This window comes from Sphingomonas sp. RS2018, assembly GCF_054489605.1.
Genome location: NZ_JBTMWL010000001.1, coordinates 56,205 through 110,306, shown reverse-complemented (window position 1 = coordinate 110,306; position 54,102 = coordinate 56,205). Strand labels below are relative to the sequence as shown.

Annotated in this window: 54 protein-coding genes, 3 tRNA genes and 1 pseudogene (1 of these 58 cut by a window edge); 25 read left to right on the top strand and 33 right to left on the bottom strand. The window is 68.2% G+C overall.

The window, feature by feature from the left end; translation table 11 throughout:
- Positions 1-84: 84 nt before the first annotated feature.
- Positions 85-333 carry a hypothetical protein gene (locus ACX40P_RS00565; RefSeq protein WP_459124356.1) on the bottom strand — a complete coding sequence of 83 codons (249 nt, stop codon included), beginning with the start codon at positions 331-333 and terminating at the stop codon, positions 85-87.
- 95 nt (positions 334-428) lie between these two features.
- Between ACX40P_RS00565 and ACX40P_RS00560 the strand changes: the two genes are divergently transcribed.
- Complete coding sequence (locus ACX40P_RS00560) at positions 429-2,357, top strand: S9 family peptidase (RefSeq protein ID WP_459124355.1); 1,929 nt, start codon at positions 429-431, stop codon at positions 2,355-2,357.
- Between the two features lie 125 nt (positions 2,358-2,482).
- Here the strand turns inward: ACX40P_RS00560 and dapF are convergent, their stop codons facing one another.
- Positions 2,483-3,415 (bottom strand): diaminopimelate epimerase, encoded by a 933-nt coding sequence (gene dapF / locus ACX40P_RS00555; protein WP_459124354.1) that lies wholly within the window; start codon positions 3,413-3,415, stop codon positions 2,483-2,485.
- A 78-nt stretch (positions 3,416-3,493) separates the two neighbouring features.
- On the opposite strand from dapF, the gene ACX40P_RS00550 reads away from it, so the two are divergent.
- On the top strand, positions 3,494-5,977 hold the full coding sequence (locus ACX40P_RS00550) for a DUF2339 domain-containing protein (RefSeq protein ID WP_459124353.1): 2,484 nt from the start codon (positions 3,494-3,496) through the stop codon (positions 5,975-5,977).
- Here ACX40P_RS00550 and ACX40P_RS00545 read toward each other — a convergent pair.
- Positions 5,962-6,423, bottom strand: coding sequence for a DUF6456 domain-containing protein (locus ACX40P_RS00545; protein ID WP_459124352.1), 462 nt, complete (start codon positions 6,421-6,423; stop codon positions 5,962-5,964). The genes ACX40P_RS00550 and ACX40P_RS00545 overlap by 16 nt on opposite strands.
- Before the next feature lie 91 nt (positions 6,424-6,514).
- Between ACX40P_RS00545 and ACX40P_RS00540 the strand changes: the two genes are divergently transcribed.
- Positions 6,515-7,078 carry a helix-turn-helix domain-containing protein gene (locus tag ACX40P_RS00540; protein WP_459124351.1) on the top strand — a complete coding sequence of 188 codons (564 nt, stop codon included), beginning with the start codon at positions 6,515-6,517 and terminating at the stop codon, positions 7,076-7,078.
- Between the two features lie 17 nt (positions 7,079-7,095).
- Here ACX40P_RS00540 and ACX40P_RS00535 read toward each other — a convergent pair.
- Both ACX40P_RS00535 and ACX40P_RS00530 read right to left on the bottom strand, forming a co-directional pair.
- Positions 7,096-7,171, bottom strand: a tRNA-Val gene (locus tag ACX40P_RS00535).
- A 181-nt stretch (positions 7,172-7,352) separates the two neighbouring features.
- A pseudogene (locus ACX40P_RS00530) lies at positions 7,353-7,481 on the bottom strand (hypothetical protein); the annotation flags it as partial.
- A 432-nt stretch (positions 7,482-7,913) separates the two neighbouring features.
- On the opposite strand from ACX40P_RS00530, the gene ACX40P_RS00525 reads away from it, so the two are divergent.
- Positions 7,914-8,201 carry a hypothetical protein gene (locus ACX40P_RS00525; protein ID WP_459124350.1) on the top strand — a complete coding sequence of 96 codons (288 nt, stop codon included), beginning with the start codon at positions 7,914-7,916 and terminating at the stop codon, positions 8,199-8,201.
- Positions 8,202-8,294: 93 nt separating this feature from the next.
- On the opposite strand, the gene ACX40P_RS00520 is transcribed toward ACX40P_RS00525, so the two are convergent.
- Genes ACX40P_RS00520 through ACX40P_RS00500 form a run of 5 tightly spaced genes read right to left on the bottom strand, consistent with a single transcriptional unit; the run spans position 8,295 to position 11,896 of the window.
- Entirely contained in the window at positions 8,295-9,809 is a 1,515-nt protein-coding gene (locus ACX40P_RS00520; RefSeq protein WP_459124349.1) for an NAD(P)(+) transhydrogenase (Re/Si-specific) subunit beta, read from the bottom strand.
- A 46-nt stretch (positions 9,810-9,855) separates the two neighbouring features.
- On the bottom strand, positions 9,856-10,170 hold the full coding sequence (locus ACX40P_RS00515; protein WP_459124348.1) for an NAD(P) transhydrogenase subunit alpha part 2: 315 nt from the start codon (positions 10,168-10,170) through the stop codon (positions 9,856-9,858).
- Positions 10,171-10,180: 10 nt separating this feature from the next.
- Positions 10,181-10,636 carry an endonuclease domain-containing protein gene (locus tag ACX40P_RS00510; protein ID WP_459124347.1) on the bottom strand — a complete coding sequence of 152 codons (456 nt, stop codon included), beginning with the start codon at positions 10,634-10,636 and terminating at the stop codon, positions 10,181-10,183.
- Positions 10,633-11,757 carry an NAD(P) transhydrogenase subunit alpha gene (locus ACX40P_RS00505; protein ID WP_459124346.1) on the bottom strand — a complete coding sequence of 375 codons (1,125 nt, stop codon included), beginning with the start codon at positions 11,755-11,757 and terminating at the stop codon, positions 10,633-10,635. Before ACX40P_RS00505 ends, ACX40P_RS00510 begins: the two co-directional genes overlap by 4 nt.
- A 13-nt stretch (positions 11,758-11,770) precedes the next feature.
- Positions 11,771-11,896, bottom strand: coding sequence for an aa3-type cytochrome c oxidase subunit IV (locus ACX40P_RS00500; RefSeq protein WP_459124345.1), 126 nt, complete (start codon positions 11,894-11,896; stop codon positions 11,771-11,773).
- Between the two features lie 160 nt (positions 11,897-12,056).
- Between ACX40P_RS00500 and ACX40P_RS00495 the strand changes: the two genes are divergently transcribed.
- From ACX40P_RS00495 to ACX40P_RS00485, 3 genes are all read left to right on the top strand, one after another.
- Positions 12,057-13,487, top strand: a complete 1,431-nt coding sequence (locus ACX40P_RS00495) for a sigma-54-dependent transcriptional regulator (protein ID WP_459124344.1) — start codon at positions 12,057-12,059, stop codon at positions 13,485-13,487.
- 1,165 nt (positions 13,488-14,652) lie between these two features.
- Positions 14,653-15,408, top strand: a complete 756-nt coding sequence (locus ACX40P_RS00490; protein ID WP_459124343.1) for an SDR family NAD(P)-dependent oxidoreductase — start codon at positions 14,653-14,655, stop codon at positions 15,406-15,408.
- 31 nt (positions 15,409-15,439) lie between these two features.
- Entirely contained in the window at positions 15,440-15,760 is a 321-nt protein-coding gene (locus ACX40P_RS00485) for a hypothetical protein (protein ID WP_459124342.1), read from the top strand.
- 10 nt (positions 15,761-15,770) lie between these two features.
- Here the strand turns inward: ACX40P_RS00485 and ACX40P_RS00480 are convergent, their stop codons facing one another.
- The gene (locus ACX40P_RS00480) at positions 15,771-16,922 is read right to left on the bottom strand and encodes a saccharopine dehydrogenase family protein (protein ID WP_459124341.1); all 1,152 of its coding nucleotides are present in this window, start codon (positions 16,920-16,922) and stop codon (positions 15,771-15,773) included.
- Positions 16,923-17,041: 119 nt separating this feature from the next.
- Here ACX40P_RS00480 and gorA point away from each other — a divergent pair, with 119 nt between their 5' ends.
- On the top strand, positions 17,042-18,388 hold the full coding sequence (gene gorA, locus ACX40P_RS00475) for a glutathione-disulfide reductase (RefSeq protein ID WP_459124340.1): 1,347 nt from the start codon (positions 17,042-17,044) through the stop codon (positions 18,386-18,388).
- 171 nt (positions 18,389-18,559) lie between these two features.
- On the opposite strand, the gene ACX40P_RS00470 is transcribed toward gorA, so the two are convergent.
- Complete coding sequence (locus tag ACX40P_RS00470; protein WP_459124339.1) at positions 18,560-19,831, bottom strand: dicarboxylate/amino acid:cation symporter; 1,272 nt, start codon at positions 19,829-19,831, stop codon at positions 18,560-18,562.
- A 70-nt stretch (positions 19,832-19,901) separates the two neighbouring features.
- On the opposite strand from ACX40P_RS00470, the gene glmM reads away from it, so the two are divergent.
- Positions 19,902-21,245 carry a phosphoglucosamine mutase gene (gene glmM / locus ACX40P_RS00465; protein ID WP_459125192.1) on the top strand — a complete coding sequence of 448 codons (1,344 nt, stop codon included), beginning with the start codon at positions 19,902-19,904 and terminating at the stop codon, positions 21,243-21,245.
- 21 nt (positions 21,246-21,266) lie between these two features.
- Here glmM and ACX40P_RS00460 read toward each other — a convergent pair whose 3' ends face one another.
- Entirely contained in the window at positions 21,267-21,626 is a 360-nt protein-coding gene (locus ACX40P_RS00460) for a hypothetical protein (RefSeq protein ID WP_459124338.1), read from the bottom strand.
- Between the two features lie 85 nt (positions 21,627-21,711).
- On the opposite strand from ACX40P_RS00460, the gene ACX40P_RS00455 reads away from it, so the two are divergent.
- From ACX40P_RS00455 to folP, 5 genes are all read left to right on the top strand, one after another.
- Positions 21,712-21,939, top strand: a complete 228-nt coding sequence (locus ACX40P_RS00455) for a DUF1272 domain-containing protein (RefSeq protein ID WP_459125191.1) — start codon at positions 21,712-21,714, stop codon at positions 21,937-21,939.
- Between the two features lie 192 nt (positions 21,940-22,131).
- On the top strand, positions 22,132-22,896 hold the full coding sequence (thiD, locus tag ACX40P_RS00450) for a bifunctional hydroxymethylpyrimidine kinase/phosphomethylpyrimidine kinase (protein WP_459124337.1): 765 nt from the start codon (positions 22,132-22,134) through the stop codon (positions 22,894-22,896).
- Entirely contained in the window at positions 22,884-23,513 is a 630-nt protein-coding gene (locus ACX40P_RS00445; protein WP_459124336.1) for a ribonuclease HII, read from the top strand. The genes thiD and ACX40P_RS00445 overlap by 13 nt, the downstream gene beginning before the upstream one ends.
- A 162-nt stretch (positions 23,514-23,675) precedes the next feature.
- Complete coding sequence (locus tag ACX40P_RS00440) at positions 23,676-24,806, top strand: DNA methyltransferase (protein WP_459124335.1); 1,131 nt, start codon at positions 23,676-23,678, stop codon at positions 24,804-24,806.
- 10 nt (positions 24,807-24,816) lie between these two features.
- Positions 24,817-25,944 carry a dihydropteroate synthase gene (gene folP / locus ACX40P_RS00435; RefSeq protein ID WP_459124334.1) on the top strand — a complete coding sequence of 376 codons (1,128 nt, stop codon included), beginning with the start codon at positions 24,817-24,819 and terminating at the stop codon, positions 25,942-25,944.
- Here folP and ACX40P_RS00430 read toward each other — a convergent pair.
- The 5 genes from ACX40P_RS00430 to ACX40P_RS00410 all read right to left on the bottom strand — a co-directional run bounded on the left by ACX40P_RS00430 (position 25,941) and on the right by ACX40P_RS00410 (position 30,742).
- The gene (locus ACX40P_RS00430) at positions 25,941-26,420 is read right to left on the bottom strand and encodes a GAF domain-containing protein (RefSeq protein WP_459124333.1); all 480 of its coding nucleotides are present in this window, start codon (positions 26,418-26,420) and stop codon (positions 25,941-25,943) included. The two genes, folP and ACX40P_RS00430, sit on opposite strands and share 4 nt — an antisense overlap.
- A gap of 10 nt (positions 26,421-26,430) precedes the next feature.
- Entirely contained in the window at positions 26,431-26,730 is a 300-nt protein-coding gene (locus tag ACX40P_RS00425; RefSeq protein ID WP_459124332.1) for a hypothetical protein, read from the bottom strand.
- Positions 26,731-26,741: 11 nt separating this feature from the next.
- Positions 26,742-28,955 (bottom strand): ribonuclease R family protein, encoded by a 2,214-nt coding sequence (locus tag ACX40P_RS00420; RefSeq protein WP_459124331.1) that lies wholly within the window; start codon positions 28,953-28,955, stop codon positions 26,742-26,744.
- Between the two features lie 235 nt (positions 28,956-29,190).
- Positions 29,191-29,832, bottom strand: a complete 642-nt coding sequence (locus ACX40P_RS00415; protein WP_459124330.1) for an LON peptidase substrate-binding domain-containing protein — start codon at positions 29,830-29,832, stop codon at positions 29,191-29,193.
- Positions 29,833-29,845: 13 nt separating this feature from the next.
- Positions 29,846-30,742, bottom strand: a complete 897-nt coding sequence (locus ACX40P_RS00410) for a tetratricopeptide repeat protein (RefSeq protein WP_459125190.1) — start codon at positions 30,740-30,742, stop codon at positions 29,846-29,848.
- A 182-nt stretch (positions 30,743-30,924) separates the two neighbouring features.
- Here ACX40P_RS00410 and ACX40P_RS00405 point away from each other — a divergent pair.
- Positions 30,925-30,999 (top strand) — tRNA-Gly (locus ACX40P_RS00405).
- 78 nt (positions 31,000-31,077) lie between these two features.
- Here ACX40P_RS00405 and ACX40P_RS00400 read toward each other — a convergent pair.
- Together ACX40P_RS00400 and nadB are read right to left on the bottom strand one after the other, a co-directional pair.
- On the bottom strand, positions 31,078-31,824 hold the full coding sequence (locus tag ACX40P_RS00400) for an IclR family transcriptional regulator (protein ID WP_459124329.1): 747 nt from the start codon (positions 31,822-31,824) through the stop codon (positions 31,078-31,080).
- A 79-nt stretch (positions 31,825-31,903) separates the two neighbouring features.
- The gene (gene nadB, locus ACX40P_RS00395) at positions 31,904-33,517 is read right to left on the bottom strand and encodes an L-aspartate oxidase (RefSeq protein WP_459124328.1); all 1,614 of its coding nucleotides are present in this window, start codon (positions 33,515-33,517) and stop codon (positions 31,904-31,906) included.
- 169 nt (positions 33,518-33,686) lie between these two features.
- Here nadB and ACX40P_RS00390 point away from each other — a divergent pair, with 169 nt between their 5' ends.
- Positions 33,687-34,760, top strand: a complete 1,074-nt coding sequence (locus tag ACX40P_RS00390; RefSeq protein ID WP_459124327.1) for a DUF5694 domain-containing protein — start codon at positions 33,687-33,689, stop codon at positions 34,758-34,760.
- Between the two features lie 12 nt (positions 34,761-34,772).
- Here ACX40P_RS00390 and ACX40P_RS00385 read toward each other — a convergent pair whose 3' ends face one another.
- Positions 34,773-35,705 carry an ABC transporter ATP-binding protein gene (locus tag ACX40P_RS00385; RefSeq protein WP_459124326.1) on the bottom strand — a complete coding sequence of 311 codons (933 nt, stop codon included), beginning with the start codon at positions 35,703-35,705 and terminating at the stop codon, positions 34,773-34,775.
- Entirely contained in the window at positions 35,702-36,235 is a 534-nt protein-coding gene (locus ACX40P_RS00380) for a 2'-5' RNA ligase family protein (RefSeq protein ID WP_459124325.1), read from the bottom strand. The genes ACX40P_RS00385 and ACX40P_RS00380 overlap by 4 nt, the downstream gene beginning before the upstream one ends.
- Before the next feature lie 94 nt (positions 36,236-36,329).
- Between ACX40P_RS00380 and ACX40P_RS00375 the strand changes: the two genes are divergently transcribed.
- From ACX40P_RS00375 to ACX40P_RS00360, 4 genes are all read left to right on the top strand, one after another.
- Positions 36,330-36,560, top strand: coding sequence for a zinc-finger domain-containing protein (locus ACX40P_RS00375; protein WP_459124324.1), 231 nt, complete (start codon positions 36,330-36,332; stop codon positions 36,558-36,560).
- The gene (locus tag ACX40P_RS00370; protein ID WP_459124323.1) at positions 36,557-37,039 is read left to right on the top strand and encodes a DUF3224 domain-containing protein; all 483 of its coding nucleotides are present in this window, start codon (positions 36,557-36,559) and stop codon (positions 37,037-37,039) included. The genes ACX40P_RS00375 and ACX40P_RS00370 overlap by 4 nt, the downstream gene beginning before the upstream one ends.
- Before the next feature lie 150 nt (positions 37,040-37,189).
- Positions 37,190-38,617 (top strand): metalloprotease TldD, encoded by a 1,428-nt coding sequence (gene tldD, locus ACX40P_RS00365; RefSeq protein WP_459124322.1) that lies wholly within the window; start codon positions 37,190-37,192, stop codon positions 38,615-38,617.
- 113 nt (positions 38,618-38,730) lie between these two features.
- Complete coding sequence (locus tag ACX40P_RS00360; RefSeq protein ID WP_459124321.1) at positions 38,731-39,060, top strand: glycine zipper 2TM domain-containing protein; 330 nt, start codon at positions 38,731-38,733, stop codon at positions 39,058-39,060.
- A 140-nt stretch (positions 39,061-39,200) separates the two neighbouring features.
- Here ACX40P_RS00360 and ACX40P_RS00355 read toward each other — a convergent pair whose 3' ends face one another.
- Genes ACX40P_RS00355 through yajC form a run of 4 tightly spaced genes read right to left on the bottom strand, consistent with a single transcriptional unit; the run spans position 39,201 to position 42,516 of the window.
- Positions 39,201-39,581, bottom strand: a complete 381-nt coding sequence (locus ACX40P_RS00355; RefSeq protein ID WP_459124320.1) for an Mth938-like domain-containing protein — start codon at positions 39,579-39,581, stop codon at positions 39,201-39,203.
- A 4-nt stretch (positions 39,582-39,585) separates the two neighbouring features.
- Positions 39,586-40,560, bottom strand: a complete 975-nt coding sequence (gene secF / locus ACX40P_RS00350) for a protein translocase subunit SecF (protein ID WP_459124319.1) — start codon at positions 40,558-40,560, stop codon at positions 39,586-39,588.
- A gap of 13 nt (positions 40,561-40,573) precedes the next feature.
- On the bottom strand, positions 40,574-42,178 hold the full coding sequence (gene secD / locus ACX40P_RS00345; RefSeq protein ID WP_459124318.1) for a protein translocase subunit SecD: 1,605 nt from the start codon (positions 42,176-42,178) through the stop codon (positions 40,574-40,576).
- On the bottom strand, positions 42,178-42,516 hold the full coding sequence (gene yajC, locus ACX40P_RS00340; RefSeq protein WP_459124317.1) for a preprotein translocase subunit YajC: 339 nt from the start codon (positions 42,514-42,516) through the stop codon (positions 42,178-42,180). Before yajC ends, secD begins: the two co-directional genes overlap by 1 nt.
- A gap of 178 nt (positions 42,517-42,694) precedes the next feature.
- Here yajC and ACX40P_RS00335 point away from each other — a divergent pair.
- A tRNA-Pro gene (locus ACX40P_RS00335) sits at positions 42,695-42,771 on the top strand.
- 269 nt (positions 42,772-43,040) lie between these two features.
- On the opposite strand, the gene ACX40P_RS00330 is transcribed toward ACX40P_RS00335, so the two are convergent.
- The 7 genes from ACX40P_RS00330 to ACX40P_RS00300 form a co-directional block, all read right to left on the bottom strand.
- A complete protein-coding gene (locus tag ACX40P_RS00330) occupies positions 43,041-43,619 on the bottom strand; it encodes a TIGR02466 family protein (RefSeq protein WP_459124316.1) in 579 nt (192 codons plus the stop codon).
- A gap of 44 nt (positions 43,620-43,663) precedes the next feature.
- On the bottom strand, positions 43,664-43,909 hold the full coding sequence (locus ACX40P_RS00325; protein ID WP_459124315.1) for a DUF6894 family protein: 246 nt from the start codon (positions 43,907-43,909) through the stop codon (positions 43,664-43,666).
- Between the two features lie 140 nt (positions 43,910-44,049).
- On the bottom strand, positions 44,050-44,616 hold the full coding sequence (pth, locus tag ACX40P_RS00320; protein WP_459124314.1) for an aminoacyl-tRNA hydrolase: 567 nt from the start codon (positions 44,614-44,616) through the stop codon (positions 44,050-44,052).
- Positions 44,617-44,749: 133 nt separating this feature from the next.
- The gene (locus ACX40P_RS00315; protein WP_459124313.1) at positions 44,750-45,469 is read right to left on the bottom strand and encodes a 50S ribosomal protein L25/general stress protein Ctc; all 720 of its coding nucleotides are present in this window, start codon (positions 45,467-45,469) and stop codon (positions 44,750-44,752) included.
- Positions 45,470-45,715: 246 nt separating this feature from the next.
- A complete protein-coding gene (locus tag ACX40P_RS00310) occupies positions 45,716-46,621 on the bottom strand; it encodes a TraB/GumN family protein (RefSeq protein ID WP_459124312.1) in 906 nt (301 codons plus the stop codon).
- Between the two features lie 36 nt (positions 46,622-46,657).
- Positions 46,658-47,101, bottom strand: coding sequence for a hypothetical protein (locus ACX40P_RS00305; RefSeq protein WP_459124311.1), 444 nt, complete (start codon positions 47,099-47,101; stop codon positions 46,658-46,660).
- Complete coding sequence (locus ACX40P_RS00300) at positions 47,079-47,282, bottom strand: helix-turn-helix transcriptional regulator (RefSeq protein WP_459124310.1); 204 nt, start codon at positions 47,280-47,282, stop codon at positions 47,079-47,081. The genes ACX40P_RS00305 and ACX40P_RS00300 overlap by 23 nt, the downstream gene beginning before the upstream one ends.
- A gap of 224 nt (positions 47,283-47,506) precedes the next feature.
- Here ACX40P_RS00300 and ACX40P_RS00295 point away from each other — a divergent pair, with 224 nt between their 5' ends.
- From ACX40P_RS00295 to ACX40P_RS00280, 4 genes are all read left to right on the top strand, one after another.
- Entirely contained in the window at positions 47,507-48,346 is an 840-nt protein-coding gene (locus ACX40P_RS00295) for a glycine--tRNA ligase subunit alpha (RefSeq protein ID WP_459125189.1), read from the top strand.
- A 295-nt stretch (positions 48,347-48,641) separates the two neighbouring features.
- The gene (gene glyS / locus ACX40P_RS00290) at positions 48,642-50,831 is read left to right on the top strand and encodes a glycine--tRNA ligase subunit beta (RefSeq protein ID WP_459124309.1); all 2,190 of its coding nucleotides are present in this window, start codon (positions 48,642-48,644) and stop codon (positions 50,829-50,831) included.
- Between the two features lie 179 nt (positions 50,832-51,010).
- A complete protein-coding gene (gene ppdK, locus ACX40P_RS00285; RefSeq protein WP_459124308.1) occupies positions 51,011-53,659 on the top strand; it encodes a pyruvate, phosphate dikinase in 2,649 nt (882 codons plus the stop codon).
- A 52-nt stretch (positions 53,660-53,711) separates the two neighbouring features.
- Positions 53,712-54,102, top strand: the 5' portion of a protein-coding gene (locus ACX40P_RS00280; protein ID WP_459124307.1) for a chorismate--pyruvate lyase family protein. 77 nt of this gene lie beyond the right edge of the window; the window shows 391 of its 468 coding nt (coding positions 1-391); its start codon is at positions 53,712-53,714; its stop codon lies beyond the right edge, outside the window.

Here is a 54,102-nt window from a genome sequence, read left to right as displayed (position 1 = left end):
GCATCCGAACAAAAGCGACAAAGGTGACAAAAGCGACGTCAGGGGACGAATGGAACGCGTTTCGGTAAACTTTGGCGCTGCGACCTATCCAATCGGCGCCGACACCTCGATCGCCAGCGTCCCCGTCGGCGACACCAGCAACCGGATGCTGCGCGCGTCGCGCAGGCGAAAGGTCGCCGCCTGCAGTTCGTTGCGCACGGCGTGCCGGTCGAACCGATAGCCGCGCTCGCCTGCGCTCGTCTTCAGCACCGCGAGATGCTCGTCGAGATCGAGCAGACCCGTCAGTGGATCGAACGCCATCGTCGCGATCAGGTTCGGTTGGGCCGCGTCCATGCCGAATCCATGACGCGCTGTGGCGTTGGCGGCAAGCCTGTTGCGGCACGTGGCTCAGACGTTAGTCTGACGCCAATCATATGGGGGATTTCACGATGCGCCTGCTGCTCACCGCCACGCTTCTCGCCACCACCGCCGCGCCGGCGCTCGCGCAGACCGCGCCCGCCATTCCAAAGCCCGCCGCGATCACCGCGGACGGCGTGCCGCCGCTGCCCGTCAGCCTTGCCGACGCGCTGCGCCCTTATGCGGAGAGCCGCAACGCCGCGCCGGTCGCGTGGAACCCGGTGACGAAGGCGCTGATCGTCACCACGCGCTTCGCCAACGTCAACCAGCTGCATTCGGTCGCCGGCCCGCTGATGGATCGCCGCCAGATCAGTTTCGAGGCGGATCGCACCGGCCAGCTCGCCTATTCGCCCTCCGGCGACGTGGCGGTGGTGCAAAAGGATGTCGGCGGCGGCGAGTTCTTTCAGCTCTATACGTTGAAGGACGGCCGGCTGACGCTGCTGACCGACGGCAAGAGCCGCAACGGCTTCGGCGCGTTCTCGAAAGACGGGAAGCTGGTCGGCTACACTTCGACCAAGCGGACCGGCGCCGACAACGACCTCTATGTGATGGATCCGCGCGATCCCGCATCGGCGCGGATGGTCGCGCAGGTGAAGGGCGGCGGGTGGAGTTTCATCGACTTCATGCCGGGCGGTACCCACGCCGTCGTCGACAACTATACCTCGATCCAGAAGAGCGATCTCTACGACCTCGACCTCGCAACCGGCAAGCTGACCGCGCTCAGCGCGCTCGACAAGCAGGTGTCGTATGGCGGCGCCGAGGTCGCGCCGGACGGGACGATCTGGGTGCTGTCCGACGAAGGCTCGGACTTCCAGCGGCTCGGCATCCTAAAGGACGGGAAGTTCACCGCGGTCGCACCCGAGACGAAATGGGACGTCTCCGAATTCAGGATCGCCGACGACGGCAGCTTCATTGCCTATCTGGTCAACGAAGGCGGCATCTCGCGGCTGAAGCTGCTCGATCCGAAGACTCGCGCAGTCCGCACTGCGCAGCTGCCGACCGGAGTCGCCGGTGGACTGGAGATCGCGCCGTGGGGCGCGGTCGCGTTCGGCTTTAGCAGCCCGAAGGTCGCGGGCGACGCCTTCGTGCTGGACCCGAAGACGATGGCGGTGACGCAGTGGACGGCGAGCGAGACCGGAGGGCTCGATCCGTCCAAGAACGTCGATGCGCAGCTCGTCACCGTGAAGAGCTTCGACGGGGAGGATGTCAGCGGCTTCCTGTTCCGGCCCGACCCCGCGAAATTCCCGGGTAAGCGCCCGCTCATCATCGACATCCACGGCGGGCCGGAGGGGCAATCGACGCCGGGCTATCGGGGGGGCGCCAACTACTATCTCAACGACCTCGGCATCGCGCTGTTCTATCCCAACGTCCGCGGCTCGACCGGCTTCGGCAAGCGCTTCGTCAGCCTCGACAACGGTCCGTTCAAGCGCGAGGATTCGGTGAAGGACATCGGCGCCTTCCTCGACCGGTTCGCCAAGGATCCGGCGATCGACGGCGCGCGGATCGGCGTGCAGGGCGGCAGCTATGGCGGCTATATGTGCTACGCCTCGGCGATCCGCTACGGCGCGCGGCTGAAGGGGGCGGATTGCATCGTCGCCATTTCGAACTTCGTTACCTTCCTCGAGAACACGCAAAGCTATCGCCGCGACCTGCGCCGCGTCGAATATGGCGACGAGCGGATCGCCGCGCAGAAGGCGAAGCTGATCGAGATTTCGCCGATGACCCGGGTGTCCGAACTCAAGATTCCGCTGATGGTCGTCACCGGCGCCAATGATCCGCGCGTGCCGGCGAGTGAGGCCGACCAGATCGTGAAGGCGGTGCGCGCGAACGGCGGCACGGCCTGGCACATCCTCGCCGCCGACGAGGGTCACGGCTACGCGAAGAAGGACAATCGCGACTTCCAGAACTACGCGACGCTGTATTTCTGGCAGCAGAATTTGCTGGGGAAGGTGCCGCAGTAGGACACTTCTTCCGTTCGCCCTGAGCTTGTCGAAGGGCTGCCCTTCTTCGTGCCGCCTGGCGTAAGGCTGAAGGAAAGGCAGTGCTTCGACAGGCTCAGCACGAACGGACGGAGGGGATTATTCCCTTACAGCCCCTGCAACGCATCCCAGGCCGCGACCTCATCATCGCGGCGGCGGGTGACGGTCAGGCCGGTCGCGACTCCGCCCACCGGATCGACCTCGACACTGCCGTCCCATTCGAAGGTCGCATTGCCCATGATCGCCACCGGCGCCTCGCGACCGCCGGCCAGACCGCGCGCGCGACCACCGGGGGTGCGGACGGCGACCTCCGTCCCGAATGGCACCCGCCCGGTCAGCCCGGCGGCGACCATCGACGCCGACATCGCACTGCCGCACGCGTCGGTCAGCCCGACCCCGCGTTCGAACGTGCGGACATAGATGCCGCCCACCTCGACCATCACGAAAGAGACGTTGGCCCGATCGGCGAGCAGCGCCGGCCCCGCCTCGCACCATTCGCCCAGCGCCACCAGTTCGCCCTCGTCCACCTGCTCGACGAACGCGATCAGATGCGGATTGGGCATGGCGATGGCGGTGAACGCGCGCTCGCTTGGCAGCCGGGGAACGCGCGCGTCGATCACCGGCGCGGCAACCGCCAGCCCGACCGCGGCGGGATCGAGCGACGGCATCGCTTCCGTCCGGATCGTCGCGACGCCCGGGGCGAGCGGCGCGACGCGGGCGACATCGGCGCTGCTGACCTTCAACCGCACATGCGCCGCATCGATCCCGAGCGCCTCGAACCCCGCACGCGCCGTGCAGCGCAAGCCGTTGAGGCACGTCTCCGCTTCCGACCCGTCCGAATTGAACATCCGCATGCCGAAGGCGTGACTGTCGTCGCCGCTGGTCAGCAGCAACAGCCCGTCGCCCCCGACCGGCCCGATGCGATCCGCCAGCGCTCGGGCGATCCCCGCCCAGGTCGCATCGTCGTACGTGAGCGCGCGCGCATCGATCAGTGGGAAATCATTGCCGCTGCCGTGACATTTGATGAAGCTCAGCCGCATCGGGCGACCAGCGGGGGGCGGGTGACGGACATGGCGACGCGGTAGCATCGCCGGCACCGATCGGCCATAACCCGCTGCGTGGCGTTCGACCTCATCCTGCTGATCGGCGTGATCGCGGCGTTCGCGGCGCAGGCGCGGCGCATCGGCCGGCTGGAGCGGATGATCGAGCAACTGCGCGACCTGCCGGCGATACCGGCGGACTCGCCCGCGGTCCGGCCCGCCCGCCCGCCCGCCCGCGTCGTCGAGCGACCGACGCTCGCCGCCGAAGTCGCCGCGCTGCGGGCCGAACCGCCCGAACCGGTCGGGCTACCGGAGCCGCCAGTCGATGACACCCCCGCCACCGAACGCGGATCGGTGTTCGAATCGATGGTCGGCGGGCGCCTGCCGATCTGGGTCGGCGGCGCGGCGCTGGTCGTCGCGGGCTTCTTCCTCGTCCGCTATTCGATCGAGAACGGGCTGATCGGGCCGGTCGCCCGTGTCGCGCTGGCAGCGCTGTTCGCCGCCGCGCTGATCGCCGGCAGCGAGATCGCGCGCCGCCTGCCCGCGACGCGCGACGATCCGCGCGTGGGGCAAGTGCTGGCCGGCGCGGGCGTCGCCAGCGCCTATGGCACGCTCTACGTCGCAGTGGCGCAATATCATCTCGTCGGCGCGGTGGCGGGGTTCGGGGTGATGATTGTGATCACGGCCGGCGCACTCTTCCTCGCGCTCCGCCACGGCCCGCCGACCGCGGTGATGGCGCTGATCGGCGGGTTCGCCGCGCCACTGGTCGCCGGGTTCGATGCCGCCGGGGTGGGCGCGCTGCTCGGCTATCTGGCGCTCTTCATCGCCGCGCTGTTCGCGCTGGCGGCGCGGCGCGGGTGGAGCTGGCTGGCGATCGCCGCCGTGGTGGCGGGGTTCGGCTGGGCGAACCTCGTCGTCGTGCTGCTCGACGGGCGCGGGGCGGCGGGGGTGGCGGCGTTCGTCGTTGCGCTGGCGATCGCCGCGACGCTGGCGCTGCCCCGCACCGGTCCCGTCCAGCGCTGGATGCGGATCGCGCCGATGGCGGCGGGGCTGGTGCAGATGCTGGTGCTCGCGCCGACGCTCGACTTCTCGGCTGTCGCGTGGAGCTTCTACCTCGTCCTCGCCGCGGCGGCAGTCGTGCTGGCGGTGCGGGAGGATACGCTGCTGCCCGCGCCGGTCATCGCGGCGGCGTTACTGGTCGTGCTGGTGGCAGCGGCTGGAGTTGCGGCGGACAATCGCTCGACGACGTTGCTCGCCGCATTGGCGGCGACGCTCGTCACCGGCGGCGCCGGGCTCGCCCTCTCGCGACGCGCGCGCCAGTGGGCGGCCGCCGCCGTGGTCGGGCTGGCCGGGCCGGTGCTGGCGCTGCGCATCGTCGCAGACGACTGGATGGCGCCGGCCGCGTGGAGTGTCCCGACTCTCGCCGCCGCGATAGCGCTCACCGTGCTGGCATGGCGTCACCGCGACCGGATCGGCGTGCGCGACATCGGATTGATCGGCGGCAGCGTGGCGGCAGGCGTGCTGGCCGGCGTCGCGCTCACGACGATGGCCGGGATGGATTGGGCCGGCGTCGCGCTGGCGCCCGTGCTGGTCGCGCTCGCGTGGTGGAGCAGGCGCGTCGACGACGCCGATATCGCGCGCCTGCCGGTCGTGGTGGTTGCGGTGCAGGCCGTGCTCGCCTTTCCCGTCATCGCCGACTTCGCGCTTCTGCTGTCGCAGTCGCTGGGCGGCGATCGGCTGTCCTATCTGCTGTTGCCGGACCTGCGCGACGCGGTGCGGATGATCCTGATCCCGGCGGGCGTGGCGGCGGCGGTGCTGGCGTGGCCGCGCAGCTACGGCGACCGACGGCATGACGTCACCGTCGCGCTGGCCGTCGCTGCGGTCTTCGTCGCCTACGCGCTCGTCAAGCAGCCCCTTGCGATCGGCGACGCCGCACGCTTCGCGGCGCTCGGCTTCGTCGAGCGCGCCGCCATCACGCTGGTTTTCCTCGGCGCAGGCTGGGCGCTTGTTCAGCGAACCCGCTTCGTACGCAGCGGCTATGGCCTGATCGGGATCGCGCTCGCCCGCTTCGTCTGGTTCGATGGGCTGATCCTGTCGCCGGTGCTCGTAGCGCAGGCGGTGGGCGGAGTGCCGGTACTGAACGCCGCCGTCGTCCTGCCTGCGCTGATCGCCGCGGCGTGCCTGACGCTTCCCTCCACCCGCGCTCTGCGTATCGGCGGGCTCGTCGCCATCGCCATCGCCGTGGTCGCGGGGGTGCGGCAGATCGCGCACGGAACTATCCTGACCGGCGGGATGGAGGGGGGCGAGACCTGGGGCTATTCGGCGGCGCTGCTGCTGCTCGCCATCGCGTGGCTGACCCTCGGGTTGCGCCGCCGCGACCGGCAACTGCGCGTCGCCGCGCTCATCCTGCTGACGCTCGTCACCGTGAAGGTGTTCCTGATCGACGTCGCGGCGCTGGGCGGGCTGCTGCGCATCCTCAGCCTGATGGGGCTGGGCGTCGCGCTGATCGGGATCGGCTGGGCCTACAACCGCATTGTCGCGAAGCCTCACGGCAAGCCATAGTGGTCGGCGAGCCGGTCGAGCGCCAAGCCCAGCACCAGCTTGCCGGCGCGCGCGGGCCAGGACAGCGCCTTCTCCGTCGCGGCCAGCCCCTCGCCCGCGCATACGACGCGCCACAGAACGTCGGACAGGCCCGGCCCGACCGCGGCGACGGCGGCGTCGAAGCGGCGCTTGGCGGCGATCCCGGCCAGCGTCGGATCGAGCGCCGGCCCGCGCCCGCCGCCGCCGGGAGCCGCATCCCAACGCATCGTCACGCGCGGGCCTAGGGAGGCCGTCTCGTAGTCCATCCGCAGCCGCTCACCCGCCTCGTTCTGCCGCGCGTCGATATGCCCGCGCGCATTTAGCCAGGCGAGCGGCGATTCGGCCAGGTTGACGGTCACCCGCCGCCCGCCGGCGCGCACCGGCCCCGCCCGTGCATCGACCAGCCCGCGCTCCACCAGATCCCGCATCGTCCTGCCTCCATCTCGATTCGTGCGAGCCTTGCCATGACGCTCGGCTTGTAGGACAGAGTTCACCAGATCGGTTCAAAGGAGAGGGCGATTGATAACCGCGATCCGCGAGGTTCGTCGCGCGAAGGGCATGACTCTGGACGATGTCGCGCGCGCCTGCTCGCCGCCGACGACGGCGCAGACGATCGGCCGGCTGGAGACGGGCACGCGCACCGTGTCGGTCGGCTGGCTGAACCGGATCGCCGACGCGCTGGGCGTCACCGCGGGCGATCTCGTCAGCCTGCCCGACCGGCCCGACCTGCCCGTCGCCGCGATCCTCGACGCGAACGGCGTGCATGCGCCGCGTAAGACCGCGGTGCTGGCGATGCCACAGGCGGCGCCGGGCACGGTGGCGGTCACCGTCGAGACCAGCGTCGGCGACTATCGCGCGGGCGACGCGATCTGGTGCGAACGGCTTGCCCCCGACGCGTTCGGCGCTGCGCTCAACCGCGACGTGCTGGTGCCGCGCCCCGCCGGTCGCTTCCTGTTCGCGCGGCTGATCGGACGGGAGGGGGAGCGGCTGCATCTGCTGCCGATCGGCAGCGGCGCGCGCCAGCAGGTGGTGAATGCGCCACCGTGGATCGCGCGCGCGGTGCGACTGGTGCGGCCGCTTTAGCGATATCGGGTTTGCGATGGTGGGCGCTGACGGGTTCGAACCGCCGACCTACTCGGTGTAAACGAGCCGCTCTACCAGCTGAGCTAAGCGCCCCACGCCATCGCGAAGGCGGTTTCCCTAACCGCCTGCCCGCGATCCCGCAACCTTCGCGTCCGGCCGGCGACAGACCCGCCCGGCGGACGGCGTCGAAATAGGCGATCATGCCCTGCCGCGCGGTTTCGGTCAGCGCGACATGCGCGCGGCGGCGGTCGCTGCGGTCCGCCTGCCGCTCGAACAGCCCGGCCTCGACCATCGTGCCGATCCAGCGCAGCGCGGTCGTGCCGGGCACGGCGGCGGCGATGCACAGGCTGGATACGGAGACGCGACGGTTCTCCAGCTCGGCGGCGAACAGGTCAAGCAGCATGTCCCATGCCGGGTCCGCGAACAGGTCGCTGCGGAAATGGCCGGCGCGAATGCGGCGGGCGCGGATCAGGTTGCGGACCAGCGCGGCGTCCACCGGCGCAGGCTCGATCGGCGCGACGGTCGGTTCGGGGCGATAGCCGGTGCTGGTGTCGCGCAGCGGCGTGACACCGGCCGGCAGGTCGTCGGCCAGCCGCAGCAGCGTCTCGGCGAACCGACTGACCTCCAGGTTGATGCGCCGGCGGCGCTCGTCGTCGGAGCGGGAGGCATCGTGCAGCCGCCCGCCGCGCGGCAGCATGGCGAGTGCGACGACACGGTCGGTGATGCTGGCGTCGATCATCATCCGCGCCGACAGTTCGGGCGCCACCGCCCAGGCCGCATCGATCTCCGCCGCGCCGCCGGCGATGCACAGGCCGGCGTGGCGATCCGCCGCTAGATGCGCGATCGGCGGCAGTTTGTGGGCGATGGCATCGGGCGCGCATCCGCTCAGTTCCAGCAGCACGCCGTCGATGCGGCATTGCCGCCGCAGCCGGTCGGCGGCGTCCGCCAGCGTCACGGTATCGGCGACCCGTCCGCCGACATCCGCCACCGCGGCTGCCGCGCCCATGGCATCCGCCGGGCCGTCCGCGACGATCAGGAACAGGCGGTCGTCGTCATAGGTCGCGTCGTGCATGGCAGGCCCCGTCGTCGGCGAGTTCGTCATCTGTTCCGACTATGGAAATGATCCGTTTCGGACCAGTGCCAGAACGGTCCGGATCGGACCCGGTCGGGCGCCGTTGCCTCCGCTACGGTTCTACCGCTTTAGCACCGGCGCCGATCAATCGAGCGACTTGACGATATCCTCGACCATCTTCTTAGCATCGGCCAGCAGCATCATGGTGTTGTCCATATAGAACACGTCGTTGTCGACGCCGGCATAGCCGACCCCGCCCATGCTGCGCTTGATGAAGAGGACGGTCTTCGCCTTCTCCACATCCAGGATCGGCATGCCGTAGATGGGGGAGGTCTTGTCGGTCTTCGCGGCCGGGTTGGTCACGTCGTTGGCACCGATGACGAAGGCGACGTCGGTCTGCGCGAACTCGCTGTTGATGTCCTCCAGCTCGAAGACGTCGTCGTACGGCACGTTCGCCTCGGCCAGCAGCACGTTCATGTGCCCGGGCATGCGCCCGGCGACCGGGTGGATCGCGTATTTCACGCGGACGCCGTGTTCCTTCAGCTTGTCGCCCATCTCGCGCAGCACGTGCTGCGCCTGCGCCACCGCCATGCCGTAGCCGGGCACGATGATGACCTGCTCGGCCTGCTGCATCAGGAAGGCGGCGTCCTCCGCCGACCCGCGCTTCCACGGCCGCTGCTCCTTCGCCTCGCCGCCGGTGCTGGCGGCCTCCGCGCCGAAGCCGCCGGCGATGACGCTGACGAAGCTGCGGTTCATCGCGCGGCACATGATGTAGCTGAGGATCGCGCCCGACGATCCCACCAGCGCGCCGGTGATGATCATCGCGGTGTTGTGCAGCGTGAACCCCATCGCCGCCGCCGCCCAGCCCGAATAGCTGTTCAGCATCGACACGACGACCGGCATGTCCGCGCCGCCGATCGGGATGATGAGCAGGAAGCCGATCGCGAAGCTGAGCAGCGTGATCGTCCAGAATACCCACGGGCTCTGGTCCTGCGTGAAGTACGCGACGAGGCCGAGGATCGCGGCCAGCGTGCCGAGATTGATGACGTGGCGCGCCGGCAGGATGATCGGCTTGCCGCCCATGTTGCCGTTGAGCTTCAGGAAGGCGATGACCGAGCCCGAAAAGGTGATCGCGCCGATGGCGATGCCCAGCGCCATCTCGATCCGGCTGACGGGATCGATGACGATCAGCGGCGGACCAAAGATCGGCTGAATACGGCCGGCGATCCCGAACGCTTCCGGGTTCAGATAGGCGGCGGCGGCGACCAGCACCGCGGCCATGCCGACGAGGCTGTGGAAGGCGGCGACCAGCTGCGGCATGTCGGTCATCGCGATGCGCTTTGCGGTGACGAGGCCGATGACCGCGCCGATCGCGATCGCGGCGAGGATTTCGATGACGGCGACGGCGTCGATCCGCGCGTAGAGCGGACCCGTCGCGGCGATCGCGCCCGACGGGTCGGTCAGCACCAGTCCGACCGCCTGCATCGGCACATGCGTTACCAGCGTCGTGACGACGGCGATGCCCATGCCGATCATGCCGAAGCGGTTGCCGCGCTGGCTGGTGCCCGGCGACGACAGGCCGCGCAGCGCGAGGATGAAGCAGACGCCCGAAATCAGATAGGCCAGCGCCACCCAGGGATTGACCGCGACATGTTCCATATTCTCAAGTCCCCCGACGACGCCCGGCTCTACCGTGGCGACGAAATCAATGCTTGGCGGCAGCGGCCGGCCGGTCCTTCTTCTTGTACATCGCCAGCATCCGCGCGGTGACCGCAAAGCCCCCGAAGATGTTGACGCTGGCCAGCACGACGCCCAGCAGCCCCAGCCACTTCGACGACGATCCGCTGGCTCCCAGGCCCGACGCGGCGCTCGCGATCAGCGCGCCGACGATGATGACCGACGAAATGGCATTGGTCACCGCCATCAGCGGCGTGTGCAACGCCGGCGTGACCGACCAGACGACGTAATAGCCTACGAAACAGGCCATGACGAAGATCGACAGGATCGCGATGAAGTCCATGATGCTTCCTTCAATCCTCCCCGGCACGGGGAGGGGGACCGTCCGAAGGACGGTGGAGGGGGCGGGCCGCAAGCGCGCCGATGGCGTCGGCCACCGCATGCGCGTCACGAAGGACGTCGGCCGCCGGGACCCGGATCAGGCGATAGCCGTTGTCCGCGAGGAAACGATCACGCACGCGGTCGTGCCCGATCGCATCGGGCTGGGCGTGCACCTCGCCATCGATCTCGACGACCAGCCGCGCAGCGGCGCAATAGAAATCGGCGACATAGGGCCCGATGGGATGCCCCCTGCGGAATCGTGAACCGGTGGCGCCACCACGGAGATGTCGCCACAACAGCACTTCCGGATAACTCATGTCGCGACGCAGCCGACGCGCCAAGGCGACTTCGGGGCGCAGCATCTGCGGCACGCCCCCTCCACCACGCCCTGCGGGCGCGGTCCCCCTCCCCGTGCCGGGGAGGATCATTGTGCCAGCAACCGCGCGTTGACGACCTGCCCACCCTGCGTCAGCCGCACGGCGTCGCCGATCTCCGCGTCCAGCACCGGCTTGCCCGCCTCCTTGTCCCAGAAAGCGGACAGGAAGTTGAACAGGTTGCGGCTGAACAGCGCGCTCGAATCGGCGGCGAGGCGGGAGGCGACGTTGCGGTGACCGACGATCTTCACGCCGTGGCGCTCGACGATCTCGCCTGCCACCGCGCCCTCGACGTTGCCGCCCGCTTCCACCGCGAGGTCGACGATGACACTGCCGGCGCGCATCGTTGCGATCTGCGCGTCGCTGATGAGGCGCGGGGCGGGGCGGCCGGGAATCAGCGCGGTGGTGATGACGATGTCCTGCTTGGCGATGTGCGCCGATACCAGCTCGGCCTGCGCGGCCTGGTATTCGGCGCTCATCTCGGTCGCATAGCCGCCCGATCCCTCGCCCTCGATGCCGGCGACGTTCTCGACGAAGATCGGCTTGGCGCCCAGCGACAGGATCTGTTCCTTGGTCGCCGATCGCACGTCGGTGGCGGACACCTGCGCACCTAGCCGGCGCGCGGTCGCGATCGCCTGCAACCCGGCGACGCCGACGCCCATCACGAAGACCTTGGCCGCGCTCACCGTGCCGGCGGCGGTCATCATCATCGGGAAAGCGCGACCATATTCCGCCGCGGCGTCCAGCACGGCGCGATAGCCGGCGAGGTTCGACTGCGACGACAGGATATCCATCGACTGCGCGCGGGTGATGCGCGGCATGAACTCCATCGCCAGCGCCTCGATCCCCATCGCCGCATAGGCATCGACGCGCGCGCGCTCGCCGAACGGATTGAGCCCGGCGACCAGCCAGGCGCCGGGCTTGATCCCGGTCAGGCTGTCGGGCGTCGGCCCCTGCACGCCCAGAACGATGTCGGCATCGGCCAGCACATCGGCGCGCGACGCCACGACGGCACCGGTGTCATTATAGGCCGAATCGGCGATCGACGCAGTCGTGCCTGCGCCCGTCTCCACGGCGACGGTGGCGCCCAGCGCGGCGAATTTCTTCACCGTCTCCGGCGTTGCCGCCACCCGGCGCTCGCCGTCGGCCTGTTCCCGCAGGACCGCGATCTTCACCCCCGCGCGCCCCTTAACCGGCGATCAGGAAGACGACGCCCATGCCGATCAGGAAGCAGGCGACCGCGCCCCACTTCAGCATTCCCATGACACTGTTGTAGGTCGCGACATGCGCCTGCATCTCTTTTTGTTCGGCCATCATCGTCCCTTTGAAACTATCGTTCGGCATCGTCTTAGCTACTGCGTGCGCGGCGCTCAAGTCCGCGTCCTTAATGTCCCGTGACGGGACGATTAAGTCAAACTTCACCCGCTCTTCCTATTGACGTGGAAGTGCAACGAACGGGTGGGACGATAGCTACATGACGCGAAGTGGCCAGCGCCTGTTGATGCTGATCGACGACGAACCCGCGCAGCGCCGCCTGATCGCCGCCATCGCGGGGCGGCGCGGATGGCGGACCATCTTCGCGGGCGATCCCGACGTGGCCATCGCGCAGCTCGGCACGCCCGACGGCATGGCGCTCGACGCGATCCTGATGGACAATTGGTCGGGCGACCTGGACGCGGCTTCGCTGATCTCGGAGCTGCGCGCGCGTCGCCCGGCGCTGCCGATCCTGATGCTGACCGCCAACAATTCGGTCGCCGCCGCGGTCGGCGCGATGCGCGCGGGCGCGACCGATTTCCTGGTGAAGCCGATCGGTCCCGAACGCCTGCTCGCCGCGCTGGATGCGGCACTGGGCGAGGCGGGGCGCGGCGAGCTGCGCCCGCTGACCGAGAAACTGCCCGCCACGCTGGCGTTCGAGGATATCGTCGGCGCGGCCCCGCAGTTCCGCGCCGCGCTCGCCATCGCGGCGAAGGCGGCGCGCGCCCGCGTTCCCGTGCTGATCGAGGGCGAGAGCGGCGTCGGCAAGGAGGTCGTCGCCGACGCGCTCCACGCCGCCTCGCCGCGCGGCAAGAAGCCGATGATCTGCGTCAACTGCGCCGCGATCCCCGCCAATCTGGTCGAGAGCGAGCTGTTCGGGCATGAGAAGGGCGCCTTCACCGGCGCGTTCGAACGCAAGATCGGCCGGTTCGCCGACGCCGACGGCGGCACCATCTTCCTCGACGAGATCGGCGAGATGCCGCTGGAGGCGCAGGTCAAGCTGCTGCGCGTGCTCCAGTCGGGAGAAATCCAGCCGCTGGGCGCGCGTCACGCCAAGGAAGTCGACGTCCGCGTCATCGCCGCGACCAACAAGACGCTGGCCGACGAGGTCGAACAGGGGCGGTTCCGCGAGGACCTCTATTACCGCCTGAACGTCGTCCAGGTCACGATTCCGCCGCTGCGCGAACGCCAGAGCGACATCGCCCCGCTGGCGCGCCACCTGCTCGGCCGCATCGCGACGCAGCCCGGGCTGCGCCCGCTCGGCATCACCGACGACGCGCTGTCGCTGCTCGTCCAGTACGACTGGCCCGGCAACGTCCGCCAGTTGCAGAACGCGCTCTTCCGCGCCGCCGTGCTGTGCGACGGCGATGCGCTGACGAAGTCGGACTTCCCGCAGATCGCGACACTGGCTGGCGCGCGCGAGGCGCCGATCGGCAGTGCGGCGTCGCTGGCGGGAGCGAGCGGGGTGACGTTGTTCCGCGCCGACGGCAACCTGCGCGCACTCGACGAGATCGAGGCCGACGTCATCCGCCTCGCCATCGGCCATTATCGCGGCCGCATGACCGAGGTGGCGCGGCGGCTCGGGATCGGGCGCTCGACGCTCTATCGCAAGCTCGGCGAACTCGGCATCGACCAGTCGTCGGCGGCGTAGCCTATCGGACCGCGCGTAGCGTCGCGCCCACGTCCGCCGGCACCTCGATATAGATCGATCCGGCCTCGCCCTCGGCCGTGTCGGCGTGCCCGTCGTCACCCGGTTGTACGCGGTGGTCGCCAAACCGCGGCGGAAGTCGGCGTAACTCTTCCCGCCTGCGCGTCTGCGATACGCTTCAGCGACTTGAGAGCTATCAAGCAAAAAGTGAGTGGGCCGCAGAACGTCCGCAATCGCCCAATTGCGGACATTCGGCTCATATGCTCCACTCGCCCCATGGGCCCGTCCAACTACGCCAGAGCTGTGTTCGCTACTTTGGCGGCATCGACGTTCCTCGGCGGCTGTAACCGGCCCGTTTCCGACCCCAAGCAGCTCAAGGCGATCTACTCCGAGGCTCAAACCCTGATGAGGACGCACGCAACCCGACATCCGGGTAACGGCAGGGATGTCCCAAGGGAACAATGGCCAACCACTATTTCAAACCTTCATCCTGAGAATGTGACGGTTCACTCCTCAGGCGTCGGTATCCTAGTGAAAGCCGGGTTCGATGGCGGCTACGGCTACGAGGTGCCACGCACCAAAGCAGGCCTGTCGATGCCCGCCGCTTGCTACTCTAAACCCAGCCCAGGTGTGTTCTGGCATGGCCCGTGCTGACGACCGCAACCGCCCAGTTGCAGACATTCGCGGACGAAGTAGGATTGCTCATGGTAATCGCGCTAAAGCTCCTGGTTGTAGCCCAAACCGCTTTCTGGGCGTGGGCCAGTTGCAAGACATTCGCGCGAGCGAGGGCGGTCATCGCGGAGACCTCTCCTTCTAGACCCCTATCCTATGTTGCCGGGCATTGGCTTCTGGTCGCGCTCTTCGCGGCCTTTGCGGTCGGCAGTTTACTAGGCTTGCTCGGCTTCGGTTAATCGTCCGATTTCCACCACGATCGGACATTCGCCGTGTCGGCACCCCACACAGTTCGGCACTCAGTTGAACCGAGAATAGAGCGGCAAAACCTCGGTAACTTAGAATTCTGGTGTCGTAGCCTCTATGTTTGTGGGCGTCGATCGCCCGGACGGCGACTGCGAGGATGGCGACAAGCCGCCGATCCGTTGGCGCGAAAGCGCAGGCCGGGCGATGGCTCCCGCTTGAGATGGTCGTGCGGCTGGGGCAGAATCGCGCCATGCAGGATTTCAGCGGCCGTACCGCGCTCGTCACCGGTGCCGCATCGGGCATCGGCCTCGCCACCGCGACGATGCTGGCGGAGCGGGGCGCGGCGCGGCTGGTGCTGGTCGACGTGGATGCCGACGCGCTCGCCGCGATCGACCTGCCGGCGACGCTCGACCTGCTGCCCGGTGATATCCGCGACGAGGCGTTCTGGAGCGAGACGGTCGCTCCGCGGCTCGGCGGTCTCGATCACGCCGTTGTCAATGCCGGCATCGCCGGCGCGGCGCCGATCGCGGATCACGACTTCGCCGAGTGGCGCCGCATCCTGTCGGTCAATCTGGATGGCGCGTTCCTGACGCTGCGCGCGGCGATGCGCGCGATCGGCCCGCGCGGCGGCAGCATCGTCACGGTCGCGTCGGCGGCGGGGTTGAAGGCCGAACCGGGCGTCGCCGCCTATGGCGCGTCGAAGGCGGCGCTGATCCAGCTGACGAAGGTCGCGGCGAAGGAAGGCGCGGCCGACCGGATCCGCGTCAACGCCATCGCGCCGGGCGGGGTGACGACGCCGGTGTGGGACACTGTGCCCATGTTCGCGGATCGTGCGGCGGCGATCGGCCGCGACGCCGCCTTCGCCGAGCTCGCCGCACTCGCTACGCCGCTCGCCCGCTATGCGAGCGCGGAGGAGATCGCCGGGCAGATCGGCTTCCTGTTGTCCGACGCTGCGGCGTCGATCACGGGCAGCGTGCTGGTCAGCGATGGCGGCTACATGCTATGACGGTGGCGTAACGACCCTGCGGGACCCACCCATGCCTGCCACCATCGCGCTATATACCGGCATCGCCTTCGCCATCGTCGCGGTCGTCCGATCCTTCCGTGCCGTGCCGATGCTGCGCCACCTCCAGCTGGCGATGGCGCTCACGGCGGGGCTGTTCGGCATCGCGACCTGGCACCCGACTGGCGATTCGCGCTGGCTGGTGGGCGGCGTGCTGTTCTTCGGCGCAGGCCTGCCCGGCTGGCTGGCCGGCAATCGTCGCAGCCTGACCATCGCGGCGCTCGTCGTCGGACTGCTCGCGCTGGCGCTGTTCGGCATGGCGATGGCCAATCCGATGGCGTTGCGCGCCGCCTGACGGGAGGCTCTCAAGCCACCGAAAAAGTCAGCCCCGCATGCGCTGCCAGCCGGTCGCGCAGCACGCCGGCCATCAGCGCCCCCGGCGTCCAGATGCCGCCATCGCCGCCCACGTCCTTCACCAACGCGATCGCCGTCTGCGCGATCATGCGGCTGGTCGAGCCATAGCCGGGATCGCGATCGCCCGTGACGGTGGCGGTCAGCGTGCGGCCATCGGGATACTCACCGATGAACATCAGGTCGTAATGCCCGCTTTCGCGCTCCTCCTTCGACGGGCCTTCGCCGGGCTTGGGCCCCTTGTCGCTCGCCAGCGGGTTCAGCTTCGCCATCGCCTCGGCCGCCGCCTTGCCGATATCGCCCAGCCCCGGCGCGACCATCATTTCGTCGTAGCGGAAGTCGGCGCCGTACGGATGACCCAGCAGCGCGTTGGTGCGGTGGACGTTCTTCGTGTTGATCGCTGCCATGATGAATGGCGTCACCCACGCCCCCACCGCCGCGTCATATTCGGGCATCAGCCCCTTGGGCTGCGACGGCCCTTCGAAGCCGGGCGTCAACGCGAAGGGATCGATCATCAGGCGGAAGATCGACGGGTCGGTCGCGCTGGCCGCCAGCGTCGCCTTCAGGCTCGCCGCGGTGCCGCCGGAAAACCCGCCCTTCATCGACCGGACGCGCCCTTTCACGCGCGGGGCGGGGATGCCGAACCGCTCGATCGCCGCCTGCTGGAGCGTCCACACGCCCAGGTCGAACGGGATCGAATCGAACCCGCAGGAAAACACGATGCGCGCCCCGCTCGCCTTCGCGGTCGCCTCATGCGCGTCGATCATGTGCCGCATCCACGCCGGCTCGCCGCACAGGTCGACATAGGCTGTGCCGCTCGCGGCACAGGCGGCGACCAGCGCGCCGCCGTACAGCTGGTACGGCCCCACCGTCGTCAGCACGACCTGCGTCCGTTCGCACAACGCGGTCAGGCTGGCGGGATCGTCAGCATCGGCGGTCAGGATCGGCACGTCGAGGCCGAACTCGTCGCGAACCGCCGCCAGCTTCTCCGCCGACCGCCCCGCCATCGCCCAGCGCACGCCGTGATCGGCGCCGCCCAGATATTCGGCGACCAGCCGGCCCGTGAAGCCGGTCGCGCCATACACGACGATGTCGAACTCGCTCATTCGCCTCTCCTTTACGTAAACGTTGCCCAACTCCGGCTGGCGCGCAAGGTCGCGCGACCCTAGATGGTCGACACCCTATCCCGTTCGAACAGCGAGCGGATGTTTTCTGGACAGCACACATGGCCGACTACGACTACGACCTCTTCGTCATCGGCGCCGGTTCGGGCGGCACCCGCGCCGCGCGGGTCGCGGCGGCGCATGGCGCGCGCGTGGCGGTGGCGGAGGAATATCGGGTCGGCGGCACCTGCGTCATCCGCGGTTGCGTGCCCAAGAAGCTGCTCGTCTACGGCGCGCATTTCGCCGAGGATCTGAAGGACGCGCGCCGCTTCGGCTGGCAGGTGCCGGACAGCTGCGAATTCGACTGGAAGTGCCTGCAGGAGAATGTCCTGTCGGAGGTCGATCGCATCAACGCCGCCTACACCGCGACGCTGGAAAGCCATTCGGTCGAGATCATCCCCGAGCGCGCGGTCGTCACCGGCCCGCACGGCATCCGCCTGTCAGGCGGGCGCGAGGTGACGGCGGAGCGGATCCTGATCGCGGTGGGCGCGCGTCCGGCGGTGCCGTCCTGCCCCGGCGCCGAGCACGGCATCACCTCGAACGAGGTGTTCCACCTGGACGCCATCCCGAAGCGCGTGCTGATCGCGGGGGCGGGCTATATCGCCAACGAGTTCGCCGGCATCTTCCACCAGTTCGGCAGCCACGTCATGCTCATCAACCGCACCGACGTGATCCTGCGCGGCTATGACGAATCGATCCGCGACCGCCTGCTTCAGATCAGCATGATGAAGGGCATCGATTTCCGCTTCCATGCCGAGTTCGAGGGGATCGAGAAGGGCGAGGACGGCTGCCTGACCGTGAAGATGTCGAACCACGAGCCCGTCACCGTCGACTGCGTGCTGTTCGCCACGGGCCGCGTGCCCAACACCGAGGATCTGGGGCTGGAGAGCGCCGGTGTCGAGCTGGAGCGCGGCGCGGTGAAGGTGGATGCCGACAACCAGTCGACCTGTCCGTCGATCTACGCGGTCGGCGACGTCACCAACCGCGTGCAGCTGACCCCGGTGGCGATCCGCGAGGGTCAGGCGTTCGCCGACACGATCTACGGCAACAAGCCGACACGCGTCGACTACGACTGCATCCCCGCCGCCGTGTTCAGCCACCCGCCGATGGCCGGCGTCGGCCTGACCGAGGCGGAGGCCAAGCAGAAGCTGGGCAGCGTGAAGGTCTACCTCTCCGACTTCCGCGCGATGAAGAACGTGCTGGCCAACCGCAACGAACGCTGCCTCTACAAGATGGTGTGCGAGGCGGAGACGGACATCGTCGTCGGCCTGCACATGATCGGCCCCGACGTGCCGGAAATCCTCCAGGCCGCCGCGATCGCGGTGAAGGCACGGCTGACCAAACAGGCCTTCGACGACACCATCGCGCTGCATCCGTCGATGGCGGAAGAGCTTGTGCTGATGCGGTGAGGTCGAGGGGCGTCGGCGGAACGACGGCCCCGTGCGCAACGCGCACGACCTCATCCCGGCTGGCGGCGCGCAGTGCCGGCCGACGAGTTGCAGGTATCGGATGCCCCGCATCCGATAAATCATGCCGGGGGCATGCTCGGCCTGTAACTGGCTTTGCCCGCGTCCGATGCGTCAGGCCCCATCCCGCAACAGCACGTCAGCCTCGCTACGAACCTCGGCCCCACCCCCACGCCGGGCGATCGTCGCGGTCGCCGCCACGTCCATCGCGACGTTGCCCAGCGTGCGCATGATGTCGGGGAAGGTCTCCACCGCCACCAGCAGCGCGAGCGGGCCGATCGGCAGGCCCATCGCCAGCGCGATCGGCGCGATTGAGGAGACGAAGCTGATCGTGCCCGGCAGCGACACCGCCCCCATCGTCGTCACCGCCGCCGCGGCGATACCGATCGCGATCTGCCCCGCGGTCAGCTGCACCCCGAAGATGTGCGCGACGTACAGCGCGACCGCGAGGTTCATCGCCGGCCCGGTATAGCGGAAGATCGCGACGGCGAGCGGCAGGACGACGCCCGACGTCGCGACCGGCACGCCCAGCTTCTCGGTCGCGCGCAGCATCGCGGGGAGCGAGGCGAGCGACGACTGGGTCGAGATCGCCACCGCCGCCGGCGGCCCCATCGCGCGCAGATATTTGCCGAGCGACAGCCGCCCGCCGATGATCGCCACCGGGAACGCGAGCAGCGTCACGCCGAAGCCCGTCGCGGTCACGATCAGCACATAATGGATCAGCGCCCCGAACGCCGCCGATCCCGCTTTCGCACCGACCGTGAACGCCAGCGCGAATACGCCGAGCGGCGCCAGCCACAACACCCAGCCGATGACGATCAGCATCGTGTCAGCGATCGCCTGGAACACCGCGGTCAGCAACTTGCGCGGAGCCTCGGGCAAACGGGTCACCGCGAAGCCGAACGCGACGGTGAAGACGATCAGCGGCAGGAACTGGTCGTTGACCGCGGCCGACAGCGGATTGGTCGGCACCATGCCGACGATGAAGTCGCTGAACGGCGGCACTGTCCCCACCGTGCCCGCGCTCGCCACCGCGCCGCGCAGCGCCGCCGCCGCGTCGGGCGACAGCGGGAACAGCTCCAGCAGGCCGAACAAAATCGCCGCCGACAGTGCCGACGACACCCACAACAGTGCGATGAACACCGCCAGCGCGCGTGTCGCCAGCTTGCTCGCCTTCGCGGCTTCCGCGGTCGCGGCGATGCCGGTGACGAGCAGCCCGACGACCAGCGGCACGATCGTCATCTGCAATCCGTGCAGCCATATCGTCCCGATCGGCTCGGCGATGCCCAGCAACCACGCATCCGCGGCGGGCGCGGCGTAGGACAGGCCGATCCCCAGCGCGAGGCCCAGCGCCAGCGCGGTCAGGATACGGGTAGCTTGCGACATGCTCGATTCTCCGGTGGCCGGGCGCTATGGCGACGCCAACAACCTCTCACAAGCTGGCGAAACGGCGACGATGGCAAGAAAATATTTCGGTACGGACGGCATTCGCGGCCTGACCAACGGCGCCAACATGACCGCGGAGATGGCGATGAAGGTCGGCATGGCCGCCGGCCGCCACTTCCTGCGCGGCGATCACCGCCACCGCGTCGTGATCGGCAAGGACACGCGACTGTCGGGCTATATGCTCGAAAACGCGCTGGTCGCGGGCTTCACCAGCGTTGGCATGGACGTCGTGCTGCTGGGACCGATGCCCACCCCCGCCGTCGCCATGCTGACCGCGTCGATGCGCGCCGACATGGGCGTCATGCTGTCGGCCAGCCACAACCCGTTCTTCGACAACGGCATCAAGCTGTTCGGCCCCGACGGCTACAAGCTGTCGGACGAGGCGGAGGCCGCGATCGAGGCCGGCATCGACGGCCATGTCGATCTGGCGCCCGCCGCCGACATCGGCCGCGCTCGCCGGGTCGAGGATGCCCGCGGCCGCTACATCCATTTCGCCAAGTCGACCTTCCCGACCGACCTGACGCTCGACGGGCTGAAGATCGTCGTCGATTGCGCCAACGGCGCCGCCTATCAGGTCGCGCCCGCCGCGCTGTGGGAACTGGGCGCGGAGGTGATCGCGATCGGCGTGACGCCCGATGGCAAGAACATCAACGACCAGGTCGGCTCCACCGCACCGCTGACATTGTGCGAGACGGTGGTCGCGTCGGGCGCGCACATCGGCATCGCGCTCGACGGCGATGCCGACCGCCTGATCGTCGCGGATGAAAAGGGGCAGATCGTCGACGGCGACCAGCTGATGGCGACGATCGCCGGCGGCTGGGCGCGGCAGGGGCGGCTGCGTGGCGGCGGGCTGGTGGCGACGGTGATGTCGAACCTCGGCCTCGAACGCCATCTCGCCGCGCAAGGGTTGGGCATGGTCCGCACCAACGTCGGCGACCGCTATGTGCTCGAGAAGATGCGCAGCTCCGGCTACAATGTCGGTGGCGAACAGTCGGGGCACATCATCCTGACCGACTATGCGACCACCGGCGACGGTCTGGTCGCCGCGCTGCAGATCCTCGCCGAACTCGTCCGCTCCGGTGCCTCGGCCAGCGAAACGCTGCGCCGCTTCGAACCGCTGCCGCAGCTATTGAAGAACGTCCGCTTCGCCGGCGGCCAGCCGCTGGAGGACGCGCAGGTCAAGGCGGCGATCGCGGACGGGGAGGCCGAGCTTGCCGGCAAGGGGCGGCTGCTGATCCGCAAGTCGGGCACCGAGCCGCTGATCCGCGTGATGGCCGAGGGTGAGGATGAGGGTCAGGTCACCGCGGTGGTGGATCGCATCTGCGACGTAGTGCGCAGCGCCGGCGCGCGGTGAGATCGGCGGGCGACCGCCGGCCTATAGTCGTGCGGTCACCACGCCCGCCGGGGATGCGACCATCTCCGGCGCCAACGCGTCGTCGCCATGCGCGCGCATCTGTTCGGACCGCGATGCGATCGTGTCGGCGATGTGCAGATAATAGTCGCGCTCGGTGCCGGTCGCCTTTTTCCAGCCGTCGTAATAGTCGCGGGTCATGACCCGGCGACAGCGTTTGCACACCTTGAAGTTCGCCTTGCCGCGCCGCTCGTCGACTGGCCGGCGGTAATCGTGCCCGAATACGAAGCACAAGAGACCCATAATACGCATCCCCACTCGTGACGCAGGTGCAACGGCGTCGCGCCCGGACCGTTCCGTACGCACCGCCGCATCGTCGGTCACCGTGTGAGAGATAGACGCAAACCGGTGGAAAACGGCAATCTTATTTCGCGCTTCCTCCCGCGCGATGCCGGCGGTAGACCGCGGCATGCTGGAAATGCGTCCCGACTGCGAACGATGCGGCGCCGATCTGCCCGCCGATCAGGCCGGCGCCTTCATCTGTTCGATGGAATGCACCTTCTGCGCCGAATGCGCCGACATTCTTGACGAGCGATGCCCGAATTGCGGCGGCGAACTGCTCGACCGACCCGCGCGGGTCGGCGATGCGCTGCGCCGCAACCCCGCCTCGACCGAGCGGCGCTACCCATCCCGTTGAGCGGACGGCGACCGATTCCCCTGTCCTACCCCGCGGCCTTCGTGGCATGGGCGGGCCCATGATGACCGGCCCGACGATCATACGCGCGATGTGGTTTCAGGACTCGACGGTGTCGATGTTGGTACTATCAACATTCGAGGTCGAGAACCGCTCACACGTCTCAACTTTGTCAACATTCGCGGGCGCGGCGGCATGACGACAGCGCGCATCCTCATCGTCGCCGGCTCCGATTCCGGCGGCGGTGCTGGTATTCAGGCGGATGTGAAGACCGTCACTATGCTGGGCGGTCACGCCATGACCGCGATCACCGCGCTGACCGCGCAGAACACGTTGGGCGTCCAGGGCGTGATGCCGGTTCCGGCCGATTTCGTCGTGCAGCAGATGCGCTCATGCATTGACGACATCGGCGTCGATGCGGTGAAGATCGGGATGATCGGCTCAGCCGAAGTCGCGCGGGCGGTGGCGGAATTACTGGTGTCGATCGGCGTGCCGGTGGTGCTCGATCCGGTGATGATCGCGACCAGCGGCTCCGTGCTCGCCGATCCCGCGGCGATCGATGCGCTGCGCGAGATCATGGTCTTCGCTACCGTCACCACCCCCAACTTGCCCGAACTCGCCGCCCTCGGCGGGCTTGAGGCTATGACCGCCCATGGCGAGACCGTGCTGGTGAAGGGCGGTCATGCCGAAGGCGATATCGTCATCGACCGCCTCGTCGGTCCGGACGGCGAAATCGCGCGCTGGTCCAACCCGCGCATCGACACGCCGCACACCCACGGCACCGGCTGCACCCTCGCCAGCGCGATCGCGGCGGGTCTGGGGCAGGGGATGCTGCTGCCGGAGGCGACCGAACGCGCCATCGCTTTCGTACGCGCCAGCCTCGCGGCAGCGCCCAGCCTGGGGCAGGGGCACGGTCCGATGGGTCAGCAATTCGCGAACGGCTTCCGATGCCCGGCCTGAAGCACGAGAAGCTGTGCCTCGCCCCGGTCGCCGGGGTGGACGAAGCCGGGCGCGGGCCACTCGCCGGCCCCGTCGTCGCCGCCGCCGTCATCCTCCCCGCCCGCGGCATCCCGCGCGGCATCGACGATTCGAAGAGGCTGTCGGCGAAGGAACGCGAACGGCTGGCCGAGCGGCTTCGCGGCTGCGCGACGATCGGCGTCGGCATCGTCGAGCCCGAAGAGATCGACCGGCTGAACATCTACTGGGCGACGATGAAGGCGATGACGCTGGCAGTTGACGCGCTCGGCATCGTGCCGGGCCATGTGCTGGTCGACGGCAACCGCAGCCCACGCTGGAATCACGCCTGCACGCCCTTGGTCGGCGGCGACGCCATCAGCGTCTCGATCGCCGCCGCCTCGATCATCGCCAAGACGACGCGCGACGCCATCATGATCGCCGCGGCGGAGACCTTCCCGCACTACAATTGGCATTCGAACAAGGGCTATGGCTGCGCCCACCACCTGCGTGCTTTGCGCGAACACGGCCCCACCCCGCTCCACCGCCGCAGCTTCGCGCCGGTCGCGCAGGCGGAATTGCCGTTATCTTTGGTCGACGAGTCTTTCGCGCCACACCACTAGGGGTTGTGGATAACTTATCCACAGGGCTCAACATCGAGTCGCGGCCCACAAATGTTCCGCTTCGGCAACGATCACGCCGCCGGACGCGTTAACCATTCCGGGCTTGACGGAGTCCGCTCGCTCCGCCGATTTCCTCGGTCGTAAAGCATGGGGGCTGATTCAGTGGGGGTTATCGAAAAGATCAGGCGCGGGTCCGCGCCCGCCGCCGCTACGCCGGCCGACCTACCGCTCGACCGGATCATCAAGGGCGACTGCATCGCCGCGATGCGCGCACTGCCCGCCGCCAGCGTCGATCTGATCTTCGCCGACCCGCCCTACAATCTTCAGCTCGGTGGCGACCTCGCGCGACCCGACGGCAGCCATGTCGATGCGGTGACCGACGCTTGGGACAAGTTCGATAGCCTCGCCGCTTACGACCGCTTCACCCGCGCCTGGCTGGCCGAGGCGAAGCGCATCCTGAAGCCCAATGGCGCGATCTGGGTGATCGGCAGCTATCACAACATCTTCAAGGTCGGCGCCGCGATTCAGGATCTGGGCTACTGGATCCTCAACGACATCGTCTGGCGCAAGGCGAACCCGATGCCCAACTTCAAGGGCACGCGCTTCACCAACGCCCACGAGACGCTGATCTGGGCGTCGATGGGTGAGAAATCGCGCTACACCTTCAACTATCGCAGCATGAAGACGCTGAACGACGAGCTGCAGATGCGCAGCGACTGGGAATTCCCGATCTGCGGCGGGCAGGAGCGGCTGAAGAAGGACGGGGTGAAGGTTCACCCGACCCAGAAGCCCGAGGCGCTGATCTACCGTATCCTGCTGGCCTGCTCGAAGCCCGGCGACATCGTGCTCGACCCGTTCTTCGGCACCGGCACGACCGGGGCGGTGGCGAAGCGGCTGGGGCGGCACTGGATCGGCATCGAGCGCGAGGACGACTACATCGCCGCGGCGGAAGAGCGCATTGCCGCCGCCCTGCCGCTCGACGAATCGGCGCTGACCACGATGCAGTCGCCGAAGGCCGCGCCCAAGGTCGCATTCGGCACGCTGGTCGAAACCGGTTATCTGCTGCCCGGTGCGGTGCTGACCGACGCGAAGCGCCGCTGGCGCGCCACCGTCCGCGCCGACGGCTCGCTGCTCAGCGACTGCGGCCAAGCCGGCTCGATCCACAAGCTCGGCTCGCTGCTGCAGGGCGCCCCGGCGTGTAACGGCTGGACATTCTGGCATCACGACGACGGCCGCCCGCTGAAACCGATCGATGTGCTGCGACAGACGTACCTGCTGGCGACGCAGCCGTAGAATTCGAACGGTGATCGAACCTCGAGTCATCCCGGCGGACGCCCGGCTCTACCTCCGTCCCGAAGCTTTCGTGGACACCCCCGTCGGCCGGGACGGAGAGGTCGCGCGGCTGGCCGGCGGGTTGATCTGGTTCGCTGCCTATGAGCTGATCGCCGTCGTCGACACCGCCCGCGTGGTGCAGGCAAGCGTGCCCGTCGCCTCGCTCCCCGGCCTCATCGCCAACCTGCCCGAGGCACAGGCCGCCCGCCTGCGCCTGCTCGCCGAACGCATCTCTGCACCGCGCGCGCCGCTGATATTGGGCGATCGCATACTACGGCTCGACCAGCCCGCGGCGATGGGCATATTGAACGTGACGCCCGACAGCTTCTCTGACGGCGGCGTACATGGCGACGATCCGGGTGCGCTGGCCCGCATCGGCTTCGACATGGGCGTGGCCGGAGCCGCGCTGGTCGATGTCGGCGGCGAATCGACGCGACCGGGGGCGAAGCCGGTGTGGGAGGGCGACGAGATCGCCCGCATCGAACCCGTCGTCCGCGCGCTGGCCGCAACCGGCACGCCGGTCTCCATCGACACCCGCAAGGCGGCGGTGATGGAGGCTGCGCTGGCCGCCGGCGGGCACATCGTCAACGACGTGGCGGCACTCGCCCATGACCCGCGGGCGCTGGCCGTGGTCGCGGCGGCTGGGTGCCCGGTCGTGCTGATGCACTCGCCCGACCCGGCGACCGGCCCGCATGCCGGCAGCGGCTATGGCGACGTGCTGATCGAGGTGTTCGACTGGCTGGAGGCGCGGATCGAGGCGGTGACGGGAGGCGGGGTCGAGCGTGCGAAGATCCTGGTCGATCCGGGCATCGGCTTCGCCAAGTCGTTGTCGGACAATCTCGCGCTCCTAAACGGCCTCGCGCTGCTGCATGGCCTCGGCTGCGGCATCGTGCTGGGGGCCAGCCGTAAGCGGATGATCGGGGCGCTGTCGAACGAGGCGGGGGTCGAGGACCGGCTGGGCGGCAGCATCGCGCTCGCGCTGCACGGCGCGGATCGCGGGGCGCAGCTGTTGCGGGTCCACGACGTGCCCGAAACCGCGCAGGCGTTGCGCGTCTGGCGGGGCTTACGCGACGCCGCGCTGACCGGAAGGCGGGGTTAGCCGGTCAGCTGTTGCTGGGCGCGATCGGCCAGCGCCTCGAGGCCCGCCTGCTGCTCCTTGGTCAGCCCGTCGCGCGGCGCCAGATCGAGCACGCACAGCGTCCCCACCGCCTGCCCGTCGGTGACCAGCGGCACGCCGGCATAGAAGCGCACGCGCGGATCGAGCGTGACCAGCGGATTGTCCGCCGTCCGCGGGTCCTCGGCGAGATCGGGGATGGTCAGCGCCGCGCCCGCCGCCAGCGTATGCGCGCAGATCGCGACCGCGACCGGCGTGCCGGGCAGGTCGGTGCCGACCTTCGCGCGGAACCACTGCGTCTCGCGGTCGAGCAGCGTCACCAGCGCAACCGGCGTGCCGCACAGCGCCGCGGCCTCGGCGGCGATGTCGTCCAGCACTGGATCGGCTGGCGCATCGCTGGCGATACCCAGTTCCTCCAGCGTGCGCAGCCGCTCCGCATCGTCGATCGCCCAGCCGCTCATCACAATTCCTTCAGGCGAAGATCGCCGCGAGTCCGCCGGCGATCGCCAGCGATGCGGCCAGCAGCGCGCCGACCCGGCGACGACGCTTGCGTCCGTAGACGTCCCATGCGGGAATATCGAGGTAATGGCCACTATTGGCGCCTGGCTTCAGCACCCCGGCATCGCACAGCCGCTCGAACATCCTCCGTCGGATGCGCCGGTCAGGCTTGAACGGCACCGCCTTCTCCGGCGACACCGCGTCGCGCGACATGAAATGCGAGATCACGTCCCGCCGCGCCTTCGCCACTACCGCCGCTGCCGTCGTCGCCATGTTCCGCTCCCCTAACGCTTGCGCCCCTGATGGCGGATGTTGGCAGGTCGGCCGCGCCGCTTCAACACGCGCGGCGGCCCCCCGCGCTTGCGATCGTCGCCACCGCCCGCCGAGCCCTTGCCGTCGGTCAGTTCGAAGCGCAGCGCGCCGCTGACCGGATTGGCCTCCGCCAGCCGCAGCTGCAATCGCTGGCCGAGCGTGAAGGCGGTGCCGCTATGTTCGCCGACCAGCGCCTGCGCCTTTTCGTCCCAGCGGAAATACTCGCTGCCCAGATCGCGCGCCGGCACCAGCCCGTCGCCGCCGACGCCCTCGACCGTCGCGAAGAAACCGAACGGCTGCACCCCGGTGATGCGCGCATCGACGATGCTGCCGACGTGTTCGGACAGATAGGCCGCGACATAGCGATCGATCGTCTCGCGCTCCGCCTCCATCGCGCGGCGCTCCAGCTTGCTGATGCCCTCGCCAATCTTCTCGAATCCGGCCGCCTCGTCGCTCGTCAGCCCGCCGGGGCCGAGGTTATAGCCCTCCACCAGCGCGCGGTGGACCATCAGATCGGCATAGCGGCGAATCGGCGAGGTGAAGTGCGCGTAGCTGCCCAGCGCCAGCCCGAAGTGCCCGGCGTTGGCGGGGCCGTAATAGGCCTGCGTCTGGCTGCGCAGCACCTGCTCCATCGCCTGCGGACGGAAATCGGCATCGCCGACCAGCGCGAGCAGGCGGTTGAAGGTGGCGGGGCGTACGACCTGCCCGAGCGCGAATTCGACGCCGAACGTCTTCAGATACTCCTTCAGCGCGACCAGCTTCTCGCGCGCGGGCGGTTCGTGGATGCGGTACATCACCGGCATCTTCTTCGCCTCCAGCGCCTTGGCGGCAGCGACGTTGGCGGCGATCATGAAATCCTCGACCAGCTTGTGCGCATCCAGCCGCTCGCGCGGCGCGACCGACAGGATGCGGCCCTGTTCGTCGAGCACGACGCGGCGTTCGGGCAGGTCGAGGTCGAGCGGCTCGCGCGCTTCCCGCGCCGCGTATAGCGCGCGCCAACAGTCCCACAGCGGGCGCAACGCCGTCTCGGTCAGCGGATGATCGAGCGTACCGTCGGTAGCGGCCTGCGCATTCTCATACGCGATGTTCGCCGCCAGCCGCACGACGGCGCGGGTGAAGCGCCAGCCCTCCAGCTTGCCGGTCGCCGATATCTTCAGGTGACAGGCGAGCGCCGCGCGGTCGACGCCTTCCTTCAGCGAACACACGTCCGCCGACAGGATCTCGGGCAGCATCGGCACGACGCGGTCAGGGAAATAGACCGAGTTGCCGCGCGCCCGCGCCTCGCGGTCCAGCAACGATCCGGGCCGAACGTAAAAGCTGACATCGGCGATCGCGACGATCGCGTCCCAGCCGCCGTCGTCGTTGCGCTGCGCCCAGATCGCATCGTCATGGTCGCGCGCGTCGATCGGATCGATCGCGACGATCGGCAGATGGCGCAGATCCTCCCGGCCGTCGCCCAGCGGCTGCGCCGCCGATGCCCTGGCCTCGTCCAGCAGATCGCCGGAGAACACGTGCGGGATGCCGTGCTTGTGGATCGCGATCAGCGAGAAACTGCGCGGGGCGAAGGGATCGCCCAGCCGCTCGACGACCCGCGCGGTCATGCGCGGCGGGCGCCCGGCTTTCTCCGCCAGCACCAGATCGCCAGCCTTCGCCTCGCCGGCATCGGACACGATCCAGTCGCGGCGATCCTTCTTGTCGAGCCCGGCTAGGAACAGCTTGCCGCCTTCCTCGCGCAGCACGCCCATCATCTGTTCTTCGGCGCGGGGCAGCACCTTCATCGGATGCGCGATCCAGCCCTTTCCGGCCTCCTCGGTGCGCGCCAGCACCCGCGCGCCGACCCCCAGCGCGCCGCGACCGCGCTCACGCACCCGCAACCGGGGCGGCGGCGTGCCCTCCGCCTCCCAGCGATCGGGCACCGCCCAGACGTTGCCGCCGTCATCGACATCGACGACCCGCAGCACGGTCACCTTCGGGACACCGCCCATCTTGTGGAAGGCGCGGCCCGCTGCGCCGTCGATCAGCCCTTCGTCGGCCATGTCCTTCAACAGCGCCTTCAGCGCGATCTTGTCGGCGCCGTGCAGGCCGAAGGCGCGCGCGATCTCGCGCTTGCCCGCGGGGGTGTCCGACGTCGTGATGAAGTCGAGGATCTGTTGGCGGGTGGGAAGTCCCGGAGTGCGCTTCGGCATCGACGACAGATAGGGGGTCCGGCGGTCCGCGTCACCCGTCCTGTCCCGGATCGCGCTGCAGCGGCCCGGCGTCATGGCGCAAAAGCAACCGAAACACGCTGCATTCGTCCCCTGTTGTCGCTTTTGTCACCTTTGCGCGCGGACGGCGGAGTCGGCGATGACCTGCGGATCATCCGATGGGATGAAGCAGATTACGGCGTTGTAGGACATGGGCTTCACGAGGCGGACCTACGACCTATTGCAGCGTGCCCGTATCGTCGTCGTGCCGGCCGAAGAACGCCAGCAGTTGCAGGATCAGCTCGCTGCGATCAGCCAGCGTTTCCGCCTCCAGCAGCGCCTGCTTCGACGCGGGATCGAACGGCGCGATCTGGGCGATGCCGTTGACCAGCGCCTCGTCATCCAGCCGCGCGACCGCCTCCCAGTCGACCGCATAGCCCTGCGCCTCGGCGAAGCGGCGCGATTCGCTCTCCAGCGCGGCGCGCTCGCCGAGACTCAGCGTCTCGTCGCGCGGACCGTCGAGCAGCACCGCTTCGACCTGACGAAAGCTGGTGGTGACATCCAGTTCGCGGACGATGCGGAACTTCGCCAGCCCTTCCAGCACGATGTCGAAGCGGCCGTCGGCCAGCGCCTCGACATCGGCGATCCGCCCGACGCAGCCGATGTCGAACAGCGGCGCGGGGTCGCCCTCAGCCCGCGGTGCGCCGCGCGGCTGCACCATGCCGATGCGCCGGTCGCGCGCCAGCGAATCGGTCACCATCGCGCGGTAGCGCGGCTCGAAGATGTGGAGCGGCAGGTGCATGCCGGGGAACAGCAGCGCGCCCGGCAGCGGGAAGATCGACAGCCGCGTCCGGGTCGCCGTCCGGTCGATCTCGCTCATCCTACCAAGTTCCTCATCCAAACAGTATCGCGCTCAGCTTGCGCCGATGCGCCGACACCCACGCGTCTTCCAGCCCGACCGCCTCGAACAGCTTCAGCAGCTGCGCGCGCGCCGCGCTGTCGTTCCAGTTCTTGTCGGTGGCGATCGATCGCAACAGCGTCGCCGCGGCGCCGTCGCGGTCGCCCGCCGCCATCTGCCCGCCGGCCAACTCCATCGCCGCTTCGTGATCGGTCGGATCGGCGGCGACGCGCGCGGCGAGGCCCGACAGGTCGGCGACCGGCGTCGCGGTGCGGGCGAGATCGATCGCCGACCGCGCACGGGCGACTTCCGGCGCCTTCGCCGCATCCTCGCCGAGCGCCGCAAGCGCGGCCTCGGCCTCATCCACCCTGTCGAGCGCGATCAGCGCGCGGGCGCGGCCGGCGGCGACCACGACATGGTCGGGCGCCATCTCGGCCAGCTGGTCGTAGATCGACAGCGCGCGGTCAGCCTCGCCGTCGCCCAGCACCTGCTCGGCCATCGCGATCAGCGGTTCCAGTTCCGCCTCCTGCGACGCCGCCTCGCTCTGCACCGGCAACTGGCGGAGCAGCTGGTCGAGCATCGTCTTCAGCGCCCCCTCGGTCCGCGCGCTCGTCAGGTCGGCGGCGAGCTGGCCCTGGAACATCGCATAGACGGTCGGGATCGAGCGCACCTGGAACTGCGCGGCGATGAACTTGTCCTTGTCGACGTCGATCTTGACCAGCTTCACGCCCTTGTCTGCATAGTCGGTCGCGACTTTGTCGAGGACCGGGCCGAGCTGTTTGCAGGGGCCGCACCACTCCGCCCAGAAATCGATGATGACGAGGCTGGTCATCGACGGTTCGACGACGTCGCGGCGGAACGCCTCGACCGCATCCTTGTCGGCGGGGGACATGCCTAACGTGGCCAAGGGGCGCTCCTTACACTTCGTATCGGGACAGTCGCCGTCATGTGGGCGTTCGCCGCGGCTGCGCCAAGTGTTTTTGCGCGAGCGCGAAATCGGGGTTGCGGGGGGCGGAACGCTGCGCTAATGGCCCGCCTCCACCCACCCGGCGCATCGCCGCCGGGTCGCCAAGAGCGGGCGTAGCTCAGGGGTAGAGCACAACCTTGCCAAGGTTGGGGTCGAGGGTTCGAATCCCTTCGCCCGCTCCAGTCGCCGTCGTGGACGGCGGCTCATCAGCATTGATCGATGAGTTCCGGCGCCGCGAAGCGGTGACGGCTTGCGCGTCGCTACGCCTCGTCGGTCTCCAGCAGCGCCGCCGTGCGTCGCAGCAGGTCGGCCGCGCGCGCTTCCATGATTCCGTCGAAGCGCACGGTCGGCACCGCGTAGCTGAAGGCGCCCAGCACATCGCCGTCCACGACCACGGCGCGCCCGACGCCGTGCATGCCGGGCGTATGCTCCTCGCGCGTATAGGCGGTGCCGCTGCGACGGATGTCGGCGATCTCGCGCCGCAACGCGTCGGCGTCGATGATCGTCGTGTCGGTGAAGGACGGGCGATAGGTCTCGGCCAGATAGGCCTCGATCGTGTCGTCGGGCAGCGCTGCGAGGATCGCCTTGCCCGCGGCGAAACCGTGCATCGGCGTCACCGCGCCGACATCGATGGCGTAGCGCAGCGCATGTTCGCTGGTGTCGGTCGCCAGCGCCTCGACCTGCCATGCGCGCCGCACGAAGAAGGACGCCGTCTCCCCCAGCACCACGCGCAGCGACCGCACCAGCGGCGCCACCCGCTCGGCCAGCGAGAAGCTGCGGTCCTGCGCCTGCAACCGCGCGAGGCCGGGGCCAGCGACATACTGGCGGCGGTCGCGGCTGAGGTAGCGCCGCTCGACCAGCGTGCCGAGCAGATAGGACAGGCTGCTGACCGGGATGGACAGCGCGGTCGCGATCTCGCCGGCCACCACCGGGCGCTGGCTGGCGACGACATATTCGATGATATCGAGCGTTCGCATCGCCGATTTGACGGTCGGGGTATCGGTCATCCCGACCCTATATCGCAGCCGTCCGCCAGCGCCAGTCCGGTGCCTCGAGGCGACGAAGCGATGTGATGAACGACCTGCTCTAAGGCACCAGCACCGTATCGACCGGGAGTTCCGCCGTCTCCGGATAGTCGAGCGTATAGTGCAGCCCGCGCGATTCGTGGCGATGCAGCGCCGATCGCACGATCAGTTCGGCGGCCTGAAGCAAGTTGCGCAGTTCGATCAGGTCGGGCGTCACGCGGAAGTTACCGTAATGGTCGGCGACTTCTTCGTTCAGCATCGCGATCCGCCGCGCCGCGCGTTGCAGCCGTTTGGTGGTGCGCACGATGCCGACGTAATTCCACATGAAGCGGCGGATCTCGGTCCAGTTCTGCTTGATGACGACCTCTTCGTCCGAATCGGTCACGCGGCTGTCGTCCCAGGCACGGATCGTCGGTGGCGAGCGCAGCGTGTCCCAGCCGGCGTCGATCGCCTCGGCCGCCGCCTCCCCGAACACGAAGCATTCGAGCAGCGAATTCGACGCCAGCCGGTTGGCGCCGTGCAGCCCCGACTGGGTGCACTCGCCCGCGGCATAGAGGCCGGGCAGGTCGGTGCGCCCGTCGCGATCGATGACGATGCCGCCGCAGGTGTAATGCTGCGCCGGTACCACCGGGATCGGCTGGCGCGTCATGTCGATGCCGAGGCCAATCAGCTTTTCGTAGATGTTCGGGAAATGCCCCTTCACGAAATCGGCGGGCATGTGGCTGATGTCGAGGTGGACGAAATCGAGGCCGTAGCGCTTGATCTCCGCATCGATCGCGCGAGCGACGACGTCGCGCGGCGCCAGTTCCATCCGCTCGGGATCGTAATAGGTCATGAAACGCTTGCCCGTCGCCGGGTTGACCAGCCGCCCGCCCTCGCCGCGCACCGCCTCGGTAATCAGGAAGTTCTTGACCTCTAGGTTGTAGAGGCAGGTCGGGTGGAACTGCATCATCTCCATGTTCGACACGCGCGCGCCCGCACGCCACGCCATCGCGATGCCGTCGCCGGTCGCGCCGCGCGGCGCGGTGGAGAACTGGTACGTCCGCCCGGCGCCGCCCGTCGCCAGGATCGTGGCCCGCGCGCAATAGGTCTCGACCTGCCCGGTGCCCTTGTTGAAGGCGTAGACGCCCCAGACGTTGCCCGCGCCCGAATAGCGTTCCTCGTGCCGGCTGGTCGCCAGGTCGATCGCGACCATGTCGGGCACCATGGTGATGTTGGAATGCGCCTGCGTCGCCTTCAGCAGCGCCTCCTGCACGGCCCAGCCGGTCGCGTCGGCGACATGGACGATGCGCCGGTGCGAATGCCCGCCCTCGCGCGTCAGGTGCAAGGCGTCGCCCTCGGTCTCGAAGGGCACGCCGAGCGCCTGTAACCGCGCGATCGCCGCGGGCGCGCGCTCGACCACCATCTCGACGATCGCACGGTCGTTCAGCCCGGCGCCTGCGACCATCGTGTCGTCGACATGATTGTCGAACGTGTCGCCGGGTTCCAGCACCGCGGCGATGCCGCCCTGCGCCCAGGCAGTCGATCCCTCGTCGAAGCCACCCTTCGCCAGCACGGTCACGCGTCGCGTCTCGGCAAGGTTCAGCGCGGCAGTGAGGCCGGCGGCGCCCGATCCGACGATCAGAACATCGGTGCTGCGCGGATCGGTCGCGGGGGATGTCGGCGCGGTCGTCATCGCCAAGCTGTTGCACAGATAAGCGGGCGGGGGACAGCCGGTTTCTCGGCCGTGTCGACCTTTGCCCGGCATCGGCAGGTACAAGCTGGCGACACGCCGCCCCGCCGCGCGCTTGACGGACCGTGTTGCGCGCCTAAGACAGTGCGACGGGGTCAGGACAGGAATGGCGATGAAGCGAGCGATGATGGCGGGCGTGCTGGCGATGCTGGCGACCGGGGCGGTCGCTCAACAGTATCGCCCCGATTTCGCGCCGCAGACGCTGAAGGGCCCGCGCAAGGGCGTCGCGAACGCGGTGCTCGTGCTCGGCTCGACGCATCTCGCCAATCTGCCCAAGACCTTTCGCCTCGCCGATCTGTCGCTGCTGCTCGACCGGCTGGCGGCGTGGAAGCCCGGCGCGATCGCGGTGGAGGATCTGTCGGGCGCGCAGTGCGATCAACTGCGGCGCTATCCGGCGCGCTACAAGGACACGGTCGAGAGCTACTGCCCGGACGTATCGCCCGCGCGCGCCGCGACGGGCCTCGACGTGCCGCAGGCGACCGAGGAGGCCGATCGGCTGCTGGCGGCGCTGGGACCGACGCCCGATCCGGCGCAGCGCCGGCGGCTGGCGGCCGTGTTCCTGGCCGCGGGCGAGGAGGGGTCGGCGCTCGTCCAGTGGCTGCGGTTGCCCGTGAGCGAACGGCGCATGGGCGACGGGCTGGACGCGAAACTGGTCGCGTGGCTGGAGCGGCTGGCCAGGATGCGCAACGAGACCTACGCCATCGCCGCGCCGCTCGCCGCCCGGCTGGGGTTAGAGCGGCTGGTGGCAATGGACGACCACAGCGCCGATGCGGTCGAGGCCGATCCGGAGGCGGCGGGCAAGGCGATGCAGGCCGCCTGGACCAATCCCGCGTCGACCCGGCGCCGCGCATCGGACCAGCGGCTGACGGCGGCCATGACCTCGCCGGCGGGCGTGCTCGCTCTCTACCGCGCCTACAACGCGCGCGGCCTCGCCCGGCAAATCTACGACAGCGACTTCGGCGCCGCGCTGCAGGAGCCGTCGCCCGGCGCCTATGGCCGGCGCTACGTCGGCTATTGGGAAACGCGCAACCTGCGCATGGCTGCCAACATCCGCAATGCACTGGGCGCACACCCCGGCACGCGCATGCTCGTCATCGTCGGCGCGTCGCACAAACCGTATCTGGAGGCGTATCTCGACCAGATGCACGACGTGCGCCTGACCGATGCGCAGGCGGTGCTGCGCTGACGCGTCGCCGCGTCAGCCCACCGACCGCGTCAGGCTGAGGAACACGTCCTCCAGGTCCGGTTCCTTCGTCGAGACGTCGACGATGCCGTAGCCGTCGGCCTGTACTGCGGCGAGCACTTCGCCCGCGTTGGCGACGTCCTTGCGGTAGGTGATCGACAGCACGCGGCCCTTCGTCTCGACCTTCTCGAAACAACGGGCGGCGGGCGGCGTCGCGATGTCGCGGTCGACGGTCACCTCCACCACCTTCTCCTGCGCGCGGCCGACGAGGTCGCGGGTCGGTTCGTTCGCCACCACCTGGCCATGATCGATGATGGCGATGCGGTCGCACAGCTGCTCCGCCTCCTCGAGATAATGCGTCGTCAGCACGACGGTGACGCCGCCGGCATTGAGCTCGCGCACATAGGCCCACAGCTGTTGCCGCAGCTGGATGTCGACGCCTGCGGTCGGCTCGTCGAGCACCAGTACCGGCGGCGTGTGGACCAGCGCCTTCGCCACCATCAGCCGCCGCTTCATGCCCCCCGACAGCGTGCGGGCATAGGCGTTCGCCTTGTCCTCCAGATGCACGGCGCGCAGCAGGTCCATCGACCGGCGCTTCGCCTTCGGCACGCCGTACAGCCCGGCCTGGATCTCCAGCGTCTCGATCGGCGTGAAGAACGGATCGAAAAGGATCTCCTGATTGACGATCCCGATCGACGCCTTCGCGTTGCGCGGAAGCGCATCAATGTCGAAGCCCCAGATCGATGCCGAACCGCTGGTCTTGTTGACGAGGCCGGCGAGGATGTTGATGAGCGTCGACTTGCCTGCCCCGTTTGGCCCCAGCAGCCCGAAGATCTGGCCGCGCGGCACGTCGAAGCTCACCCCGTCCAGCGCGCGCTTGGGCGCCGCCGATCCGGCGGGCGCGTAGGTCTTGCACAGGTCGCGGATCGAGATGGCGGCGTCGGTCATGCCGCCCGCATAGGCACCTGCGCCTCCCGCAGCAACGGGAAGCGGCCGAGTTCGACATGCCGCGCTTCGCCGACGATGCTTTCGACCAGCACGATCTCGTCCACCAGCCACGCGATCGGATCGATCGCCGCGTCGACGACGACATCGCAGCGATAAGCGAGCGTGACGTGCGGCCGGAACGGCGGATCGCGCCGGAAGGCGGCGCGCGCATCCAGCGCCGCGATGAGCGCCTGACGGGCGGCGCTTGCGTGCGGCAGCGGCTCGCTCGGCAGCAGGGTCGCGTGACGGCGGTTGGCGACGACGCGATCGAAGATCAGGCGGAACGGCGAACTCCTGATCGCAGCGAGTCGCCGCCGCAGATCGTCCAGCGCCCAGACCGGCAGGTCGGCCGCATCGCCCAGCGACAGCATCGTCACGTGCAGCAGCTCTGCCGGGCGCCGCGGGTCCATCCATGGTAGCCGCCGCATGACCTCAGCGGCGGCTTCGTGCGGCTTGGCCAGCAGGTAGAGGGGGCGACTCGCATAACGCATGGCGCCAGCGTATCGTCGATCCAGATCAAAACAAGAACGAACATGCATGTCCTGACCGATTGAACCGTCGCCACGCTATTGCTATCCGGATGGCATGTTGCCGCCCCCCGAAGTCACCCGCGTCACCCACGCCCGCGTCGCCTGCGACGGTGCGCACGACGGCCTCCCTGCATCGCTCGGCCATCCGCGCGTGTGGCTGGAGATCGATGAGCACGGCTACGTCGACTGCGGCTATTGCGACCGCCGCTTCGTGCTGGTCGGCGGCCCGGCGGACGGAGTCGATCAGGCGAGCCTGCCCGACATTTCCGAGGGCGCCAGCCGGTGATCGGCCTGCCGTCGATCCTCGCGGTCGCGGCGTTTCTACAGGCAGGAGCGGCCATGACGCATCACGCAACCGGCACCTTCGAGGTGAAAATGACGCCCGAGGCGCAAGGCGAGGCACCCGCGGGCGGGTTGCCGACCGCGCGGATGGGGATCGCCAAGACGTTCAGCGGCCCGCTGGCCGGCACCGCGACCGGCACGATGCTGTCGGCCGGCACGCCGGGTCCGGGCAAGGTCGCCGCCTATGTCGCGGTCGACCAGTTCGACGGGACGCTCGACGGACGGCGCGGCGGCTTCCTGCTTCTTCACCGTGGCACTATGACGCCCTCGGGCGGGGCGGAGCTGTCGGTAATGATCGTGCCCGACAGCGGCACCGGTGCGCTGCGCGGGATCGCGGGGACTTTGGCGATCGCGGTGGAGGGCGGGGTGCACCGCTACGACCTCGCCTACACGCTGCCGGCCGGGGACGGCGCGCCGCGCTGAGTTTTCACTGGCGCTCCTGCGCAGGCGGGAGTCCAGAGCCACAAGCGCTGCCGTCCGTAAGCCTGCGCGGGAGCAAATCGGTTTACCGACGGCGAGACGCCGACACTTCCCGCTTTGCCCGCGGCCCGTTCCCACCCTATCTACCTTCCCATGACCATCACCGCCGATCCCCGCTCCTTCCTCTATCGCGACGGGTTCGACCCCGACGCCGCGCTGGCGCTGACCGCCTCGGCGCTCGCCCGTGCCGACGATGGCGAGCTGTATCTCCAGTATCGCAAGTCGGAGGCGTTCGGATTCGACGACGGACGGCTGAAGACGGCAAGCTACGATACCCACGCCGGCTTCGGCCTGCGCGCGGTGTCGGGGGAGACGACCGCCTTCGCCCATGCCAATGAACTGAGCGCCGATGCGATCAAGCGCGCGTCGGAAACGATGGCGCTGATCGATCCGGCGACGGGGCCGAAGGCGGCGCCGCCACGCGCCACCAACCGCCACCTCTACACCGATGCCGATCCGCTCGACCTGATCCCCTTCGCCGACAAGGTGAACCTGTGTCAGACCATCGACGCCGCCGCCCGTGCGCGCGATCCGCGCGTAGCGCAGGTGTCGGTCGCGCTGATGGGATCGTGGAGCGTGGTCGAGATCGTCCGCGCGGACGGCTTCGTCGCCACCGACGTGCGCCCGCTCGTCCGGCTGAACGTGTCGATCGTGGTGGAGGCGAACGGCCGGCGGGAGACCGGTACCTATGGCACCGGCGGGCGCACCACCTATGACCGGCTGCTCGAACCCGCGACGTGGAACCGCGCGATCGACGAGGCGCTGGCGCAGGCATTGGTGAACCTCGAATCGGTCGATGCGCCGGCGGGCGAGTTCCAGGTGCTGCTCGGCGCCGGCTGGCCCGGCATCATCCTGCACGAGGCGATCGGGCACGGGCTGGAGGGCGATTTCAACCGCAAGCGCACCTCGGCCTTCTCGGGTCGCATCGGCGAGCGCGTCGCGGCGTCGGGCGTCACGGTGGTCGACGACGGGTCGATCCACGACCGCCGCGGCTCGCTCAGCATCGATGATGAGGGCACGCCGACGCAGGAGAATATCCTGATCGAGGACGGGATCCTGAAGGGTTACATCCACGATCGGCTCAACGCCCGGCTGATGGGCGTCGCGCCGACCGGCAACGGGCGGCGGGAGAGCTTCGCGCACGCGCCGATGCCGCGGATGACCAATACCTTCATGCGCGGCGGCGACGACGATCCGGCAGAGCTGCTGAGCCGCGTGAAGGACGGCATCTTCGCCAAGTCGTTCGGCGGCGGACAGGTCGACATCGTGTCGGGCAAGTTCGTCTTCTCCTGCACCGAGGCGTACCGCGTGAAGGACGGCCGCATCGGCGCGCCGATCAAGGGCGCGACGCTGATCGGCGACGGCCCGAGCGTGCTCACCAAGGTGACCGGGATCGGCAACGACTTCGCGCTGGACGAGGGCATCGGCATGTGCGGCAAGGGCGGGCAGAGCGTGCCGGCGGGCGTCGGCCAGCCGACTTTGCTGGTGTCCGGACTGACGGTCGGTGGCACCGCCGTCTGACGCTACGGAAATATCCGTCCCGACCTGAACCGATCGTTGTTTTCGGTTCATGCAACCGCGTTCGATATGGGCGCGTTACGACTCCCGATATCAAGGTTTGAAGGAGTTGTATCATGCGTAAACTTATCCTCGCCGCCACCGCCCTTGCCGTCGGCGTACCCACCGCGATGACGGTGCCGGTCGCCGTCGAGAACCAGTATTCGCAGGCGGATGCGCAGAAGCGCGCGCGCTATCGCGAGTGGAAGGGTCGTGACGGCCGCTACTATTGCCGCAAGCCGAACGGTACGACCGGTCTGGTCGTCGGCGGTGTTGCCGGTGCGCTGGTCGGTCGCACGATCGATTCCCGCGGCGACCGTACGCTCGGGACGTTGCTCGGCGCAGGCGCGGGTGCGCTCGCCGGTCGCGAGATCGAGCGTAGCGGTTCGCGCAAGACCTGCCGCTAACGACAGCGGGCCGCTGCGGCGGCAGGTCACTACGGAGAGGCGCGCGGGTCGAAAGGCTCGCGTGCCTTTTTTTGTGGGAGGGAGCGGCCCGCCATCCCGCTTAGGCAGAACTCGTGCTCCGGCGAGTACGATACGTCGCCTTACCCCGCATCCAGCGGATACAGCGCCGCGACGATGCGCCGGCCCTCGCCGCGCAGCACGCCCCAGGCGCGGGCGGCGGCGCGGCTGTCCATCACCTCGACGCCCAGCCCGCGCGCCTCCAGCGCATCGACGAAGGCGCGCGGCGGATGCTGCAGCGTCGCGCCGGTGCCGAGCAGCAGGAACTCCGCCGGCGGCTCGAGCGGCAGCAGCTGCGCCATGTCGGCGTCGGTCAGCGCGTGCAGCACGGGCGGGCGCCAGCCATCGGCACGCTCGGGCGAGATCAGCAGGCCGTGGTAGACGTTGTCGTCGACGCGAAAGCCGCCGCCCGAGAAGCCGGCGATGACCGGCCCGTTGGCAGCGGCGTTGCGATCCATCCGCATCGGATCAGGCCGAAACCCGCTCCGCGCGCGACGGTCCGCCCTTGCCGTCCCGGCCGCCGTCCTCGCCACCCGGCGGCAGCGCGCGCAGGCCCAGCGTGATGAGCAGCGACGACGACACGTAGATCGACGAATAGGTGCCGACGACGATGCCCAGGATCATCGCCGCAGTGAAGCCGCGCAGCACGTGCCCGCCCAGGAACAGCAGCGCGAACAGCGCCAGCAGGATGGTGACCGAGGTCATGACCGTACGCGGCAGCGTCTCGTTCACCGACAGGTCGACCAGATCCTTCATGTTCATGTTGCGGTATTTGCGCATGTTCTCGCGGATACGGTCGTCGATCACGATCTTGTCGTTGATCGAATAGCCGATGATGGTGAGGACCGCGGCGACGATGTTCAGGTCGAAATCGAACTGCGTCAGCGCGAAGAAACCAAGCGTCATCAGCAGATCGTGGAAGATCGCGACGAAGGTCGACACGCCGAACTGCCATTCGAACCGGAAGATCGCGAACAGCGAGATGCCGATCATCGCCAGCACGACCGCCAGGATGCCGTTGCGCACCAGCTCGTCCGACACCTTGCCCGACACGGTGGCATAGCGGCTAAAGGTCGCGCCGGGGAATTCCGCCTTCAGCGCGTTCTCGACCTTGCGGACCGCGGCGTTGGTGGCGCCCTCGTCCGCGCCGTCCTGCGCCGGCAGCCGGATCGACAGCGTTTTGCCGTCGCCGATCGGCTGCAGCGTCGCGTCGCCCACGCCCAGTGCGTCGACCACCGATCGTACGCGCTCCAGCGGCGGCGCGACCGGGAATTTCTCCTCGATCATCAGGCCGCCGGCGAAGTCGACGCCGTAGTTGAGCCCCTTCGCCGCGACCAGCCCGACGGCGGCGAGCGACAGCAGGATGGTCAGCCCGAACGCCCAGAAGCGCAGCCGCACGAAGCGGATGTTGGTGTTGTCGGGTACGATCTTCAGGAGGCGCATGATGCGGTCGATCTCAAATATTGATGTCGGTCGGGCGATTCTTGCGAATCCACAGCGCGACCAGCATGCGGGTGAAGACGACGGCGGTGAACACGGACGTGCAGATGCCGATCAGCAGCACGACCGCGAAGCCCTTCACCGGGCCCGAACCGAGCAGCAGCATGATGAGGCCCGAGATCGCGTGCGTCACGTTCGCCTCGAAGATGGTGCGGCTGGCCTCCTTGTAGCCCAGCTCCACCGCCTGCACGACGTTGCGCCCGCGGCGCCGCTCCTCGCGGATGCGTTCGTTGATGAGCACGTTGGCGTCGACCGCGGTGCCGATCGTCAGCACGAAGCCGGCGATGCCCGGCAGCGTCAGCGTGGCGCCCAGCAGCGCCATCATCGCGACGATGACCAGCACGTTGATGACGACGGCGAGGTTCGCATAGACGCCGAACCGGCCGTAGGTGACCAGCATGAAGGCGATGACCGCCGCGACCGCGACGATCGACGCGATGATGCCGGACCGCACCGAATCGGCGCCGAGATCCGGGCCGACGGTCGATTCGTCGACGATCCGCAGGTCCACCGGCAGCTTGCCCGAACGCAGCGCGATGCTGAGTTCGTTGGCCGACTGGGTGGTGAAGCTGCCCTCGATATAGCCCGAACCGCCCAGGATCGGCGTGTTGATGCGGGGCGCGGAGATCACCTGGTTGTCGACGATGATCGCGAAGCGCTTGCCGGTCTGTTCCTGCGTCACCCGCGCGAAGCGGCGACCGCCGGGGCCGTCGAAGGTGAAGTTGACGATGGGGCTGCCGTTTTCCGGATGGAACGCCTGGCGCGCGTCGATCAGCTGGTCGCCCGACACGATGGTCGATCGCTTGACCGCGATCACGCCGCCGGCCTGTCCACCTTCGGCATAGGGCAGCACCTGCGTCCCGATCGGTGCGGGCTGGCCGGTCTGGACGGTCTGAGTCGCCGCTTCGTCGACCAGCTTGAATTCCAGCTTCGCGGTCTTGCCGATCAGATCCTTCAGCGCCTGCGGGTTGCTGAGGCCGGGTACCTGCACGACGATGCGGTTCTTGCCCTGGCGGATGATAGTGGGTTCGCGCGTGCCCAGTTCGTCGATGCGGCGGCGCACGACCTCGGTCGCGTCGACCATCGCGGTGGCGATCGCCTGTTCCAGGCCGGCGTCCGTCGGGCGCAGCACGAACTGCGTCGAATTGACGACCGAGATGTCCCAGTCGCGCTGGCCGGTCAGCCCTGCGCCGGTGGTCATCGGCAGCAGCCGCTCGCGCGCGGCATCGACCTGCGTCGCGTCGCGCACCATGAAGGTCAGCTGACCGTTACGGACCGAGATATCGCCGATGTCGACGCGCGGCGTGCCGCGGCGCATCTCGGTCGATACCTGCTCGCGCATCGCGTCCAGCCGCGCGGCGGCGACGTCGTCCACGTCCGCCTCGAGCAGCAGATAGCTGCCGCCGGCGAGGTCGAGGCCGAAGTTGATGTGCTTGCTCGGCAACCATTTCGGCCAGGCGGCGACGGTCTTCTCGGGCAGGAAGCTCGGGATCGAGAGCAGCACGGCGATGCCCAGAACCAGGCAGATGCTCCAGACCTTCCAGCGGGGAAAGTCGAGCATCAGTCGTTCGCCGGCTTCGAACCGAGCGCGGTGACTTCCGCCAGCGTCGCCTTCACCACCTTCACCTTCACGGTCGGCGCGATCTCGACCTCGACGAAGGCGTCCTCGACGCGCGTCACCTTGCCGACGAGACCGCCGGCGGTGACGACGCTGTCGCCCTTCTTCACCGCGGCGACCGACTGCTGCAGCATCTTCATGCGGCGCTGCTGCGGGCGGATCATCAGGAAGTAGAAGACGACGAAGATGATGACGAGCGGCGCGATCGACACGATCGAGGCGAGGCCGCTGCTGTCTGCGGCGGCGCCGCCGGCCTGGGCGTAAGCTGGAGAAATGAACATGGCTCTCGAAACGGCTGGAGGGGCGCGGCCCTCAGGAAAGGCGCATGGGTGGTCCCGCTAGCAAGGAGCGCGCGCCCGCGCAATGGCGCACCCGCGCGGCGACACGAAGCGCCTTGCATCGCGCGTCCCCCCGGCCTAGATGCCGCGCCTTCGGAGCCCGTCCGCGGGCTCCGCCGGTCGGGGCGTAGCGCAGCCTGGTAGCGCATCACACTGGGGGTGTGGGGGTCGCAGGTTCGAATCCTGTCGCCCCGACCAATTCGAAGATGCGGGAAAGAGGCAGCGAAGCTGCCGACCCACGCATCGAGAACGGCCGGCGGGCAAAGGCCCGGCCGACGGAGCGGCTTCGCCGCTTCGCTGATGCGTTCCTTTCACCGTTCAGACGTGTCCACCATACCGCTGTTTCGCAACGCACCGCGCCTCCACCGTTCGTGCCAAGCGAAAACGAAGCACTCAATTTTGCTCCCCGACCGTCGCGTATGCGGCACCAAGAACGGTGCTTCGACTTCGCTCAGCACGAACGGCGGTTATCGGTAGTTAAAACTCACCGACACCCGCTCGCTCTTCGCGGCGTTCGGCATCACCTCGTGGCGCAGCCAGCTTTCCCACAGGAACACAGACCCTTCCACCGGCTCGGCATAGACGAAGGTGTCGGGTCGCGCCGGCGCGGCCATCAGCATCGGCAGGCGGGGGTCTTCCAGCTTCAGCGCGCCCGATCCCGGCGGCACGTCGATATAGACGGTGCCGGAGACGACGCTGTGCGGGTGGATATGGCCCGAATGCGTGCCGCCCGGCTTCAGGACGTTGACCCACAGGCTGTCCAGCCGCAGCCGCTTGGCGAGATCGAAGCCGCAGTCCTTCGCGAACGCGGCGACATGGCGGTCGAGCTTGCGGACGAGGTCGCCGAAGCGCGGGTCGCGCCGCGGCAGGTCGTCGAGCGAGGCATAGCTGGTATAGCCGCGATAGCCGTGGTCGCGCGACCAGCGCCGCCCGGCGCGGTCCTCCGCCGCCAGGTCGCGGCAGGCGTCCTGCAACTCGGCGATCAGTGCGGGATCGTCCAGGCGGCCGTCGTAGAAATGGGTGGGGAACAGCGTGCGGGTAGGCATCGCCAACGGGTTAGTGGTGAACGCTGCGCAGGTAAATCACACGCTCAGTCGCGCGCGATGCGGATGATCTCGGCAAAGCCGATCGATCCCACCACGCTGCCGTCGCTGCTGAGGATCTCGATGGTCTGCGCCAGGTTGACGACGCCCTCGTCGCGAACGTCTGTTGAGATGATGTCGCGCACGATCTGTTGCGCGCGCTCAATGGCAACCGAATCGCATCGCAACACGACGCCTTCGCCATCGGAAATGTGCGAACCGGCCGCATGAACGTTGAAGTGATATCGCGGCATTGCACTCGTTTCCGGCCTCATCGACCTGAAATCTCATCGACGCGGGCGCGGGGGCGGACGCGGTGAGCCAATTCAACGGGTAACCAATGCCACCGTTCCCGCGACTTACTTAACTTGGATTAGCTCTGACGCGCCCCGGGTCATTCCAACCGCAGCGCCACCGCATTCATGAAACCGGCGTCGTTGCCCTCCGCCAGCGCCGGCGCTTCCGCCGCGATCGCGCCGAGCAGGTCGCCCAGCGCATCGATCTCGCTCTTGTGCCAGTTCGACAAGACATGGCCGGTCACCCGATCCTTGTGACCGGGATGGCCGATGCCGATGCGGACGCGGCGGAAGTCGGGGCCGATATGCGCGACGGTCGACTTCAGCCCGTTCTGTCCCGCGGTGCCGCCGCCCGTCTTCACCTTCATCTTGAGCGGCAGGAAATCCAGCTCGTCGTGGAAGACGGTGACGTCGGCGGGCGTCAGCTTGTAGAAATCCAGCGCGGCGCGGATGCTGCGCCCGCTGTCGTTCATATAGGTCGCGGGCTTCAGCAGCACGATCTTGTGCGCGCCGATCCGCCCGTCCTGTACCCAGCCCTGAAACGCCTTCTTCGGCGCGGCAAAGCTATGGACCGCAGCGATCGCGTCGATCGCCTGGAAGCCGGCATTGTGCCGGTTCAGCGCATATTCGGGGCCGGGATTCCCCAAGCCTACCCACAATTGCATTCAATATCTCCCTCTCCCCACCGGGGAGAGGGCCGGGGAGAGGGGCTGTGTCTCACCGAGACCAAACGCCCGCGGCACTGCCCCTCTCCCAACCCTCTCCCCATGGGAGAGAGGGCTTTATGCGATCGACAGATCAGTCGTCCTTCTGGGTCGTGATCTTGTCGTCGTCGTTGTCGTCGTCGTTCGGCTCCGCTTCGGCGCCTTCGGCCTCGGCCTGCTGCTCGGCAACGGCTTCCGCGGTCAGGGCGTCGGCCTCGGCCAGCGCTTCCTGCACGTCCGCCTTCATCGCCGACGGGGCGATGACGGTGGCGATGGTGAAGTCGCGGTCGTCGATCGACGGCTCGGCACCCTTGGGCAGCGCGACGTTCGAGATGTGGATGGTGTCGCCGACTTCGAGGCCCTTCAGCGAGATCTGGATCTCACCCGGAATCTCGGCCGCGTCGCAGACCAGCTCCAGCTCGTGACGGACGACGTTCAGCACGCCACCCTTCTTGATGCCGGGCGATTCCTCTTCGTCGGTGAACACGATCGGCACCGCGACGGTGACGGTCGAATGCTCGCCGATGCGCAGGAAGTCGACGTGCAGCGGACGATCGGTGACGGGATGGAACGCGACGTCCTTGGGCAGGGTGCGTGCGGCCTTGCCGCCCACGTCGACCATCACGACCGAGTTCATGAAGTGGCCGGTGCCCAGCAGGCGGGCGAGCTCACGCTCGTTCACGCTGATGCTGATGGGTTCCTGCTTGTTGCCATAGATCACGGCGGGGACGCGGCCATCGCGACGCAGTGCCCGGGAGGCTCCCTTGCCAGCCCGGTCGCGCGTCTCGGCCGACAGGTTAAGCTGTTCGCTCATCGTCAGTTCCGATCTTGCTTGTGTTTCGTATATTGCCCGGCAGGCCTCCAGGGATGACCCTGCCGCGACAAGCGCGCGCCCTTAGCGGGACCGCGAGGAAAACGCAAACTGCGGCCCGCCCATAGTGAAGCCCCTCCCTCGTGAAGGGAGGGGTTGGGGTGGGTGGGCCTGAAGAGAGGCAAACGCCCGCCACGGGCCAACCCACCCCCGACCCCTCCCTTGTTCAAGGGAGGGGAGCAGCAGCGCTCAATATTTCACGCGCTTCGCGACCAACTTCTTCGCCTTGAGGTCGGCGATCACGCTCTTGTTGCCGGCCAGATGGCCCGCGCCTACCGCGACGAACACGGTACCCGGCTTGGCCATGCGCTTGGCGATCCAGTCGGCCCAGCGGGCGTTGCGATCGTACAGCAAGGTCTTCGCCACCTCGGGCGAATCCTTCATGCTCTCGTTCAGCAGCGCGGCGAGCTTGTCGGGATCGCCCTTCGCCCAGTCGGCGACCATCGTCTCCATCGTCTGGCCGATCTTGGGCATCTCATCGACGGTGCCGGTCAGGAACGCGGTCTGCGCCGCCGGGGTCAGCGTGTCGAAGAAGCCGATTTGTTGCTCTGCCGTCTCGAACGAATCGATCGTCTTGTTCGATGCCTTGGCGGCGGCGGTCAGCGTCTTTTCCGCGCCGCTGTTGGGGTCGTAGCCTGCTTTGACTAACGGGATGATCGCCAGGTTGATCCCCGCGAACCACGGCTTGTACCGGTCGAATGCGGTCGGCGGCACGCCGATGTCGGTCATCGCCTTCGCGTACTTGGCGCGCGCGGCCTCAGGCAGGTTCGCGGTCAGCGTCTGGCCTTCGGGCAGCATCGCCTTCGACATCACGATCTGCTGCATCGTCGCCGCGTCGGGCTCGACCAGCTCGAGCACCAGCGTGTCGGACTTGTCGAACGCGGTCTTCACCGCCTCGTCGAACCAGGTCAGGCCGGGCTTCAGCACATGGACGGTGCCGAACAGATAGATGGTGGTGTCGGCATCCTTCACCACCCACAGCGCGGGATCGGCGTCCTGCACAGCGGGGGCGGCGGGCGCGGCCTGCTGGCCGCAGGCGGGGAGGGCCAGCATCAGGGCGAGGGCGGAGGCGGCGGTCTTCATCAGATTGGTCATGGGCGTACGTCCTGCATTCGAGAAGTGAATTAAATGTCAGCGATATTTGCGCCAGAGCCAGACGACTCCGGTGACGGCCAGCACCGCGGCGTAAAGTCCCAGCGCATCGACCGGCGGCACCAGCGCGGCGCGACCGAGGATCCACCAGACCGGCCCGCCGACGCTGAGCACGTAGAAGCCGGCGACCGCACCGTCGCGAAACGCCTGGCGCTCATGCTCGTCGACCACTTGCTCCCAGCGCCACGAAATGATCGGCAGCGCGATGCCCCATAGCAGCGCGATTCCCACCGCCAGCCACACCGGCAGCGGTCCGGTCAGCATTGCGTCGCCGGCCATTCCCTTGTCCGGGCGCCCCAGCACCGACAGCGCCAGCGCGAGGCCGATCAACCCGCCCAATGCGCCCGACAGCGCGAGCAGGCGGTGGTTGGCCTTCACCGACGGGCTCTTGATATTGCGGTCAGTCATGGCGTTCGCCGTCATCGAAAATCTCCTCGATCGGCATGGCGAACAGGCGGCTGATGCGAAAGGCGAGCGGCAGTGACGGATCGTATTTCCCCGTCTCCACCGCATTCACGGCCTGGCGCGACACGTCGAGCCGGACGGCCAGCTCGGCCTGGCTCCAGTCGCGTTCCGCGCGCAGCACCTTGAGGCGATTCTTCATGTCGATCCCCCCTGTCATGCTCGTTGTCCCTTGTCACTATCCCCTGACCGAATGTCAGGTGACCATGACTAAATGCAGCGGCTGATCGCGCATGTCAACAACCCCTGACAAAATATCGCGTCTCCCTGTCATGCGTCGCTTTCCTTGATTCCACCGCGACCATCCGGCAGACGCCACGCGTGACCGATGCACAGACCCAGAGCGGACCGCTGTCCTTCCAGCGGATGATCCTGACGCTGCACGCTTACTGGGCCGCGCGCGGCTGCGTGATCCTGCAACCCTATGACATGCGGATGGGGGCGGGGACGTTCCACCCGGCGACGACGCTGCGCGCGCTCGGGCCCGATCCGTGGAACGCCGCCTTCGTGCAGCCCTGCCGCCGCCCCACCGACGGCCGCTACGGCGAGAATCCGAACCGGCTGCAGCATTACTACCAGTATCAGGTCATCCTGAAGCCCAGCCCGCCCGACCTGCAGGAGCTGTACCTCGGCAGCCTCGCCGCGATCGGCGTCGACACCGCGGTCCACGACATCCGCTTCGTCGAGGACGACTGGGAATCGCCGACCTTGGGCGCCTGGGGTCTCGGCTGGGAAGTCTGGTGCGACGGCATGGAGGTGACGCAGTTCACCTATTTCCAGCAGATGGGCGGCTTCGACTGCAAGCCCGTCGCGGGCGAGCTGACCTACGGGCTGGAGCGTCTGGCGATGTATATCCAGGACGTCGACAACGTCTACGACCTCGCCTTCAACGATACCGGCGTGACCTATGGCGACGTGTTCCTCGAAAACGAGAAGCAGATGTCGGCGTGGAATTTCGAGGTCGCCGACACCGACACCCTCTTCGACCAGTTCCGCAAGGCCGCCGCGGAGTGCGAGAACTCGCTCGCCGCCGGCCTGCCGATCCCGGCGTATGAACAGGCGATCGAGGCGAGCCACGTCTTCAACCTGCTCCAGGCCCGCGGCGTCATCTCGGTCGCCGAGCGGCAGGCGTACATGGGCCGCGTGCGCGATCTCGCGAAGGGCAGTTGCGCGGCGTGGATGGAGAAGAACGGGTGGGCGGCGTGAGCTGGTTCACGCGAAGGCGCGAAGGCGCGAAGAAGAGTGGGTTCGCGCGGAGGCGCGGAGACGCGGAGACTGTGTCGCGCGCGGCAGCGCTCTTATCCACCTCAAGCGTGCCGCGATTTCGACGCGACAGAATGAAAGCTGCTGGCGCAGCGGACGCACCATCTCCGGGCCTCCGCGCCTCCGCGCGAACCAATCACTCTTCTTCTTCGCGCCTTCGCGCCCTCTCTGAACCAGATTTCTTCTTCCTTCTCCGCGTCTCCGCGTCTCCGCGTGAACCAATTCAGGCCGCCACCCGATGACCGACTTCCTCCTCGAACTCCGCAGCGAGGAAATCCCCGCCCGCATGCAAGCGAAGGCGCGCGAGGATCTCGCGAAGCTCTTCGCCGCCGAACTCGGCAAAGCCGGCCTCGCCGCCACCGACACCACCACCTACGCCACCCCGCGCCGCCTCGTCCTGATCGCGCGCGGCCTGCCGCAGGCGACCGAAGCGGTGCGTGAGGAAACGAAGGGTCCGAAGACCGCCGCCCCCGCGCAGGCGCTGGAGGGTTTCCTCCGCAAGACCGGGCTCACCCAGGAGCAGCTGACGGAGCGCGACGGCGTCTATTACGCGGTCGTCGAGAAGCCCGGCCGCGCCACGATCGACGTGCTGGCCGAGGCTATCCCCGCCATCGTCCGCGCCTTTCCGTGGCCGAAGTCGATGCGCTGGGGCGCGGCCTCGCTCTCGACCGAGAGCCCGCGCTGGGTCCGCCCGTTGCAGGGCATCGTCGCGCTGTTCGGCGATGAGGTCGTGCCGTGCGAGGTCGCCGGCGTGACCAGCGGCGCCGCCACCGTCGGCCACCGCTTCCACCATCCGGGCGTCATCACGATCGGATCGGCGAGCGATTACGTCGAAAAACTGCGCGCCTGCCACGTCATCGTCGATCAGGACGAGCGCGCCGGCATCATCGCGATGGGCGCGACGATGCTGACCGGCAAGGCGGGCCTCACCCTCATCCGCGACGAGGGGCTGCTCGCCGAGAACGCCGGCCTCACCGAATGGCCGGTGCCGCTGCTCGGCCGCTTCGATCCCGACTTCCTGAGCGTGCCGCCCGAGGTCATCCAGCTGACCGCGCGGGTGAACCAGAAGTATTTCGTCTGCAACGGCGCTGATGGGAAGCTGGCCAACGCCTTCGTCTGCGTCGCCAACATCGACGCGGCCGACGGCGGCGAGAAGATCGTCGAGGGCAACCGCAAGGTCCTCGCCGCACGGCTGTCCGACGCGCGCTTCTTCTACGAAACCGACCTGAAGACCCGGCTCGAAGACCTGACGCCGAAGCTCGAGAAGATCGTCTTCCACGAAAAGCTCGGCACCGTCGCCGACAAGGTCGACCGCGTCGCGAAGCTGGCGCGGTGGCTGGTGGAGGAGGGCATCGTGACCGAAAAGCCCTCTCCCCCCCGGGGAGAGGGTTTGGGAGAGGAGCTGTGTCTCACGGAGAGCGGAGCTTCTGACACTGCCCCTCTCCCAACCCTCTCCCCAGAGGGGAGAGGGCTTCCCGCCCTTGCCGAACGCGCCGCGCGCCTCGCGAAGGCCGACCTCGTCACCGGCATGGTCGGCGAATTCCCTGAGCTGCAAGGCGTGATGGGCGGCTATTACGCCGCCGCGCAGGGCGAAGACCACCGCGTCGCCGCCGCGATCCGCGATCACTACAAGCCGGTCGGGCAGGGCGACGACGTGCCGACCGATCCGGTGACGGTGGCGGTCAGTCTGGCGGACAAGCTGGATACGCTGGCTAGCTTTTTCCTTATTGAGGAAAGACCAACGGGTTCAAAAGATCCGTTTGCTTTGCGCCGTGCCGCTCTTGGATTAATCGCGATTACGATAAACAACGGATTGCGTTTCAAGGTCGACGATCTGTTTGTTCAAGTTGTGAGAGTTTTCGGTCGGACGCATGATATCGGCGCTGTTGTCGCCGGAGATTATTTCTTTGAATTCGTCATTGATCGTTTGAAAGTGCAGCAGCGAGATGCTGGTGTGAGACACGATATTGTCGATGCAGTAGTATCGATGGGCGGTGATGACGATATTGGTGGTGAGCGCGACATCGTCCGCCTGCTCGCCCGCGTCCATGCGCTACAGGCGTTCGTCGCCACGCCGGACGGTGCCAACCTGCTCGCCGGCTACAAGCGCGCCGCGAATATCCTGAAGAAGGAAGGCTTCACCGCGGGGGAGGCGAAACCCCTGTCCTACACGCTCGAACCGGCCGAAGCTGCGCTCATCGCCGCGCTCGATGCCGCCGAGCCGCGCGCGCATGAGGCGATCGCGGCGGAGGCGTTCGAAGGGGCGATGGCGGCCTTGGCGACGCTCCGGCAACCGATCGACGTGTTCTTCGACGACGTCACCGTCAACGACGCCGATGCCGCCAAGCGCGAAGCGCGGCTCGCGTTGCTCGCGCGGATGCGCGACGCGGTGCATGCTGTGGCCGATTTCTCGAAGATCGAGGGATGATGCGTAACCGGGATTTCGGGCGAGCGGCACCGTCGCTCGAACTTCGAAAATCTCTCAACATTCGCGTGTATCAAGGTGACGGACGCCGGACCGGAAACCGCGGATTTCCGCCGTTTTCGGCCCGGCAGATCGAACGATAAATACTCAACCGATGTGTTGAGCTTCGGGGAACGGAAACGATGACGCAATATGTCTACCGCTTTGGCGGCGGGGTCTCGGACGGGGGGCGCGGCGACCGCAATCTGCTGGGCGGCAAGGGCGCGAACCTAGACGAGATGGCGTCGATCGGCCTGCCGGTCCCGCCGGGCTTCACCATCTCGACGCCGGTCTGCGCGCTCTATTACGATGAGGGTGGCCACTTTCCCGACAGCCTGCGCGCCGAAGTCGCGAACGGCATCACCCATATCGAGGGGATCACGGGCAAGCGCTTCGGCGACGCCGCCGATCCGATGCTCGTCTCGGTCCGCTCCGGCGCCCGCGCCTCGATGCCGGGGATGATGGACACCGTCCTCAACCTCGGCCTGAACGACGAAACGGTCGAGGGGCTGGCGCGCGTGTCGGGCGACGACCGCTTCGCGTGGGACAGCTATCGCCGTTTCATCCAGATGTATTCGGACGTCGTGCTCGAACTCGACCACGCCCGGTTCGAGGAAGCGCTGGAGATCGCCAAGGAGGATCGCGGCTATCACCTCGATACCGACATGTCGGCCGACGACTGGCGCGTGCTGGTCGCCGAATACAAGGCGCTGGTCGAGGAACTGTGGGGCAAGCCGTTCCCGCAGGACGTGCACGATCAGCTGTGGGGCGCGATCGGCGCGGTGTTCGGATCGTGGCAGTCGGACCGTGCGAAGGTCTATCGCCGGCTGAACGACATTCCGTCCGAATGGGGCACCGCCGTCAACGTGCAGGCGATGGTGTTCGGCAACATGGGCGACACGTCGGCGACGGGTGTGGCGTTCACGCGCGATCCGGCGAAGGGCGACAACGCCTATTACGGCGAATTCCTCATCAACGCGCAGGGCGAAGACGTCGTCGCCGGCATCCGCACCCCGCAATATCTGACGAAGGCCGCGCGCGAGGCCGCCGGCGCCAAGCCCGCCTCGATGGAAGAGGCGATGCCGGCGGTGTACGGCGAACTGGCGAACGTCTTCGATCTGCTCGAGCGGCACTATCGCGACATGCAGGACATCGAATTCACGGTGCAGCAGGGCAAGCTCTGGATGCTCCAGACCCGCTCGGGCAAGCGCACCGCGAAGGCGGCGCTGAGAATCGCGGTCGACATGGCGGAAGAGGGGCTCATCACCCGCGAGGAGGCAATCGCGCGCATCGACCCGTCCGCGCTCGACCAGCTGCTGCACCCGACGCTCGACCCGAAGGCACCGCGCGACGTGCTGACGAAGGGGCTGCCCGCCAGCCCTGGCGCGGCGAGCGGAAAGGTCGTCTTCACCGCCGATGCGGCGGAGGCCGCGGCGAAGGACGGGCAGGACGTGATCCTCGTCCGCGTCGAAACCAGCCCCGAGGATATCCACGGCATGCACGCGGCGAAGGGCATCCTGACCGCGCGCGGCGGCATGACCAGCCACGCCGCCGTCGTCGCGCGCGGCATGGGGCGCCCCTGCGTCTCGGGTGCCGGTACGCTGTCGATCACGGGCGACGCCTTCCGCATCGGCGATCGTCAGGTGCGGGCGGGCGAGATCATCACCATCGACGGCTCGACCGGCGAGGTGATGTTTGGCGCGGTGCCGACGATCCAGCCCGAACTGGTCGGCGATTTCGGCACGCTGATGGTCTGGGCCGACGGCATCCGCCGCATGAAGGTGCGCGCCAACGCCGAAACCCCGCTCGACTGCCGCACCGCGCGCGAATTCGGCGCGGAGGGCATCGGGCTGTGCCGCACCGAGCACATGTTCTTCGAATCGAGCCGCATCACCGCCGTCCGCCAGATGATCCTGGCGTCGGACGAGGCCGGGCGCCGCACCGCGCTCGACAAGCTGCTCCCTGAACAGCGCGCCGATTTCGTCGCGATCTTCGAAGAGATGGCGGGCCTGCCCTGCACGATCCGGCTGCTCGATCCGCCACTGCACGAATTCCTGCCGCACGCCGACGCCGAATTCGCCGAGGTGGCGAAGGCGACCGGCGGCGATGTCGAGACGCTGAAGCGCCGCGCCGCCGAGCTGCACGAATTCAACCCGATGCTGGGACATCGCGGGTGCCGCCTCGGCGTCACCTACCCCGAGATCTACGAGATGCAGGCGCGCGCCATCTTCGAGGCGGCCGTCAGCCTGGAGGTCGCTCCGGTCCCCGAAATCATGATCCCGCTGGTCGCCACGCGCCGTGAGCTGGAGCTGATGAAGGCGGTGGTCGACAAGGCCGCCGAAGCCGTCTTCGCCGAAACCGGCAAGCGCGTCGATTACCTCGTCGGCACGATGATCGAACTGCCCCGCGCGGCACTGCGCGCCGGGGACATCGCGGAGGTCGGCGAATTCTTCTCGTTCGGCACCAACGACCTGACGCAGACGACGCTGGGCGTCAGCCGCGACGATGCCGCGCGCTTCCTGACCGACTATGTCGACAAGGGCATCTACGCCAAGGACCCGTTCGTCAGCCTGGACGTGGAGGGCGTCGGCGAACTGGTGCAGATCGCCGCCGACCGCGGCCGCGCGACGCGCGCCGATATCAAGCTCGGCATCTGCGGCGAACATGGCGGCGACCCGGCCAGCATCGCCTTCTGCGAGAGCGTGGGCCTCGATTACGTCAGCGCCTCGCCTTATCGCGTGCCGATCGCACGGCTGGCCGCCGCGCAGGCCGCGTTGAAGGCGCGCGGATGATCGTCGGCCCGGCACCTGCGCCAGCGCGCGGTGGGGCGGTGGAAGGCTGGCGATGCTGCTGACCACCGACGCCGTCGCGCGGCTGGAGGCGGAGCTGGCGGCGGCGGCGAGTGCGACCGAGGTGCTGCAACGCCGCTGCCCGCACGACGCCGTCCGAGCCGTCGTCGATCGCTCGCTGCACCGCGCGCCCTCGCCCGAACAACGCCGGCTGCTCGACGTTGAGGACGACGAGCTGGTCGCCTATCGCTGCGTCCGGCTGGTGTGCGGCTCACGAACGCTGTCGCGGGCGGAGAACTGGTATGTGCCCGCACGCCTCACGCCGGCGATGAACACCGCGCTGGAGGGCGATACGCCGTTCGGCGCGGTCATCCGCCGCCTCGGTGTCACGCGGCGTATCCTGTCACGCCAGCTCCCGGACGACGGCGACACTGTCCTGCAACTCC

What these genes read in the sequence shown, in the direction of transcription:
- ACX40P_RS00565 (WP_459124356.1), bottom strand. Translation starts at nt 333, where the DNA reads ATGGACGCGGCCCAACCGAACCTGATCGCGACGATGGCGTTCGATCCA.
- ACX40P_RS00560 (WP_459124355.1), top strand. Translation starts at nt 429, where the DNA reads ATGCGCCTGCTGCTCACCGCCACGCTTCTCGCCACCACCGCCGCGCCG.
- dapF (WP_459124354.1), bottom strand. Translation starts at nt 3,415, where the DNA reads ATGCGGCTGAGCTTCATCAAATGTCACGGCAGCGGCAATGATTTCCCA.
- ACX40P_RS00545 (WP_459124352.1), bottom strand. Translation starts at nt 6,423, where the DNA reads ATGCGGGATCTGGTGGAGCGCGGGCTGGTCGATGCACGGGCGGGGCCG.
- ACX40P_RS00525 (WP_459124350.1), top strand. Translation starts at nt 7,914, where the DNA reads ATGCGCGATCGGCGGCAGTTTGTGGGCGATGGCATCGGGCGCGCATCC.
- ACX40P_RS00520 (WP_459124349.1), bottom strand. Translation starts at nt 9,809, where the DNA reads ATGGAACATGTCGCGGTCAATCCCTGGGTGGCGCTGGCCTATCTGATT.
- ACX40P_RS00515 (WP_459124348.1), bottom strand. Translation starts at nt 10,170, where the DNA reads ATGGACTTCATCGCGATCCTGTCGATCTTCGTCATGGCCTGTTTCGTA.
- ACX40P_RS00510 (WP_459124347.1), bottom strand. Translation starts at nt 10,636, where the DNA reads ATGATCCTCCCCGGCACGGGGAGGGGGACCGCGCCCGCAGGGCGTGGT.
- ACX40P_RS00500 (WP_459124345.1), bottom strand. Translation starts at nt 11,896, where the DNA reads ATGGCCGAACAAAAAGAGATGCAGGCGCATGTCGCGACCTACAACAGT.
- ACX40P_RS00495 (WP_459124344.1), top strand. Translation starts at nt 12,057, where the DNA reads ATGACGCGAAGTGGCCAGCGCCTGTTGATGCTGATCGACGACGAACCC.
- ACX40P_RS00490 (WP_459124343.1), top strand. Translation starts at nt 14,653, where the DNA reads ATGCAGGATTTCAGCGGCCGTACCGCGCTCGTCACCGGTGCCGCATCG.
- ACX40P_RS00485 (WP_459124342.1), top strand. Translation starts at nt 15,440, where the DNA reads ATGCCTGCCACCATCGCGCTATATACCGGCATCGCCTTCGCCATCGTC.
- ACX40P_RS00480 (WP_459124341.1), bottom strand. Translation starts at nt 16,922, where the DNA reads ATGAGCGAGTTCGACATCGTCGTGTATGGCGCGACCGGCTTCACGGGC.
- gorA (WP_459124340.1), top strand. Translation starts at nt 17,042, where the DNA reads ATGGCCGACTACGACTACGACCTCTTCGTCATCGGCGCCGGTTCGGGC.
- ACX40P_RS00470 (WP_459124339.1), bottom strand. Translation starts at nt 19,831, where the DNA reads ATGTCGCAAGCTACCCGTATCCTGACCGCGCTGGCGCTGGGCCTCGCG.
- glmM (WP_459125192.1), top strand. Translation starts at nt 19,902, where the DNA reads ATGGCAAGAAAATATTTCGGTACGGACGGCATTCGCGGCCTGACCAAC.
- ACX40P_RS00455 (WP_459125191.1), top strand. Translation starts at nt 21,712, where the DNA reads ATGCTGGAAATGCGTCCCGACTGCGAACGATGCGGCGCCGATCTGCCC.
- thiD (WP_459124337.1), top strand. Translation starts at nt 22,132, where the DNA reads ATGACGACAGCGCGCATCCTCATCGTCGCCGGCTCCGATTCCGGCGGC.
- ACX40P_RS00445 (WP_459124336.1), top strand. Translation starts at nt 22,884, where the DNA reads ATGCCCGGCCTGAAGCACGAGAAGCTGTGCCTCGCCCCGGTCGCCGGG.
- ACX40P_RS00430 (WP_459124333.1), bottom strand. Translation starts at nt 26,420, where the DNA reads ATGAGCGGCTGGGCGATCGACGATGCGGAGCGGCTGCGCACGCTGGAG.
- ACX40P_RS00425 (WP_459124332.1), bottom strand. Translation starts at nt 26,730, where the DNA reads ATGGCGACGACGGCAGCGGCGGTAGTGGCGAAGGCGCGGCGGGACGTG.
- ACX40P_RS00420 (WP_459124331.1), bottom strand. Translation starts at nt 28,955, where the DNA reads ATGCCGAAGCGCACTCCGGGACTTCCCACCCGCCAACAGATCCTCGAC.
- ACX40P_RS00415 (WP_459124330.1), bottom strand. Translation starts at nt 29,832, where the DNA reads ATGAGCGAGATCGACCGGACGGCGACCCGGACGCGGCTGTCGATCTTC.
- ACX40P_RS00410 (WP_459125190.1), bottom strand. Translation starts at nt 30,742, where the DNA reads ATGTCCCCCGCCGACAAGGATGCGGTCGAGGCGTTCCGCCGCGACGTC.
- ACX40P_RS00400 (WP_459124329.1), bottom strand. Translation starts at nt 31,824, where the DNA reads ATGACCGATACCCCGACCGTCAAATCGGCGATGCGAACGCTCGATATC.
- nadB (WP_459124328.1), bottom strand. Translation starts at nt 33,517, where the DNA reads ATGACGACCGCGCCGACATCCCCCGCGACCGATCCGCGCAGCACCGAT.
- ACX40P_RS00390 (WP_459124327.1), top strand. Translation starts at nt 33,687, where the DNA reads ATGAAGCGAGCGATGATGGCGGGCGTGCTGGCGATGCTGGCGACCGGG.
- ACX40P_RS00385 (WP_459124326.1), bottom strand. Translation starts at nt 35,705, where the DNA reads ATGACCGACGCCGCCATCTCGATCCGCGACCTGTGCAAGACCTACGCG.
- ACX40P_RS00380 (WP_459124325.1), bottom strand. Translation starts at nt 36,235, where the DNA reads ATGCGTTATGCGAGTCGCCCCCTCTACCTGCTGGCCAAGCCGCACGAA.
- ACX40P_RS00375 (WP_459124324.1), top strand. Translation starts at nt 36,330, where the DNA reads ATGTTGCCGCCCCCCGAAGTCACCCGCGTCACCCACGCCCGCGTCGCC.
- tldD (WP_459124322.1), top strand. Translation starts at nt 37,190, where the DNA reads ATGACCATCACCGCCGATCCCCGCTCCTTCCTCTATCGCGACGGGTTC.
- ACX40P_RS00360 (WP_459124321.1), top strand. Translation starts at nt 38,731, where the DNA reads ATGCGTAAACTTATCCTCGCCGCCACCGCCCTTGCCGTCGGCGTACCC.
- ACX40P_RS00355 (WP_459124320.1), bottom strand. Translation starts at nt 39,581, where the DNA reads ATGCGGATGGATCGCAACGCCGCTGCCAACGGGCCGGTCATCGCCGGC.
- secF (WP_459124319.1), bottom strand. Translation starts at nt 40,560, where the DNA reads ATGCGCCTCCTGAAGATCGTACCCGACAACACCAACATCCGCTTCGTG.
- secD (WP_459124318.1), bottom strand. Translation starts at nt 42,178, where the DNA reads ATGCTCGACTTTCCCCGCTGGAAGGTCTGGAGCATCTGCCTGGTTCTG.
- yajC (WP_459124317.1), bottom strand. Translation starts at nt 42,516, where the DNA reads ATGTTCATTTCTCCAGCTTACGCCCAGGCCGGCGGCGCCGCCGCAGAC.
- ACX40P_RS00330 (WP_459124316.1), bottom strand. Translation starts at nt 43,619, where the DNA reads ATGCCTACCCGCACGCTGTTCCCCACCCATTTCTACGACGGCCGCCTG.
- ACX40P_RS00325 (WP_459124315.1), bottom strand. Translation starts at nt 43,909, where the DNA reads ATGCCGCGATATCACTTCAACGTTCATGCGGCCGGTTCGCACATTTCC.
- pth (WP_459124314.1), bottom strand. Translation starts at nt 44,616, where the DNA reads ATGCAATTGTGGGTAGGCTTGGGGAATCCCGGCCCCGAATATGCGCTG.
- ACX40P_RS00315 (WP_459124313.1), bottom strand. Translation starts at nt 45,469, where the DNA reads ATGAGCGAACAGCTTAACCTGTCGGCCGAGACGCGCGACCGGGCTGGC.
- ACX40P_RS00310 (WP_459124312.1), bottom strand. Translation starts at nt 46,621, where the DNA reads ATGACCAATCTGATGAAGACCGCCGCCTCCGCCCTCGCCCTGATGCTG.
- ACX40P_RS00305 (WP_459124311.1), bottom strand. Translation starts at nt 47,101, where the DNA reads ATGACGGCGAACGCCATGACTGACCGCAATATCAAGAGCCCGTCGGTG.
- ACX40P_RS00300 (WP_459124310.1), bottom strand. Translation starts at nt 47,282, where the DNA reads ATGAAGAATCGCCTCAAGGTGCTGCGCGCGGAACGCGACTGGAGCCAG.
- ACX40P_RS00295 (WP_459125189.1), top strand. Translation starts at nt 47,507, where the DNA reads ATGATCCTGACGCTGCACGCTTACTGGGCCGCGCGCGGCTGCGTGATC.
- glyS (WP_459124309.1), top strand. Translation starts at nt 48,642, where the DNA reads ATGACCGACTTCCTCCTCGAACTCCGCAGCGAGGAAATCCCCGCCCGC.
- ppdK (WP_459124308.1), top strand. Translation starts at nt 51,011, where the DNA reads ATGACGCAATATGTCTACCGCTTTGGCGGCGGGGTCTCGGACGGGGGG.